46 protein-coding genes and 1 tRNA gene (1 of these 47 cut by a window edge) are annotated in these 56,495 nt (G+C 69.0%); 20 read left to right on the forward strand and 27 right to left on the reverse strand.

Annotated features, from left to right (window positions below; genetic code table 11):
- The 3 genes from HEP73_RS05260 to HEP73_RS05270 all read right to left on the reverse strand — a co-directional run.
- Window positions 1–1,852, reverse strand: partial view of a GLUG motif-containing protein gene (locus HEP73_RS05260; RefSeq protein WP_185822390.1) — the start only. The gene continues 3,899 nt to the left of window position 1, outside the view; the window shows 1,852 of its 5,751 coding nt (coding positions 1–1,852); it begins with the start codon at window positions 1,850–1,852; its stop codon lies off the left edge, out of view.
- Window positions 1,853–1,865: 13 nt separating this feature from the next.
- Window positions 1,866–3,482: a ShlB/FhaC/HecB family hemolysin secretion/activation protein gene (locus tag HEP73_RS05265; RefSeq protein WP_458309653.1), complete on the reverse strand. Its 1,617-nt coding sequence runs from the start codon at window positions 3,480–3,482 to the stop codon at window positions 1,866–1,868.
- A gap of 581 nt (window positions 3,483–4,063) precedes the next feature.
- Entirely contained in the window at window positions 4,064–4,621 is a 558-nt protein-coding gene (locus HEP73_RS05270) for an O-acetyl-ADP-ribose deacetylase (RefSeq protein WP_185815454.1), read from the reverse strand.
- 126 nt (window positions 4,622–4,747) lie between these two features.
- Here HEP73_RS05270 and HEP73_RS05275 point away from each other — a divergent pair, with 126 nt between their 5' ends.
- Window positions 4,748–5,230, forward strand: a complete 483-nt coding sequence (locus HEP73_RS05275) for a hypothetical protein (RefSeq protein WP_185822392.1) — start codon at window positions 4,748–4,750, stop codon at window positions 5,228–5,230.
- 187 nt (window positions 5,231–5,417) lie between these two features.
- Here the strand turns inward: HEP73_RS05275 and HEP73_RS05280 are convergent, their stop codons facing one another.
- The gene (locus tag HEP73_RS05280) at window positions 5,418–5,924 is read right to left on the reverse strand and encodes a methyltransferase family protein (RefSeq protein ID WP_185822393.1); all 507 of its coding nucleotides are present in this window, start codon (window positions 5,922–5,924) and stop codon (window positions 5,418–5,420) included.
- A 223-nt stretch (window positions 5,925–6,147) separates the two neighbouring features.
- Between HEP73_RS05280 and HEP73_RS05285 the strand changes: the two genes are divergently transcribed.
- Together HEP73_RS05285 and HEP73_RS05290 are read left to right on the forward strand one after the other, a co-directional pair.
- The gene (locus HEP73_RS05285) at window positions 6,148–7,254 is read left to right on the forward strand and encodes a nucleoside hydrolase (RefSeq protein WP_185822394.1); all 1,107 of its coding nucleotides are present in this window, start codon (window positions 6,148–6,150) and stop codon (window positions 7,252–7,254) included.
- A gap of 220 nt (window positions 7,255–7,474) precedes the next feature.
- Window positions 7,475–7,924, forward strand: a complete 450-nt coding sequence (locus tag HEP73_RS05290) for a tetratricopeptide repeat protein (protein WP_255423676.1) — start codon at window positions 7,475–7,477, stop codon at window positions 7,922–7,924.
- A 60-nt stretch (window positions 7,925–7,984) separates the two neighbouring features.
- On the opposite strand, the gene cysK is transcribed toward HEP73_RS05290, so the two are convergent.
- On the reverse strand, window positions 7,985–8,944 hold the full coding sequence (gene cysK / locus HEP73_RS05295) for a cysteine synthase A (RefSeq protein WP_185815471.1): 960 nt from the start codon (window positions 8,942–8,944) through the stop codon (window positions 7,985–7,987).
- 29 nt (window positions 8,945–8,973) lie between these two features.
- Window positions 8,974–10,191 (reverse strand): uroporphyrinogen-III C-methyltransferase, encoded by a 1,218-nt coding sequence (gene cobA / locus HEP73_RS05300; protein ID WP_185822395.1) that lies wholly within the window; start codon window positions 10,189–10,191, stop codon window positions 8,974–8,976.
- A 168-nt stretch (window positions 10,192–10,359) separates the two neighbouring features.
- Between cobA and HEP73_RS05305 the strand changes: the two genes are divergently transcribed.
- Together HEP73_RS05305 and HEP73_RS05310 are read left to right on the forward strand one after the other, a co-directional pair.
- Window positions 10,360–11,343, forward strand: coding sequence for a LysR family transcriptional regulator (locus HEP73_RS05305; protein ID WP_185822396.1), 984 nt, complete (start codon window positions 10,360–10,362; stop codon window positions 11,341–11,343).
- 201 nt (window positions 11,344–11,544) lie between these two features.
- Window positions 11,545–12,132: a phospholipid scramblase-related protein gene (locus HEP73_RS05310; protein WP_185822397.1), complete on the forward strand. Its 588-nt coding sequence runs from the start codon at window positions 11,545–11,547 to the stop codon at window positions 12,130–12,132.
- A gap of 48 nt (window positions 12,133–12,180) precedes the next feature.
- On the opposite strand, the gene HEP73_RS05315 is transcribed toward HEP73_RS05310, so the two are convergent.
- The 4 genes from HEP73_RS05315 to HEP73_RS05330 form a co-directional block, all read right to left on the reverse strand.
- On the reverse strand, window positions 12,181–13,389 hold the full coding sequence (locus HEP73_RS05315) for a sensor histidine kinase (RefSeq protein ID WP_185822398.1): 1,209 nt from the start codon (window positions 13,387–13,389) through the stop codon (window positions 12,181–12,183).
- 68 nt (window positions 13,390–13,457) lie between these two features.
- A complete protein-coding gene (arsH, locus tag HEP73_RS05320) occupies window positions 13,458–14,210 on the reverse strand; it encodes an arsenical resistance protein ArsH (RefSeq protein WP_185822399.1) in 753 nt (250 codons plus the stop codon).
- On the reverse strand, window positions 14,185–14,610 hold the full coding sequence (gene arsC, locus HEP73_RS05325) for an arsenate reductase (glutaredoxin) (protein WP_185822400.1): 426 nt from the start codon (window positions 14,608–14,610) through the stop codon (window positions 14,185–14,187). Before arsC ends, arsH begins: the two co-directional genes overlap by 26 nt.
- A gap of 36 nt (window positions 14,611–14,646) precedes the next feature.
- Window positions 14,647–14,979 carry an ArsR/SmtB family transcription factor gene (locus HEP73_RS05330; protein WP_185822401.1) on the reverse strand — a complete coding sequence of 111 codons (333 nt, stop codon included), beginning with the start codon at window positions 14,977–14,979 and terminating at the stop codon, window positions 14,647–14,649.
- Between the two features lie 403 nt (window positions 14,980–15,382).
- Here HEP73_RS05330 and HEP73_RS05335 point away from each other — a divergent pair, with 403 nt between their 5' ends.
- From HEP73_RS05335 to HEP73_RS05345, 3 genes are all read left to right on the forward strand, one after another.
- Window positions 15,383–15,730 (forward strand): DUF2946 family protein, encoded by a 348-nt coding sequence (locus HEP73_RS05335; protein ID WP_458309676.1) that lies wholly within the window; start codon window positions 15,383–15,385, stop codon window positions 15,728–15,730.
- A 68-nt stretch (window positions 15,731–15,798) separates the two neighbouring features.
- A complete protein-coding gene (locus HEP73_RS05340; protein ID WP_255423678.1) occupies window positions 15,799–17,859 on the forward strand; it encodes a TonB-dependent receptor in 2,061 nt (686 codons plus the stop codon).
- On the forward strand, window positions 17,859–19,352 hold the full coding sequence (locus HEP73_RS05345; protein WP_185822402.1) for a PepSY-associated TM helix domain-containing protein: 1,494 nt from the start codon (window positions 17,859–17,861) through the stop codon (window positions 19,350–19,352). Before HEP73_RS05340 ends, HEP73_RS05345 begins: the two co-directional genes overlap by 1 nt.
- Before the next feature lie 623 nt (window positions 19,353–19,975).
- Here the strand turns inward: HEP73_RS05345 and HEP73_RS05350 are convergent.
- The 3 genes from HEP73_RS05350 to HEP73_RS05360 form a co-directional block, all read right to left on the reverse strand.
- Window positions 19,976–20,716 carry a phosphoadenylyl-sulfate reductase gene (locus tag HEP73_RS05350; protein ID WP_185822403.1) on the reverse strand — a complete coding sequence of 247 codons (741 nt, stop codon included), beginning with the start codon at window positions 20,714–20,716 and terminating at the stop codon, window positions 19,976–19,978.
- Window positions 20,713–22,437: an assimilatory sulfite reductase (NADPH) hemoprotein subunit gene (gene cysI, locus HEP73_RS05355; RefSeq protein ID WP_185822404.1), complete on the reverse strand. Its 1,725-nt coding sequence runs from the start codon at window positions 22,435–22,437 to the stop codon at window positions 20,713–20,715. The genes HEP73_RS05350 and cysI overlap by 4 nt, the downstream gene beginning before the upstream one ends.
- Window positions 22,438–22,566: 129 nt before the next feature.
- Window positions 22,567–24,438, reverse strand: coding sequence for an assimilatory sulfite reductase (NADPH) flavoprotein subunit (locus HEP73_RS05360; RefSeq protein ID WP_185822405.1), 1,872 nt, complete (start codon window positions 24,436–24,438; stop codon window positions 22,567–22,569).
- A gap of 206 nt (window positions 24,439–24,644) precedes the next feature.
- Between HEP73_RS05360 and cysD the strand changes: the two genes are divergently transcribed.
- From cysD to HEP73_RS05375, 3 genes are all read left to right on the forward strand, one after another.
- Entirely contained in the window at window positions 24,645–25,553 is a 909-nt protein-coding gene (cysD, locus tag HEP73_RS05365) for a sulfate adenylyltransferase subunit CysD (protein WP_185822406.1), read from the forward strand.
- A complete protein-coding gene (gene cysN / locus HEP73_RS05370; protein WP_185822407.1) occupies window positions 25,553–27,538 on the forward strand; it encodes a sulfate adenylyltransferase subunit CysN in 1,986 nt (661 codons plus the stop codon). The genes cysD and cysN overlap by 1 nt, the downstream gene beginning before the upstream one ends.
- Window positions 27,539–27,721: 183 nt before the next feature.
- Window positions 27,722–28,135 (forward strand): hypothetical protein, encoded by a 414-nt coding sequence (locus tag HEP73_RS05375; RefSeq protein ID WP_255423679.1) that lies wholly within the window; start codon window positions 27,722–27,724, stop codon window positions 28,133–28,135.
- 113 nt (window positions 28,136–28,248) lie between these two features.
- Here HEP73_RS05375 and HEP73_RS05380 read toward each other — a convergent pair whose 3' ends face one another.
- Window positions 28,249–29,370 carry a glycosyltransferase family 4 protein gene (locus tag HEP73_RS05380; RefSeq protein WP_185822408.1) on the reverse strand — a complete coding sequence of 374 codons (1,122 nt, stop codon included), beginning with the start codon at window positions 29,368–29,370 and terminating at the stop codon, window positions 28,249–28,251.
- Window positions 29,367–30,113, reverse strand: coding sequence for a polysaccharide deacetylase family protein (locus HEP73_RS05385; protein WP_185815487.1), 747 nt, complete (start codon window positions 30,111–30,113; stop codon window positions 29,367–29,369). The genes HEP73_RS05380 and HEP73_RS05385 overlap by 4 nt, the downstream gene beginning before the upstream one ends.
- A 246-nt stretch (window positions 30,114–30,359) precedes the next feature.
- Here HEP73_RS05385 and HEP73_RS05390 point away from each other — a divergent pair, with 246 nt between their 5' ends.
- The 3 genes from HEP73_RS05390 to HEP73_RS05400 all read left to right on the forward strand — a co-directional run bounded on the left by HEP73_RS05390 (window position 30,360) and on the right by HEP73_RS05400 (window position 34,288).
- Window positions 30,360–30,914 (forward strand): GNAT family N-acetyltransferase, encoded by a 555-nt coding sequence (locus tag HEP73_RS05390; protein WP_185822409.1) that lies wholly within the window; start codon window positions 30,360–30,362, stop codon window positions 30,912–30,914.
- A gap of 572 nt (window positions 30,915–31,486) precedes the next feature.
- Entirely contained in the window at window positions 31,487–32,326 is an 840-nt protein-coding gene (locus tag HEP73_RS05395) for a C1 family peptidase (protein ID WP_185822410.1), read from the forward strand.
- 501 nt (window positions 32,327–32,827) lie between these two features.
- On the forward strand, window positions 32,828–34,288 hold the full coding sequence (locus tag HEP73_RS05400; protein WP_458309677.1) for an alanine/glycine:cation symporter family protein: 1,461 nt from the start codon (window positions 32,828–32,830) through the stop codon (window positions 34,286–34,288).
- 83 nt (window positions 34,289–34,371) lie between these two features.
- Here the strand turns inward: HEP73_RS05400 and HEP73_RS05405 are convergent, their stop codons facing one another.
- Window positions 34,372–35,436: a hypothetical protein gene (locus HEP73_RS05405; RefSeq protein WP_185815491.1), complete on the reverse strand. Its 1,065-nt coding sequence runs from the start codon at window positions 35,434–35,436 to the stop codon at window positions 34,372–34,374.
- A 581-nt stretch (window positions 35,437–36,017) separates the two neighbouring features.
- Between HEP73_RS05405 and HEP73_RS05410 the strand changes: the two genes are divergently transcribed.
- Window positions 36,018–36,857, forward strand: coding sequence for a TrmH family RNA methyltransferase (locus tag HEP73_RS05410; RefSeq protein WP_185822412.1), 840 nt, complete (start codon window positions 36,018–36,020; stop codon window positions 36,855–36,857).
- The gene (locus HEP73_RS05415) at window positions 36,854–38,359 is read left to right on the forward strand and encodes a carboxylesterase/lipase family protein (protein ID WP_458309654.1); all 1,506 of its coding nucleotides are present in this window, start codon (window positions 36,854–36,856) and stop codon (window positions 38,357–38,359) included. The genes HEP73_RS05410 and HEP73_RS05415 overlap by 4 nt, the downstream gene beginning before the upstream one ends.
- Window positions 38,360–38,887: 528 nt before the next feature.
- On the opposite strand, the gene HEP73_RS05420 is transcribed toward HEP73_RS05415, so the two are convergent.
- From HEP73_RS05420 to HEP73_RS05440, 5 genes are all read right to left on the reverse strand, one after another.
- The gene (locus HEP73_RS05420; RefSeq protein ID WP_185822413.1) at window positions 38,888–39,958 is read right to left on the reverse strand and encodes a LacI family DNA-binding transcriptional regulator; all 1,071 of its coding nucleotides are present in this window, start codon (window positions 39,956–39,958) and stop codon (window positions 38,888–38,890) included.
- Between the two features lie 65 nt (window positions 39,959–40,023).
- Window positions 40,024–41,436 carry a M28 family peptidase gene (locus tag HEP73_RS05425; protein ID WP_185822414.1) on the reverse strand — a complete coding sequence of 471 codons (1,413 nt, stop codon included), beginning with the start codon at window positions 41,434–41,436 and terminating at the stop codon, window positions 40,024–40,026.
- Between the two features lie 63 nt (window positions 41,437–41,499).
- Entirely contained in the window at window positions 41,500–41,919 is a 420-nt protein-coding gene (gene mscL / locus HEP73_RS05430; protein ID WP_185815495.1) for a large-conductance mechanosensitive channel protein MscL, read from the reverse strand.
- Between the two features lie 115 nt (window positions 41,920–42,034).
- Window positions 42,035–42,742 (reverse strand): fumarylacetoacetate hydrolase family protein, encoded by a 708-nt coding sequence (locus tag HEP73_RS05435; RefSeq protein ID WP_185822415.1) that lies wholly within the window; start codon window positions 42,740–42,742, stop codon window positions 42,035–42,037.
- 106 nt (window positions 42,743–42,848) lie between these two features.
- Complete coding sequence (locus tag HEP73_RS05440) at window positions 42,849–43,121, reverse strand: hypothetical protein (protein WP_185822416.1); 273 nt, start codon at window positions 43,119–43,121, stop codon at window positions 42,849–42,851.
- Window positions 43,122–43,318: 197 nt separating this feature from the next.
- Here HEP73_RS05440 and HEP73_RS05445 point away from each other — a divergent pair, with 197 nt between their 5' ends.
- Window positions 43,319–43,660, forward strand: coding sequence for a Rieske (2Fe-2S) protein (locus tag HEP73_RS05445; protein WP_185823309.1), 342 nt, complete (start codon window positions 43,319–43,321; stop codon window positions 43,658–43,660).
- A gap of 7 nt (window positions 43,661–43,667) precedes the next feature.
- On the opposite strand, the gene HEP73_RS05450 is transcribed toward HEP73_RS05445, so the two are convergent.
- The 4 genes from HEP73_RS05450 to thiS all read right to left on the reverse strand — a co-directional run bounded on the left by HEP73_RS05450 (window position 43,668) and on the right by thiS (window position 47,472).
- Window positions 43,668–45,536, reverse strand: coding sequence for an SLC13 family permease (locus HEP73_RS05450; RefSeq protein ID WP_185815499.1), 1,869 nt, complete (start codon window positions 45,534–45,536; stop codon window positions 43,668–43,670).
- A 122-nt stretch (window positions 45,537–45,658) separates the two neighbouring features.
- On the reverse strand, window positions 45,659–46,411 hold the full coding sequence (trmB, locus tag HEP73_RS05455) for a tRNA (guanosine(46)-N7)-methyltransferase TrmB (protein ID WP_185822417.1): 753 nt from the start codon (window positions 46,409–46,411) through the stop codon (window positions 45,659–45,661).
- Between the two features lie 10 nt (window positions 46,412–46,421).
- Window positions 46,422–47,216, reverse strand: coding sequence for a thiazole synthase (locus HEP73_RS05460; RefSeq protein ID WP_185822418.1), 795 nt, complete (start codon window positions 47,214–47,216; stop codon window positions 46,422–46,424).
- A gap of 55 nt (window positions 47,217–47,271) precedes the next feature.
- Window positions 47,272–47,472 (reverse strand): sulfur carrier protein ThiS, encoded by a 201-nt coding sequence (gene thiS, locus HEP73_RS05465; RefSeq protein WP_185822419.1) that lies wholly within the window; start codon window positions 47,470–47,472, stop codon window positions 47,272–47,274.
- Window positions 47,473–47,627: 155 nt separating this feature from the next.
- Here thiS and HEP73_RS05470 point away from each other — a divergent pair, with 155 nt between their 5' ends.
- Both HEP73_RS05470 and HEP73_RS05475 read left to right on the forward strand, forming a co-directional pair.
- The gene (locus HEP73_RS05470) at window positions 47,628–49,448 is read left to right on the forward strand and encodes an autotransporter outer membrane beta-barrel domain-containing protein (RefSeq protein WP_185822420.1); all 1,821 of its coding nucleotides are present in this window, start codon (window positions 47,628–47,630) and stop codon (window positions 49,446–49,448) included.
- Window positions 49,449–49,720: 272 nt separating this feature from the next.
- Window positions 49,721–49,794: transfer RNA gene (locus HEP73_RS05475), tRNA-Gly, on the forward strand.
- A 416-nt stretch (window positions 49,795–50,210) separates the two neighbouring features.
- Here HEP73_RS05475 and HEP73_RS05480 read toward each other — a convergent pair.
- Window positions 50,211–51,371, reverse strand: a complete 1,161-nt coding sequence (locus tag HEP73_RS05480) for a serine hydrolase domain-containing protein (protein WP_221899379.1) — start codon at window positions 51,369–51,371, stop codon at window positions 50,211–50,213.
- A gap of 274 nt (window positions 51,372–51,645) precedes the next feature.
- Here HEP73_RS05480 and HEP73_RS05485 point away from each other — a divergent pair, with 274 nt between their 5' ends.
- Complete coding sequence (locus HEP73_RS05485; protein WP_185822421.1) at window positions 51,646–53,733, forward strand: phosphocholine-specific phospholipase C; 2,088 nt, start codon at window positions 51,646–51,648, stop codon at window positions 53,731–53,733.
- Window positions 53,734–54,166: 433 nt separating this feature from the next.
- On the opposite strand, the gene HEP73_RS05490 is transcribed toward HEP73_RS05485, so the two are convergent.
- Window positions 54,167–56,464 (reverse strand): TonB-dependent receptor family protein, encoded by a 2,298-nt coding sequence (locus tag HEP73_RS05490; protein WP_185822422.1) that lies wholly within the window; start codon window positions 56,462–56,464, stop codon window positions 54,167–54,169.
- Between the last annotated feature and the right edge of the window lie 31 nt (window positions 56,465–56,495).

Below are 56,495 nucleotides of genomic sequence, written 5' to 3' on the forward strand. Positions count from 1 at the left end.
AGGTGCCGGAGAACTCGCCGGAGGCCGTGCGGGCGATGATCGGCGACCCGTAGGTGGTGCCGCTGGCGTCCAGGTCCGCGGCCAGAGCGTAGTTGCCGGTATTGCTTATCACGTTCTGCAGATCGTCCATGGAGCGCAGCAGGGTGTAAGCATCGCCATTGATGCTCAGCTGGGCGTTGCTGCCGCTGAGCGTGACCGGCGTTTTGACCCGGTAGTCGCTGCCGCTGGCGGCGGCGCCGTTGGCGGTGTAGCCGCCGTAGTTCAGCACCAGGCCGGCGTTGTTGCCGGTGGCGGTGATGGCGGCATTGAGGTTGATGTCGTTGTAGGCATCCAGGGTCAGCGTGGAATTTCCGCCCCAGCTGATCGCCGAATTCACGTTGATGTCGCCGCTGCCGCTGCTCACGCTGCCGGGGCCGCTGGCGGTGGTGCTGGTGGTGATCAGAGTGACGTTGGTGCCGCCGTCCAGCGTGCTGCCGATGGTGCCGGCCGCGGCGCTGTCCACGCTCAGGTCTTCCGGATCCACCAGCCAGGTGCCGGCGCTGCCGCCGCCGGCCGCCTTGGCGCCGACTGCGATGCCGCCGAAGTCCACGTGGTGGCCGCTGGTCTCGATGCTGCCGCCGTCGCCGCTGCCGGCGGCATTGGCGCGCAGGCTGCCGTGTACCGCGGTGTCGCCGTTGGACCAGACCACGATCGAGCCGCCGTTGCCGTGCGCGGTGGCGCTGGCGTCGAGCACGCTGCCGCTGCCGACCGTGGCCGAGCTGGCCTGCAGCAGGTGCTCGCCGCCCTGGTAGCCGCCACCGATACGGATGCTGCCGCCTGCGTTGGTGCCGCGCGCATCGATGCTGCCGTCGACCGCCACGTTGGCATCCGACAGCAGCTGCGCGCTGCCGCCGTTGCTGCCGGAGACATCGATGCTGCCGCTGCTGGCCACGCCGCCGCCGTTGGCGACCAGCCTGATGCTGCCGCCGGAGGTGTCGACGGCGGAGGCTTCGAGCGCGCCGGTGTTGTTGACCAGCAGCTCGGACAGGCCGGTGCTGGCTGCCTGCAGCAGGATCTGCCCGCTGCCGGCGGTGAGCGTGCCGCTGTTCTCCACGGCCGCGCCGGCGCCGCTCGCCGTCTTGGTGGAGGCGGCGAGCAGCTGCAGGCCGATCGCGCCGGCCGCGTCCATGGTCACCTGGACCTGGTCGGCGGAGAGCAGGCGAATGGCGCCGCCGTTGGCGCTGATCGTGCCGCTGTTGGCGACATGGTTGCCGACCAGGTTGACCGAACCGCCGTCGCGCGCGGTGATCTGGCCGTGGTTGATCACGCTGGCCGCAGCGGCATCGCCGCGGCCGAGCAGGTAGCCGTCGCCGTCGTCGTCGGCCAGGCCCAGCGAACTGGCGACCAGGCCGCCGACATTCACCTGGGCATGGCTACCGAACAGGATGCCGGCCGAGTTGATCAGGAACACGTTGCCGTTGGCGCGCAGGCTGCCGTTGATGGTGCTGGCGCCATGGCTGGCGTCGATCAGGTTCAGCGCGACCGCCGAGCTGGAGGGCTGGGCGAACACCACGCTGGCGTCCTTGCCGATGTTGAAGCTGTTCCAGTTGAGCACGGCCTTGGCCGCGTTCTGGTCGATGGTCAGGGTGCTGCCGTGCTGCGACACGCTGGCGCCGGTGGCGCTGGACAGCGAGGGCAGGCCGCCGGCGTGCGCCGGCGCGGCCAGCGCCCAGGCCAGGGCGAACGGCAGCAGCGGCGCCAGCAGGCGCTTGGTGCCGGAGGTGCCGCCGCCGGCGTGGCCGGTGGCGACTTCGGAGGCGACCTGGAGCACGCCGAGATTGCGGTTGAAGACGAGGCGATAGATGCGGTTCATGGCGTTCCCCAAATCAGAAAGTGAGGCCGAAGCGGGCCCAGTAACGTACGTTCTTGCCGTCGGCCGGCTCGGTGCCGCCGGTCGGCTTGGCCGCGGCCAGGTCGAACGACAGGCCCTGCCAGTGGGGAAGGCGGAAGTTCAGGCCGACGCCGGGTCCCTGGAAAGTGGTGACGGCGTCGTACACGGCACGGTTGGCCCCGTTGGGATAGACCCGGCCGTAGTCGTAGAACACGCTGGCGGTCAGCAGTTCGCCCCACGGGCGGCCGCCGAACGGCGAGGCGGCGCCGGCGAAGCCCGGCGCGTCGACCTGGTATTCCAGGCTGGAGTCGAAGCCGCGGTCGCCCAGCGCGCCGCCGAGCGCGAAGGCGCGCACGCTGGTCGGGCCGCCGAGCGAGAACTGCTCCAGCGGCGTCAGCGCATCGTCGCTGTATTGGCCGTTGAGGCGCAGCTGCAGGCGCTGGGTGGCGGTCAGGCCCTGCAGCCGGGTGTAGGCCAGGCGCGCGGCCAGGAAGTGGCGGTCGTGCTGCGCGTACAGGTAGTCGGTGCGCTGCGAGTCGTCGTCCAGCGCGCTGCGCACGCTGAGCTGCAGCGCGTCGATCGCATGCCGCTGGCGGTCGTCATGGCGGAAGGCCGCGCCGAGTTCGACCACGTCGAACTTCTGCTTGGACAGCAGCACGCCCAGGCCCTGGATGCGCGAGCTTTCCTGGATCAGGTGCAGCCAGGCCTGCATGCGCCAGGCGTCGGTGTTGCGGAACTTCCAGTCCAGGCCCAGCGATTTCTGCTGGGTCGGCCCCTGGATGCCCAGCGCGGCGAAGGCGCCGGTGTCCAGATTGATCAGGCTGCGGGTGTAGGCGGCGTTGACGCTCAGGCCGTCGACGTCGGCGATCGGCACCTGGTAGGCGAAACTGCCTTGCCAGTTGTTGGCCGGGTCCAGCGCGTAGGCGTAGCTGGCGGAGAGGTGGTCGCCGAGACCGAGCGGATTGTTCCAGTCCACGCCGAGCTGGGCACGGTAGCGGCCGATGCTCTCGGTGCCGTAGTTGCTGGCGCCGACGCTGACCTGCAGCGGGCGGTCCTCGGTGGCCTGGATTACCACGTCGGTCTCGCCCAGCTGCGCGCCGGGCTTGAGCACCGAGGTGACGGACACGCCGGGCAGGTCGCGTGCGTAGAGCAGCGCCGACTGCAGGTCCTGTTGGCGCAGGATCTGGCCCTGCAGGGCCAGCGCGGGGCTGGCGATCAGGCGCTCGTCGTAGCGGCGCGTGCCTTCGACGGTGATCTTGCCGACGCGGCCTTCGGCGACGCGGATCTCGACGCTGTGGTCGGCGCCGATGGTCTGCACCGGCAGGTAGGCGCGCGCGACCAGGAAGCCGGCCTGGCGATAGGCCTGGGTCAAGGCATCGGCGATCTGCTGCAACTGGGCGAAGCTGAGCTGGGCCGGCAGGGCCTGGCCGCCGAGTTCGCGCAGGCGCGCATCGGCCAGCGCCTGCAGGCGCTGCGGGGTGATCTCCTGGCGCGGATGTTCGCCGACGCCGGTCACGCGGATAGCCTGGACGGCGATGGGCGCCGCCGCTGCGGCAGGCGTGCTGGTTGGGACGGCACCCTCGTCCTGGGCGAAGGCGGCGGGACAGGCCATGACCAAGGCCAGGCTGGTCGCCCAGGGCAGGGCGAACAGGGCTTTCGCCAGCGCACTCGGACGTGGCCGACGGCAAGAGGTCTTGGTCATGATGAAGTAAAAATAGTGTGAAGTTGGCGCAATGTAGCGCCGCCACTGCAGGCCAATCTGAGCAAATCTGAGCGCGCCCTCGTGCCGGCCGTCACACCCCGACAGGGGCGTGGGGAAAATCCCTACGGCGTGCTTCAGGTCGTCGCCTGCGTAGCAGGGCTGGATGCACGGGCGAGGCGTTGGCGACGTCCGCGCGAGCGGCGGAGTATCGCAGCAACGCTATGCGTCGTGGGTTGCCTGCAGGCCGTGTCGCTGGTGTACGCCAACTGCCGCGGTGCGCACGCCAAGCCTTGGCGCGGGCGTCATTGTAGGCTCGCCGCTTGGGTACTGCATGCCTGTCCGGTGCCGAGTCTTTCGGCGACCGCGACGCGCGCGGCCTGGGTGGGATGCTTGGCAGGACACTCCAGAACTGATCGCAGCAACACGGCTGGGTGCAAGCCAAGCCCGATGAGCGCGATGCCGCCCATCGGATGCAGCGGCGCGAATGCGGCTCAGGCCACCTGCGTCTGCGCCGCCTGCAGCAACGATACCTGCATCAGCGCTTGCTGGTAGGCCTTGTAGGCCGCATCGCCGTAGGCGACCAGGATCACCCGCTTCGGCACCGCATGCGCGCGCTGCCAGGCGGTGGTTTCGGCCACCGCGATACGCGCGGCCTGGTGCAGCGGATACCCGTAGACGCCGCAGCTGATCGCCGGGAACGCCACCGAGTGCAGCCCCATCTGTTCGGCCAGCCGCAGCGAACGCCAGTAGCAGTTGGCCAGCAGCGCCGGTTCGTCGTGGGCGCCGTCGCGCCACACCGGACCGACGGTGTGCAGCACATGGCGTGCCTTGAGCCGGTAGCCCGCGGTGGCGCGGACCTCGCCGACCGGGCAGCGCACGCCGGGCTTGAGTTCCGGAAGCCGCAGGCATTCGTCAAGCAGCTGCGGACCGGCGGCGCGATGGATCGCCCCATCCACGCCGCCGCCGCCGAGCAGGGATTCGTTGGCGGCGTTGACGATGGCGTCCACGTCCAGTTCGGTGATGTCGCCTTGCCAGATTTCGATCTTCATGCCGGGATCTTTATGGGATTCCAATGATGGAAACGTGATGAACGTGGAGTTCGCGCCGCTGCGATGCAACGGCGGCTTAACTGGCGAACGGCAAGACTGCAGCGTCTTCATCTCAGCGCCTGCGACATGAACCCGACCCAGCCGTCACCCGCCATCGCCGAGGCCCTGGCGCGTGGCGAGATCATCAAGGCAATCAAGCTGTTGCGCGCGCAGAGCGGCATGGACCTGCGCAGCGCCAAGCTGCAGGTGGATGCGTGGCTGCAGGCCGGGGCGGCGCAGACGGTCGCGGAGATGCTCGGCCGGCATGCCGGCGCCACCCAGACCCCAGTTGGGGCATCGCTGGGCGCGGAGGCGGACCGGCTGCCGCCGGCGGCGTTGCTGGCGCTGGGCCAGGGGCAACTGCTGCAGGCGATCAAGCTGACCCGCGAGCAGCATCCAGGTATGGGCCTGCGCGAGGCCAAGGAATTGGTCGAGCGTTACCGCGACCGCAATGCGCCGCGCGCAGGCACGCCGCCGACGGTGTCCAGCGGCGATCGCCCCGGCGCGTGGTTGTGGGGCATGCTGGTGCTGCTGGCCGCCGCAGTCACGTTCTGGTGGCTGCGCGGTTAGCGGATTGTTCTGCGCACCGTTGGCAGGTATGGGAGCGGCTTCGGTCGCGACGGGCGTCGCTAGTAAGGCCCGTCGCGACTGAAGTCGCTCCTACCAGGTAGCGAGCAAGGTGCGAAATCTAAAGGCTTGCCGAGGCAAGCGCAGTTGCGCTCCAGCGCGACGCATGCGCTTCGCCGTGCGGCGCCGCCTACAGCCAGCGCCGCACCTGCGCGCAATAGCGGTCGTAGGCGCTGCCGAAGCGCTCGCGCAAGCGCGCCTCCTCGAACGGAATCACCACGCGTTGCAAGGCGAGCAACGGCAACGGCAGCAGCAGAAGCGCCCACGGCCAGCCGATCTGCACGCACAGGCCGGCGTAGCTCAGCACCAGGCTCAGGTACATCGGGTTGCGGGTGTAGCGGTACGGACCGCGCAGCACCAGATGGGACGGATCGCGTTCGGGCAGCACGGTGGTGCGTCGCTGCACGAACAGCGCCAGGCACAGCAGCGACAGCAGCAGCCCGGCGACGGCGACCACGCCACCGGCCAATTGCATCCAGGCCAGCGCACGGCCTTGCGGCAGCGGCAGGGTCAATGCGTGCTGCAGCCATGCGCCGATCAGCATCGCGGCGATGAAATGCGCGGGCGATGTGGTGCGCACCAGCAGCGGGATACGCGGGTACCGGTCCTGCCGCTGGCCGCTTGCTTGATCGCTCAACGCTACTTCTCCCGTCCCCTAGGCTCCGTGCAGCGCCACTGTAACGCGCCGCAGCTCAGGCAGGGAGCGCGCCATCGTTCGCTGCCGCGCCGCGATCAGTCCGCCGGCGGCGCGCGCTGCAGGCGTCGTGCGCCAACGCGCGGGCTGTGCAGCGCCGGCGCAATGGTGTTCACTTGGCCCGCTGCACATGCGTCGCCTTCCTCCTCCTTCCAATACGCATTCCATGCCCGCTCCGACATCCGCTTCCGCTGCTTCCCTCGCGCCGCGCCGCCGCGTCATCCTCGAAGACGACATCGACGGCTTCACGCCCGCGCAGCTGCTGTTGCTGCAATCGCCGGAGGTCGAAGTGCTCGGCATCTCGGTGGTCAGCGGCAACATCTGGCGCGACGAGGCGCTGGCGCACACGCGCCGCCTGCTGGAAATCGCCGGCCGCGGCGAGGTGCCGGTGCTGCCCGGACCGGTGCATCCGCTGCTCAACAGCGAGCTGGCCACCGAGCGCTGGGAGGCGCTGTACGGCAAGCTGCTGTGGAAGGGCGCGTGGACCCGGCAATGGATCGAGCACGACACCGTGCAGAGTTCGCCGCGCTACCACGCGCACGACGTGGTGCCGGACCTGGCGCTGGGCAATCCGTCGGTGGTGCAGGCGGCCAGCGAGCCAGCCGCGTTGTTCATGATCCGCAAGGTGCGCGAGTTCCCCGGCGAAGTCAGCATCGTCGCCACCGGCCCGTTGACCAATCTGGCGCTGGCGCAGCGGCTGGATCCGCAGTTCGCGTCGCTAGCCAAGGAACTGGTCTACATGGGCGGCAGCCTCAACCCGCGGCAGCGCCGCGACAGCGTGTCGGCGCGGCAGTTCGCGCGCGAGTTCGTCAATTCGCCGCGGCGCGAGTTCAACATCCGCTGGGATCCGGAAGCGGCGAGCATCGTGATGCGCTCGCCGTGGCGCAAGATGGTGATGGTGCCGGTGGACCCGTCCACCGCTACCGAACTGACCCCGCAGCTGCTGGCGCGGATGAGCGCCGCCGATACGCCGATCGGCCACGCGCTGCGCCGGCGCGAGCCGGGTTTCCCGCTGTGGGACGAACTGGCCACGGCGCTGTGGCTGCAGCCGCAGCTGGCCACCGTCAGCGAGACGCTGTACATCGATACCAACACCGAGTTCGGCCCCGGCTACGGCGACATCCTGTCGTGGGCGCCAGGCTACCAGCCGGGCCTCGGCGAACAGGCGCAGCAGGTGGTGCGCGAGGTCGACGTGGACGCGATCGAACGCTTGTTGGTGGAGCGCCTGACCGCGCCGCAGCCGCCGGCGCTGGGCGTGCCGTTGCCAGCTTGATCCTGCTCCGGGAGGACGCATCGACGTATGCATGGAGGATGTGGCGATCGCCGCGTGCGGCGGCGCCGCCTTGCGCCGTACATGCGCCATGGAGGCGGATGCGGCGCGATCCGCGCTGGCGATCCGGTACCGGCCGCCGCGTCGAGACCGCTACGATCGAGGGAGGTGTCATGCAGATCGCAGCGAGGCAGCAGGGCATCGTAGGCAGTAGCGGGACGCTGTGCGAGCAGGCACGACGGCCGCGCGGATCCGCGCGGTCGTCGCTGCCGTCAGGCTGCCGGCGGTGACGACGGACGCGTTTAGCGCAGACCTGGCGCGCGCCAGGGCGCTGGTGCAGGCGGCGCTGACGGATCCGGACCGTTGCGACGCCCACCTGGCCGCAGCCGAGGCGCTGCTGGCCGTCGTCGCGGAAAAAGCGCAGGACCGGGTCGCCGTGCTCACCTGCCTGGGGGCGGTGCTGTGCGATCGGGCGAACTATCCGCGCGCCGTCGAGGTGTTGCAGCGGGCCGTCGGCCTCGGTTCGCAAGACCGCAACACCTACTTCAACCTCGGCATCGCGCTGCTCAACAGCGGCAAGCGGCGCCAGGCCATGGCGTGTTTCCGGCAGGCATCACTGCTGCGTGCGTCGCCGTTGTCCTGGGAGGCGTATTTCGATCCGCATGCGCAGTAGCCACGCCCGGCCTGCCGCTGGCCGCTGCAGCAACGGCGGCGTATCCGGTGTGGTGGCCGCTTACGGCAGCCCGGCCAGCCAGTCGTCGTCGGAGCCTTCGTTGATATCGGCGAACAGCGGAGTGGAGAAGTAGCGTTCGCCGGTGTCGGGCAGCATCGCCAGGATCACCGAGCCAGGCGCCGCGGTCTCGGCCACGCGCAGCGCGGTGGCCACGGTGCCGCCGCCGGAGATGCCGGTGAAGATGCCTTCCTCGGCGGCGAGGCGGCGCGAGACGGAGATCGCGTCGGTGTCCTCCACGCTCAGCACCTCGTCGTAGACCTCGCGGTTGAGTACCTCGGGCACGAAGTCCGGGGTCCAGCCCTGGATCTTGTGCGGCTTCCACTCCTGGCCCTGCAGCAGGGCTGCGCCGGCCGGCTCGGTGGCGGTGATGCGCACGTCCGGGCGCGCCACGCGCAGCACTTCACCGACGCCGGTGAGGGTGCCGCCGGTGCCCCAGCCGCTGACGAAATGGTCGAGCCGGCGGCCGGCGAAATCGCGCAGGATTTCCGCGGCGGTGGTGCTGCGGTGATACGCCGGGTTGGCCGGGTTGGCGAACTGGCGAGCCAGGAACCAGCCGTGCTGCTGGGCCAGTTCTTCGGCCTTGCGCACCATGCCGCTGCCGCGCTCGGCGGCCGGGGTCAGGATCACCTTGGCGCCGTACGCGCGCATCAGCTTGCGGCGCTCGATCGAGAACGTCTCCACCATCGTCGCCACGAACTTGTAGCCGCGCGCGGCGGCGACCATCGCCAGGGCCACACCGGTGTTGCCGGAGGTGGCTTCGACGATGGTGTCGCCGGGCTTGAGCAGGCCCTTGGCCTCGGCGTCGAGCACGATCGCCAGCGCCAGCCGGTCCTTGACCGAACCGCCGGGATTGAACGCCTCGACCTTGACGTACAGTTCGACCTGCGCGGGCGGCAGGCGATGCAGCTTGACGATCGGGGTGTGGCCGATGGTGTCGAGGATGTTGTCGTAGATGGCCATGCGCGGGGTCTCCGGAAAAGGGATGCGGGTCAGGCGGCGTGGGCCAGGGTAGGCACGGCCGGCTTCGGGAAAGGTGAGGGCAGTGCGCTCAGCGGTGCCGCGCCGAACCAGTGCAGGCCGGTCGCCAACGCGGCCACCTCGCCCAGGATCAGCAGCGCCGGCGAACGCACCTGGTGCGCGCGGGCGGTGTCGGGCAGGTCGGCCAGGGTGCCGACCACCACCCGCTGCTGCGGGCGCGAGCCGTTTTCCACCAGGGCGAACGGGGTGTCGGCGGCGCGGCCGGCGCGCAGCAGGCGTTCGCGCACCGTGTCCAGCCCGGCCACGCCCATGTATACCGCCAGGGTCTGCCGTTCCTGCGCCAGCGCGGCCCAGTCCAGCGTGTCGAACGACTCCTTGCAGTGCGCGGTGGCTAGGCGCAGCGACTGCGCGTGCTCGCGATGGGTCAGCGGGATGCCGGCGTAGGCCGCGCAGGCCAGCGCCGCGGTGATGCCCGGCACCACCGCGTAGGGCACGCCGTGCGCGCGCAGGTATTCCAGTTCCTCGCCGCCGCGGCCGAACACGAACGGATCGCCGCCCTTCAGCCGCACCACGCGGCGCCCGCGCCGCGCGTGTTCCAGCATCAGCGCGTGGATCTGCTCCTGGCGCACGCTGTGGCCGCTGGCCGACTTGCCGACTTCGATCCGTTCGGCGGTGCCCGGCAGCAGGTCCAGGATCGCGGCGCTGACAAGGCGATCGTGCAGCACCACATCGGCGCCGCGCAGCGCGCGCAGCGCGTTGAGCGTCAGCAGGCCGGGATCGCCGGGGCCGGCCCCGACCAAGGTCACCGTGCCGGGACGGATCGCGTGCGCCTGCGTTGCAGCGGCGGATGCGCCGATGCCGTCGCCGGCGCCGTCAGCCGACGGCGTGGCTGCGACCGTATCGGCTGTGCCGAATGCGTCCTGCGCCAGCACCCGCTGCGCAGCGGCGGCCTGCAGCGCCTGCCGGTTCAGCGCGTCGTCGTCGCTGGCGGCGACCAGGTACCACACCGCGTCCAGCCAGGCGCCATCGAAGCGGCCGCGCAGCCACTGGACGCGTCCGGCATCGGCCCAGGCCTGCAGCGCCGGCGTCAGTGCCGGCGCACCCAGCCGCGGCAGGGCGCCGGCCGCGAGCAGCGCCTGCACCTGACGCTCGGCGGCGGTACCACCGCCGACCACCAGCACGGGTCGCTCGCGCAGGTCCGGATACAACGCAATCGGGGCAGGGCTCACGGCGGTCGCAACGCAGGAAGGAGGTGGGAGGAGCGACCGTAGCGCCGGCTTATAGCCTCCGGAAATGACTTCATGCCTCTACCAGATAGCTTTCGGTTATAAGGTGAGAGGCCCATTTCCACTACAGTCGTGGCTGCTCCCGCCAGGCGGCGCCTCGCCCTCGCTCCGATGACGCTGACCCAACTCCGCTACCTCGTCGCCATCGCCGATGCCGATCTCAACATCACCCTGGCCGCGGCGCGTGTGCACGCCACCCAGCCGGGACTGTCCAAGCAACTCAAGCAGCTGGAGGACGAACTCGGTTTCCTGCTGTTCGTACGCAAGGGCCGCAGCCTGGAGACGGTGACCCCGGCCGGCCGCGAAGTGATCGAGCGCGCCCGCGCGGTGCTGGCCGAAGCCAACAACATCCGCACCTACGCCGCCAACCAGCGCCGCGAGAGCCAGGGCCAGCTGACCCTGACCACCACCCACACCCAGGCGCGCTTCGTGCTGCCGCCGGCGGTGGCGCAGATCAAGCTGGCGTATCCGCAGGTCAGCGTGCATCTGCAGCAGGCCGCCGAGAGCGCGGCGCTGGACCTGCTCAGCCAGGGCGATGCCGATATCGCCATCGTCAGCACCGCTGGCAGCGAGCCGGGCGCCGGCATCGCGGTGCCGCTGTACCGCTGGCGGCGGCTGGTGCTGGTGCCGCGCGGGCATGCGCTGGACGTGCCCAAGCGGGTGCCGGACATGGCCGCGCTGGCGGTGCAGCCGCTGATCAGCTATGAATCCTCGACCCGCTCCGGCTCCTCGCTGCAGCGCGCCTTCGCCCGGCTCGGGCTGGAGCCGAGCATCGCCCTGACTGCGCTCGACGCCGACCTGATCAAGACCTACGTGCGCGCCGGCCTCGGCGTCGGCCTGCTCGCGGAAATGGCGGTGCATGCCGGCGACACCGACCTGCGCGCCTGGCCGGCGCCGCCGGAGATCCCCGAGTGCATCGCCTGGGCGGTGCTGCCGCGCGACCGCGTGCTGCGCGACTACGCGCTGGAACTGGTGCACGTGCTGGCGCCGCAGATCGATACCCGCGACCTGCGCCGGGTCATGGAAGGCAACCAGGAACCGGACTGGCCGACCCCGCCGACCTGGGAAGAGCTGACCCAGACCATCACCAGCTGAGCGGCGGCACGGCGGCGTCTTCGCCGCGCCTGGCGCTGGCCGCTCCGCTCGGACGGCATCCGCAGCGGCGCTCGCCGACGGCGCTGCGCGAACGGCGCGCTCGACGCTGCGCGCTAAAAGTCGCGTGGTTGGGGCTTGCCATTGCCATCGTCGCGCGCGGCCGCTACGGTGCGCGCTCTTTTAGCCGAAACAAGGATGTCCATGCACCCCGTCCTCCAGCAGAACCTGTTCTTCGTCAAGGAGCAGGTCGGCATGTTCAAGGCCGCCAACAACTACGACGTGTTCGATCCGCAGAGCAACCAGCAGGTGCTCGAGTGCCGCGAGCCGAACCTGGGCGTGTTCACCAAGATCTTTCGGTTCACCGACTACAAGCGCATGACCCCGTTCCAGGTCGAAGTGCGCACGCCGAACGGGCAGAAGGTGCTGACGGTCAAGCGCGGGTTTTCGCTGTTCCTGTCCAAGGTCGAGGTGCTGGACGAGCACGATCGCCTGGTCGGTTCCTTCAGCCAGAAGTTCTTCTCCATCGGCGGCAAGTTCGACGTGCTCGATGCGCGCGAGAAGCTGGTGTGCACGCTGCGCGGCAAGTGGACCAGCTGGGATTTCCGCTTCGTGCAGGGCGAGCGCGAACTGGCGCGTGTATCCAAGAAGTGGGCCGGGCTGGGCAAGGAGCTGTTCACCTCGGCCGACAACTACATGCTCGCGATCGAGAATGCGGTGCCGGCCGAGGACGACGTACGCATCCTGATCATGGCCGCGGTGCTGTGCATCGACATGGTGCTGAAGGAATAAAACCCGTAGTGCCGCGCGCGCCGCGACGGGCGCGCGGTGCCGCCGCGCTCAGGCGTTCGGCGGGGTCGCCAGCGGCAGGGTCACCGAGAAGCGGCTGCCCTGGCCCGGGCGGCTGCGCACTTCGACGCTGCAGCCCAGCGTTTCGGCAGTGCGGCGCACGATCCACAGCCCCAGGCCGAGGCCTTCGCTTCGCGGATCGGCCTGGCGGAAGGCCTGGAACAGGTGGCGCAGGCTGTCGGCGTCCATGCCGATGCCGCTGTCGATGATTTCCACCACCACCTGATCTTGCCGGCGCCGGCAGCCGATCAGCACCGAGCCGTGCTCGGTGTATTTGACCGCGTTGCCGAGCAGGTTGCCGAGCAAGGTGGCCAGCAGCGTGGCGTGGCTGCGCACGCGCAGCGTGGTCGGTACGTAGCGCAGCCGCAGTCCCTTGGCCGCGGCCTGCGGCCGCCAGGTGTCCAGAATCGGGCCGAGCAGGTCGGCCAGGGCGACGTCGCGCAGCACCGGCAGGCTGTGCTCGCCGCCGACGACCGCGCTGGCGGCGAGCTCGTCCAGGCCGGCGGCGACCTGGTTCAGCGCCTTGCGCGCCTCGTCCAGCGGCACGCCGCTGACCGCGTCGAGCTGGCGCTGGACCTTGGCCAGCGCATAGGAGGCGGTGCGCAGCGGCGTCTTCAGGTCGTGGCCGGCGATGGCCAGCAGGCGGCTGCGGTAGTGGTTGGATTCCTGCGCCAGCGCCAGCGCCTTGCGCAGTTCCAGCTGCGCCATCGCCTGCCGCGCCAGCGCGCGCAGCGCTTCGATCTGGTCGTAGGTCAGCTGCCGCGCGCGCCGGTCGAGCACGCAGACGGTGCCCAGCGGCAGGCCGTCGGAAGTCTTCAGCAAGGCACCGGCATAGAAGTGCAGGCGTTCTGCGCCGGTGACCAGCGGATTGGAGGCGAAGCGCGGATCCTCGCGCGTATCCGGTACCAGCAGCAGGTCGTCCTCGAGCAGCGCATGCGCGCAGATCGAGGTGGCCAGCGGCGTTTCCCTGGCGCCCAGGCCGATCTCGCTCTTGAACCACTGCCGCTCGCTATCGATCAGGTTGACCACCGCGATCGGGGTCTGGCAGATCATCGCGGCCAGGCGGGTGATGTCGTCGAAGGCCGGCTCGCGCGGCGTGTCCAGGATCGCGTAGCTATGCAGCGCGTCCAGGCGCAGCGTTTCGTTGCCGGGCTTGGCGGCGCAATAGACCGGGCCGGCAGCGGATGCGACGGAAGACATGCGAACGGCTCGGCGGCGGTGAGTCGCTCAGTCTAGGGTACCGATCACACATTTCGACGACGCGGTCTTCACGTCGGCGCAACGACCGCAGGTGGTGCCGCGCCCGACGCCGCGGCCAGAGAATCGGTGCCCGGCCGGCGTTCGCTGTAGCGGTCGACCAGGTACGGCGCCAGGTCGCGGGTGAGCAGGGTGAACTTGAGCAGTTCCTCCATCACGTCCACCAGCCGGTCGTAATAGGGCGAGGGGCGCATCCGTCCGGGGGTATCGAATTCCTGCCAGGCCTTGGCCACCGACGACTGGTTGGGGATGGTCAGCAGGCGCATCCAGCGGCCGAGCACGCGCATCTGGTTGAGCGCATTGAACGACTGCGAGCCGCCGGACACCTGCAGCAGCGCCAGGGTCTTGCCCTGGGTGGGGCGCAGCGCGCCCTGGCTGAGCGGGATCCAGTCGATCTGCGCCTTGAGCACGCCGCTCATCGCACCGTGCCGTTCCGGCGACGACCAGACCATGCCTTCACTCCACAGCGTCAATTCGCGCAGTTCCTGCACTTTCGCATCGCTGTCGGGGGCGGCGTCGGGTAGCGGCAGGCCGCTTGGATCGAACAGGCGCGTGTCCGCGCCCATCGCCTGCAGCAGTCGCGCCGCTTCCAGTGCCAGCAGCTTGCTGTAGGAGCGCTCGCGCAACGAGCCGTACAGCAGCAGGATGCGCGGCGGATGCGTGGCGCGGGCGGCGCCCAGCACCAGCGGATCCGGGCGCACGAATGCGGCCGGATCCAGGTTCGTCAGCTCGGACAGGTCAACCGACACGGCGGCCGTCCGCATCGATCAGGGGGGCGCCGTCTTCCTTGGCGAAGGCGCCGCGCTGCGGCGAGGGCAGGATCTCCAGCACCGTTTCCGACGGCCGGCACAGGCGCGTGCCCAGCGCGGTGACCACGATCGGCCGGTTGATCAGGATCGAGTGCTGCAGCATTGCGTCGAGCAGTGCGTCGTCGCTCAGCGTGGGATCGTCCAGGCCCAGTTCGGCGTAGGGCGTGCCTTTCTGCCGGATCGCCTCGCGCAGCGGGATGCCCAGCGCCGCGACCAGCGCCTGCAGGGTGGCGCGGTCCGGCGGGGTCTTCAGGTATTCGACCACGGTCGGTTCCGCGCCGCTGTTGCGGATCAGTCCGAGGACATTGCGCGAGGTGCCGCAGGCGGGGTTGTGGTAGATCGTGATGGCGCTCATCTGGGGACTCGGTGCGACAAGGAGGAGGGTGCCGCGCTATGGCGTGTGCGCGGCGGCGGGCGCTGCAGCGTCGGGGGAACAGCTGCCGTTGCCGCAGCAGTTCTCGGTCAGGAAGCCGATCAGCGCGTACATGCGTGCGTAGTCGGCGCGTAACCGGATCACCCGGCCCTGGCGTTCGTCGGCGATCAGGCCGGCGCCGCGCAGCACGTGCAGGTGTGCGGTCAGCGTGGCTGCGGGCAGCCCCAGTGCGGCGCGCAATTCGCCCACCGCCATGCCGTCCGGCCCGGCCTGGACCAGCGCACGGTAGGCGGCCAGGCGGTGCCCGTGGGCGAGCGCGCGCAGGGCGGAAACGGTGCTGTCGGCGTTCATCGTTTCGATAATTCCAGAAATTACGAAATGAGGCAAGCGACTGCAGTCAGGTTGCGGCCGGCATGTGGCGTGCTGTGCCCTGTCGGGTGGGACGCGGGGAGCTAGCGTGCGTCGAGCCTCGCGTGGCATGCGGCAGGCGGGGTTGCTTCGAAGGCGCCATCCGGTTCGTTCACGCTTCGCGCGCCGCTGCAATGCGGACGAATCAATTGCGGATGACCAAGCCAGCGGATGGAGGACCGTAGCTGGCCTTGGTGCCCACGGCCGGCGGATGTTCCGCGTGCCGGAAGATGCGCGCTTATGTCGCGTTGGCGTGCCGCGAGGTCTCGACTAGACTGCCGCGGTGATCCGTCGCCGCCAGCCAACGTCGTTCTGGGCAACGCTCGCCATGCTGGCGATCGTGCTGATGCTGGCTGCGCCGTTGCTGAGCCGCTGGCAGCAGGCGCGCTCCGGCGACTGGGCCGCTGCCGCGGCCGGGGCGCTGTGCACCAGCAGCGGCCTGCAATCGGTGCTTGCGTTGCCTGCGGTGTCGTCGCCTGCCCACGCCGGCGCCCATGACGGCGGCGGCATGGCGCACGAACAGGCATGCGATTACTGCCTGCTGGCCGCGCGCCTGCTGCCTTTGCTGGCTGTGCTGTTGCTGGTGTTGCCGTGGTTGCGCCCGCACGCGCCGCTGGCCGCGCCGCGCGCGCCGGTGGTGGACTCTGGCGTCTGGCGCGCTCACGCCGCACGCGGGCCTCCTTTGTTCTCCTGAAACACGAACGGCTGTTCTTTCGTGCCGTGGCATCGCCGCGGTACGTCTTCGTGCTGATGGAGCCATCGATGATCCGTTTCTTTTCCCTGCCGCGGATGGCGGCGTACAGCTGCGTGTGTCTCGCGGCCAGCGTGACCGCGCCGACGCGCGCGGCCGATAGCGGCGTGCAACCTCCCCCCGGCGATTCCGCCCTCACCCTGGGCAAGGTCCAGGTCAGCGCCGATCCGCTGTCCTTGCCGACCGCGCGCAGCGTCCTGAGTTCCGTGGACATCCTCGGCGGCGACCTGCTGCAGGACCAGCACGTGGACTACAGCTGGGAGCTGCTGATGCGCGCGCCCGGGGTGCAGGTCACCCAGTTCAAGATGGGTACCGACGCCGGCCGCTTCTCGTTCCGCGGCTTCAACGGCGAAGGCCGGGTCAACGCGGTCAAGCTGCTGATCGACGGCATTCCCAGCAACGACAACGCCGGCGGCATGCCGTACCTGGATGCGGTGTTTCCGCTGGACATCGCCGCGATCGAGATCGTGCGCGGCACCAACGATCCGCGCTACGGCTTGAACGCCATCGCCGGCAATGTCGATGTGCTGACCCGCAGCGGCGGCAACGACGGCCGCGCCAGCGTCACCGCCGGCAGCTTCGGCACGCGCGAGGTGCAGGCCAGTCAGGGCATCGAGCGCGGCGGCTGGAGCCAGAACTACTTCGCCGCGTGGCGCGACGGCGACGGCTACCGCGACCATGCCGACGCGCGCAAGCGCGCCTTCGCCGGCAAGTGGTTCTACACCGCGCCGGACGCCACCTGGCGCGCCGGGCTCAGTGCGCGCTATTACCGCAACGCAGCGCTGGAGGCGGGCTATCTGGACTACGCCAGTGCGCAACGCGCGCCGCGCAGTTCGCCGGACTATGCGCGCGACGACCGCAGCGAACGCCAGACCGGGCAGGTGAGCCTGCATCTGGATGCGCAACTGGCCGATGCCGTGCAGGGCAGCGCCAAGCTGTACTGGAATCGCTACCAGAACCAGCGCTGGGTGCGCTTCACCGAAGCCGGCGCGCAGCAGGAACGCGATACCGACGAGACCCAGCGCGGTTTCCTGGCCAAGGCCAGCTGGCGTCCCGAGGTGGACTGGGCGACGTCGTTCGCGCTGGAAGGCGGCATCGACGGGCAATGGCAGGACAACACGTCGCAGCGCTATCGCACCGTGGCGCGGGTGCGCACCGCGCCGTTGCGCGACTGGGATTTCGATCTGGACACGCGCGGCGCCTATGTGCAGGCGGTGATCCGCCCGTTCGAGCGCCTGCAACTGGTGCCGGGCTACCGCGTGGACTGGGTCGATGGCAGCTTCCTGGATCGCCTTGGTGGTGCGCGCTACCCGGCCTACGCCTATGGCGCGATCAAGCAGCCCAAGCTCAGCGCAGTGTTCGCGCTGACCGCGCAGACCAGTGCTTACGCCAACATCGGCCGCACCTTCCAGATCGGCAGCGGCAACGGTGCTTATCGCAGCCAGCCCGGCAACCTGGCACCGTCGTACAACGACGGCTGGGAAGCCGGATTGAAGTTCGCCGACGCCAAGCGCCTGAATGCGCGCATCGCCTATTGGGAGCAGCGCGCCTCCGACGAGGTGGCGACCATCCTCGGCGTCGACGGCACGGTCGGCACCGGCGAGGTCGGCAACGTCGGCAAGACCCTGCGCCGCGGCTGGGACGCGCAGCTGAACCTGCGTCCGGACGAGCGCTGGACGCTGTGGCTGGCGTATTCGCGGCAGCGCGCGCTGATCGTCACGCCCGACCCGAGCGCGCCGGCCACGCGCGGCAAGGAGATCGAGAACGTGCCGCACTACCTGGCCAGCGCCGGTATCGACTGGCAGGCCACGCCGCGGCTGAAGCTGTCGGCCTGGGGCAATGCGCAGGGCGATTACTACGTGGAGCGCAGCAATACGCTGGGGCGCTACGGCGGTTACGCGCTGGCCAACGTCGGCGCGAGCTGGGCGTGGCGCGCGCAGCGCGAACTGTCGCTGCAGCTGAAGAACCTGACCGACCGTCACTACGTCTACGCCTGGTACGACAGCGGCTCCTCCGGCTATTCGCCGGGCGACGGCCGCGCGCTGTACGCCAGCCTCAGCTGGGGCTGGTGATGGCCATGCCGAACCCGGCAGCGGCGCCGCCGGCGCGCTTCTACCGCGCCGTGTGGCGCTGGCATTTCTACGCGGGCCTGTTGGTGTTGCCGTTGCTGGCGTGGCTGGCGCTGACCGGTGCCGCCTTCGTCTACCAGCAGCCGATCGATGGCTACTTCCATCGTGCGTTGAAGACGGTCGCGGTGCCGGCACAAGCGCAGGCTGTGGCGCCGCAGCGCTTGCTCGCCGCTGCGTTGGCGGCGCAACCGGGACAGGCGCTGCGCTACACCACACCCGCGCAGCGCGACGCGTCGGCAGAAGTGACCGTGGGCACCGCCGATGGACGTCGCGCGGTGGTGTACGTGGATCCGTACCGGGCGCGGGTGCTGGGCAGCTTGCCCGAGCACGGCACCGTGGCGTGGACGATCCGGCGCCTGCACAGCCTCGCCCTGGTCGGGCCATGGGCCAGCGCGCTGATCGAAGTGGCCGCCGGCTGGGCGATCCTGCTGGTGCTGACCGGTGCGTATCTGTGGTGGCCGCGCGGCCGCCGCGGCGGCGTCACCACGGTGCGCGGCCGGCCGCCGCAGCGCGTGTTCTGGCGCGATACGCATGCGCTGACCGGCAGCGTGGTCGGCGCGATGCTGCTGTTCCTGGCGCTGACCGGGATGCCGTGGTCGTGGTTCTGGGGCGCGCAGGTCAACCGTCTCGCCAATGGCCACCACTATGGCTATCCGGCTGGCTTGCGCGTGGACGTGCCGATGTCCACGCAGCGCCTGAGCGACGCAGAGGTGCCGGCCTGGTCGCTGCGCCAGGCGCGGTTGCCGCAGTCGCAGCTGCCGCAGACTGCATCGATGCCGATGCCGATGCCGATGCCGATGCCCGTGGCGGCGGATGCGGATGGGCCTTCGGCATCGAACGTGGCAGACAACGGCCATGATGCGCATGCGGAGCATGCCGCGCATGGCGGCATGGCGATGGATGCCATGGATGCGATGGCGCCGGAGCCCGGTGCGATCGGCCTGGACGCGGCGGTAGCGCGGTTCCAGGCGCGGGGGATCGCCGCCGGCTACAGCGTGGCGCTGCCGCGCGGCGCGCGCGGCGTCTACACCGCATCGGTGTATCCGCCGGACCTGGCGCAGCAGCGGGTGATCCACCTCGACCAGTACAGCGGCAAGGTGCTGCTGGACATGCGCTACGCCGATTACGGGCCCATGGCGAAGGTCTTGGAATGGGGCATCAACGTGCACCTGGGGCAGCAATACGGTACGTTCAATCAGCTGCTGCTGATCGTCTCGTGTCTTGGCATCCTGCTGTTGTGCGTCAGCGCGGGGCTGATGTGGTGGAAGCGGCGCCCGGCCGGCGGATTGGGCGTGCCGCCGCTGCCCGCGGACCGGCGCACCTTGCGCGGCGTGCTGGTGTTGCTGGCGATCGGCGGCGTGCTGTTCCCGCTGGTCGGGGTGTCGCTGTTGCTGATGTTGATGCTGGATTGGTGGTGGGTGCTGCGGCGGGAGTGAGGCGGTGCTGTTTGGGCATGAGGGGCTCGCGGACTCGATGGGTGCACTTCGGCAGGACTTCGATCCCGATGACAGCAGAATCGGGAACGTTCCTCGTTCCGCTCGTCGCGACTGAAGTCGCTCCCACAAGGGACTCGCGGTCAGCTCGCCGGGTGCACTGTGGGAGGGACTTCGGTCCCGACGGCATCCGAAGCCGGAAGGTTCCCCGACTTCGTTCGTCGCGGCTGAAGCCGCTCCTACAAGGGGGCTGCGCAAAGCGCCTGCTGGGTGCACTGTAGGAGGACTTCAGTCCCGACTGTGTCCGAAGCCGGAAGGTTCATCGCTTCGTTCGTCGTGGCTGCAGCCGCTCCTACAGGGGGCTGCGCGAGGCGCCTGCTGGATGCACTGTGGGAGGGACCTCAGTCCCGACTGTGTCCGAAGCCGGGAGGTTCGCCGCTTCGTTCGTCGCGGCTGAAGCCGCTCCTACAGGGACTGCGGGAGGTGCCTGCTGGGTGCACTGTAGGAGGGACTTCAGTCCCGACTGTGTCCGAAGCCGGGATATTCGTCGCTTCGTTTGTCGCGGTTGAAACCGCTCCTACAAAAAAGCTTGCGCGGGTCTGCCGAAGACCCGCGGCGCGCCCGCTTCAGATGTCCTCGTGGATGCCGCACTCGCGCTTGAGGCCGAAGAAGCGGGTGTCTTCCTCGCGCATGCCCGGTTCCCAGCGGCGGGTGGTGTGGAAGTCGCCGATCGACACGTAGCCTTCTTCCCACAGCGGGTGGTAGGGCAGGCCGTGCTGCTGCATGTACTGCCACAGGTCGCGGTCGCTCCAGTCGGCGATCGGGTTGATCTTGTAGCGCTCGCCACGCTTCTGCACGAACGGGGTCTGCGCGCGGCTGTCGGACTGGCTGCGGCGCAGGCCGGTGAACCAGGTACCGACCTTCAGTTCGTCCAGCGCGCGGCGCATCGGCTCGACCTTGCGCAGGTTGTTGTACTGCTCGATGCCGACCATGCCCTGTTCCCACAAGCGGCCATGGCGCGCTTCCATCCACGCGCGGCTGACCAGCGGCCGGTACACCTTGAGGTTGAGCTTGAGCCTGTCGGTGAGCGCGTCGGCGAAGCGGTAGGTCTCGGCGAACAGGTAGCCGGTGTCGATCAGGATCACCGGGATCTCCGGCAACTGCTGGGTCAGCAGGTGCAGCGTCGCCGCCGACTGCGCACCGAAGCTCGACGACAGCGCGGCCTCGGCCGGGCCGTGTTCGAGCGCCCAGGCCACGCGCTGCACTGCAGTCATCGGCGCCAGCAACGCGTTGACCGCGTCGAGGTCCCATGCCGTCGCCGGCGCGTTGGCGGAATCGTGGTGGACGGAGGCGGGCAGGGCGCTCATGCGTGCAGTTCCGAAGGAATGAGATGGCGGTGGGTGGGGTAGGCGGGCAGCGCGACCAGGCCGCTGCGGTGCAGGAAGTCGCCGAAGCCCTCGTCGGCGTCGCGTTCGCTGGCGTAACGCGCGAACAGCGGGTCCAGCGCGTCGAGGATTTCCGGCTCGCCGATGTTCTCGCGGTACAGCGTGTTCAGGCGCTGGCCGCGGTGGTCGGCGCCGAGCATCAGGTTGTAGCGGCCCGGCGCCTTGCCGACCAGCGCGATCTCGGCCAGATACGGCCGCGAGCAGCCGTTCGGGCAACCGGAGATGCGAAGCAGGATCGGTGCCTCGCGCAGCCCGTGCCGCTCCAGCAACGGCTCCAGCTTGCCGGCGAAGTCGGGCAGATAGCGCTCGGCCTCGGCCATCGCCAGGCCGCAGGTCGGCAGCGCCACGCAGGCCATTGCCGCGCGCGCCAGCGCGGTGCGCGCCTGGTTGCCGGTGTCCAGCGCGTGCGCGCGCACCAGGGTGTCGACCGCCTCGCGCTGCGCAGCCGGAATGCCGGCGATGACCAGGTTCTGGTTGGAGGTCATGCGGAAATGCGCGCCGTCGCCGTCGCGCCGCAACAGGTCGGCGATCTCGCGCAGGCCGCTGAGATGGCGCGCGCCGTCGTCATGGTCGGCGATGCGTCCGGTCGGCAGCGACAGGGTCAGGTGCGCGCGGCCGTCATCGCCTTCGCTCCAGCCGTAGCGGTCGCCGTTGTGCTCGAACGCGAACGCGCGGGTCGGCTGCAGCGCGATGCCGGCGCGGCGCTGGATCTCGGCGACGACGACCTCCAGGCCGTGGTCGTCGATGGTGTACTTGAAGCGCGCGCGCTTGCGCACGCTGCGGTTGCCGAGATCGCGCTGGGTGGTGACGACGGCGGTGGCGACATCGAGCAACTGCTCGCGCGCGATGAAACCGATCACGTTGGCCACGCGCGGGTAGGTCTCGGCGTCGCCGTGGCTGGCGCCCATGCCGCCGCCGATGCTGACGTTGTAGCCAGCCAGTTCGCCGTCTGCGCCGAGCACGCCGATGAAGCCCAGGTCGTTGGCGAACACGTCCACGTCGTTGATCGGCGGCAGCGCGAAGCCGATCTTGAACTTGCGCGGCAGGTATTTGTCGCCGTAGATCGGTTCGTTTTCCTGGCCGCTGCCGACCACCTGCTCTTCGTCCAGCCAGATCTCGTAGTAAGCGCGGGTATTGGGCAGCAGGTGTTCGGACACGCGCGCCGCATCGGCGTACAGCGTGGCGTGCGCGCGCGAGGCCAGCGGGTTGGCGGCGACCTGCACATTGCGGTTGACGTCGCCGCAGGCGGCCAGGGTATCGATCAGCGCGGCGTTGATCGCCTGCATCGTCGCCTTCAGTTCGCGCTTGATCACGCCATGGAACTGGAACGCCTGGCGCGTGGTGACGCGCAGCGAGTGGTTGCCGTAGGTGGTGGCGATGGCGTCGAGCTTGAGCCACTGCTCAGGCGTGATCACCCCGCCCGGCGTGCGCGTGCGGATCATGAACTGGTAGGCCGGTTCGAGCTTCTGCCGGCGCCGCTCGTCGCGCAGGTCGCGATCGTCCTGCTGGTAGCTGCCGTGGTACTTGATCAGCGTCTGATCGTCCTCGCGCAGCGCCCCGGTGACCGGATCGGCCAGGCTCTGCAGCAGCGACCCGCGCAAGCGGCGGCTTTCGGCTTTGATGTCTTCGACGGAGTGGCTCATGGCAGCAGGGATTCGTGATTTGGGATTCGGGATTGGCAAAGCGGACCGACGGGTGAGCGCAGCAAAGGATCGCAACACTCCAGAAATGCGCTCTTGCGAATCCCCAATCCCAAATCCCCAATCCCGGCTTCAATAAACATCGCGCGCATACCGCCCCTCCCGCTGCAGCGAAGTGAGGTAGGCCGCTGCGTCTTCGGCACTGCGCGCGCCGTGTTCGACCACGATCTGCTGCAGCGTGGCGTGCACGTCCTTGCCCATGCCGATCGCGCCGCACACGTACAGGTGCGCGCCGTTCTGCAGCCAGTCGTAGACGTCGCGGCCGTGCTCGCGCAGGCGCTGCTGCACGTACACCTTGTCCGGCACGTTGCCGTCGCGCAGCGGTTGCACGTCGCGCGAGAACGCCAGGTCCAGGCGCTGCAGTTCGCCGCTGCGCAGCGCCTGCTGCCACTCGGCCTGGTACAGGAAATCCTGATTGAAGTGGCGGGCGCCGAAGAACAGCCAGTTGCGGCCGCCGGCGCCGCTCTCGGCGCGTTCCTGCACGAAGCCGCGGAACGGCGCCACGCCGGTGCCGGGACCGATCATCAGGATGTCGCGGCTGGGGTCGGCCGGCACCCGGAAGCGTTCGTTGGGTTCGATGTAGACCGGTGCGCTGTCGCCTTCGGCCAGGGCGGCCAGAAAGCCGCTGGCCGCGCCGCCATGGGCGTGGCCGTGCGCCTGGTAGTCCAGCACATCGACGGTGAGATGGACTTCGTCGCCGACCCGCTTGCGGCTGGAGGCGATCGAATACAGGCGTGGGGCCAGGGGCCGCAGCGCGTCGAGCAGTGCGCTATGGTCCCAATCCGCCGGCCAGCGTCGCAGCACGTCGATCACTTGGTGATCGGCCAGCAACGCCGCCAGACCGGCGGTCTGGGTAGGATCGAGCAGCTGTTCCAGCGTGGTTGCGGCTGAGCGGCGGGCGACCGCGGCCAGGAACGGCCGCGAGGCCCGGGTCAGTTCGCGATGCGCGGCGAGCCACTCGTGCAGGGGCAGAGTCTGCGCATCGACGGTGACGTCGGCATGACCGTCGAGTCGCGTCGCCGTCAAAATGGCCTCGACCAGTGCCGGCGGGTTGCGGTGGCGGATGCCCAGCGCGTCGCCGGGTTCGTAGTGCAGGCCGCTGCCGGCCAGCGACAGTTCCAGGTGGCGCACGTCCTTGTCCGCCTCGCCATGCGCGGCATAGCGCGGACCCTTGAAATCGCGGCCGCTGATGCGCTGGTTGGCCAGTACCTCGGCGGCGAACGGGCGCTCGTGGTTCCAGGCGGCCGCGGCGGCGCTGCGCAGCGGGGTCACCGTCGCCGATGGTGCGGCCGCGCTCTTCAGCAGCTCGCGCGCCTGCGCCAGCGCCTGCGTGCGCCACGGCGTGGCCACGCTGTCGATGTCCAGGTCGGCCTCGCCCAGCGGCAGCAGCCGCTGCGCGCCGAGTTCGGCCAGGCGCGCGTCGATGCGCTTGCCGATGCCGCAGAAGTCGGCGTAGCTGGAATCGCCCAGGCCGAGCACCGCGTACTTCAGCTCGGGCAGCTTGGGTGCGCGGCGGCCTTGCAGGAACTCGACCAGGCCGATGGCGTCGTCCGGCGGATCGCCTTCGCCCTGGGTGCTGATGACCACGTACAGCAGGCGCTCGCTGGCCAGTTCGCGGGTCGGGTAGGCATCGGCACGCAGCAGGCGGACCGTCAGCCCGGCGGCCTCGGCGTCGGCCGCCAGTTGTTCGGCGGCGCGGCGGGCGTTGCCGGTCTGGCTGCCGTAGACAATGCTCAGCCGCTGCGCGCTGTGGCTGGCCGCGGCGCCGCCCGGCAACACCGCCAGCGACGGCGGCGCATGGCCCTGGCCCTGGGCCAGCCCGGCGGCATAGCCGGACAGCCACCACAGGCTGGCCGCATCCAGCCCCTCCACCGTCCGCGCCAGCAGCGCCTTGCGCTCGTCGGGCAAGGGGCTGGGCGGCAACGCGGGCGAGGCGGCGGTCATGACCGGTCCGGGTGGGAAGAAGGGATGACCGATGTTAGGGATTCGTTGCGCGGGGCAGAAAGGAGCAGGGGTTATCGGCTTATGCCCCCCGCTTATTTCAGTGCCTGCCCGACCCGTCACACACTGCCGGCCGCGGTCGCCCCAGGTGCCGCGGTCGCTGCTACCCTCGGCACGCCCCCTTTCCCATGAGTCTTGCGTTGTCCCCGATGCGTTCTTCCGTCCTGTCCCACCTCGATCGGCTCGAGGCCGAAAGCATCCACATCCTGCGCGAGGTGGCCGCCGAGTTCCGCAATCCGGTGCTGCTGTATTCGGTCGGCAAGGACAGCTCGGTGCTGCTGCACCTGCTGCTGAAGGCGTTCGCGCCGGCGCCGCCACCGATCCCGCTGCTGCACGTGGACACGCGCTGGAAGTTCCGCGAGATGATCGCCTTCCGCGACCGCCGCGCCGCCGAGACCGGGGTGGACCTGCGCGTGCACATCAATGCCGACGGTATCGCCCAGGACATCGGCCCGTTCACCCACGGCGCGACCGTGCATACCGACGTGATGAAGACCCAGGGCCTGAAGCAGGCGCTGGACCAGGGCAGGTTCGATGCGGCGATCGGCGGCGCGCGCCGCGACGAGGAGAAGGCGCGGGCCAAGGAGCGGGTGTTCTCGTTCCGCAACGACAAGCATCGCTGGGACCCGAAGAACCAGCGTCCCGAGCTGTGGAATCTGTACAACGCCCGGGTCCATGCCGGCGAGAGCGTGCGCGTGTTCCCGCTGTCCAACTGGACCGAACTGGATATATGGCTGTACATCTACCGCGAATCGATTCCGGTGGTGCCGCTGTATTTCGCCGCCGAACGCCCGGTGGTGGAGCGCGACGGCGCGCTGATCCTGGTGGACGATACGCGGCTGCCGCTGCGCGACGGCGAGGTGCCGCAGCTGCGGCAAGTGCGCTTCCGCACGCTGGGCTGCTATCCGCTGACCGGCGCGGTCGAGTCGCAGGCCGACACGCTGGAAAAGATCATCGCCGAGATGCTGCTGACCACCACCTCGGAGCGGCAGGGGCGAGTGATCGACCAGGATCCGGGCGCGTCGATGGAGAAGAAGAAGTTGGAAGGGTATTTCTGATGAGCCGGGATTCGGGATTCGGGATTGGGGATTCGCAAGAGCGGCGCGTCGCGGCGAACGCGGTAGCGGGAGGGGACGCCGTTGCGAATCCCCAATCCCGAATCCCCAATCCCGGCGGCGACGCAGTCGCCGCCTACCTGCAGCAACACGAACACAAGCCGCTGCTGCGCTTCATCACCTGCGGCAGCGTCGACGACGGCAAGAGCACGTTGATCGGGCGCCTGCTGTACGACAGCAAGCGCCTGTTCGACGACCAGCTCGCCGCGCTCAGCGCCGACAGCAAGCGCCACGGCACCCGCGGCGGCGAGATCGACTACGCGCTGCTGCTCGACGGCCTGGCCGCCGAGCGCGAGCAGGGCATCACCATCGACGTTGCCTACCGCTACTTCGATACGGACAAGCGCAAGTTCATCGTCGCCGATTGCCCCGGCCACGAGCAGTACACCCGCAACATGGCCACCGGCGCCTCCACCGCCGACGTGGCGGTGGTGCTGGTCGATGCGCGCAAGGGCTTGCTGACCCAGACCCACCGCCACAGCTACATCGTCTCGCTGCTCGGCATCCGCCACGTGGTGCTGGCGGTCAACAAGATGGACCTGGTCGATTTCGACCAGGCCACCTTCGATGCGATCGTCGCCAGCTACCGCGCGCTGGCCGCGCAACTGGGCATCGCGCAGGTGCAGTGCATCCCGCTGTCGGCGCTGGACGGCGACAACCTGTCGCAGCGGTCGGCGCGCACGCCGTGGTACGGCGGCCCGGCCTTGCTCGAATACCTGGAAGGCCTGGACCTGGCCGCGCGCGATGCCGACAGCGGCCTGCGCCTGCCGGTGCAATGGGTCAACCGCCCGAACCAGCAGTTCCGCGGTTTCGCCGGCACCCTCGCGGCCGGCCAGGTGCGGTCGGGCGACGCGGTGGTGGTGCTGCCCTCGGCGCGCCGCTCCACCGTCGCCAGGGTGCTCGATGGCAACGGCGACGTGGAGCTGGCCGTGGCCGGGCAGGCGGTGACGCTGACCCTGGCCGACGAGATCGACATCAGCCGCGGCGACGTGATCGCCGCCGCCGACGACCCGCCGGAAGTGGCCGACCAGTTCGCCGCGCATGTGCTGTGGATGGACGATGCCGCGCTGCTGCCGGGGCGCCCGTACTGGCTCAAGCTCGGCACCCGCACGGTGTCGGCCAGCGTCAGCGAGATCAAGCATCGCATCGACGTGAACACGCAGGAGCGGCTGGCGGCCAAGCGCCTGGAGTTGAACGAGGTCGGCTACTGCAACCTGTCGCTGGACGAGTCGATCGTGTTCGAGCCGTACGCGCGCAACCGCGCGCTCGGCGGCTTCATCCTGATCGACCGGCAGAGCAACGCCACCGTCGCCGCCGGCACGCTGGATTTCGCGCTGCGCCGCGCCGGCAACGTGCACTGGCAGCACCTGGACGTGGACCGCGCCGCGCGCGCGCGGATCAAGGGGCAGGCGCCGAAGGTGCTGTGGTTCACCGGCCTGTCCGGCGCCGGCAAGTCCACCGTCGCCAATCTGGTCGACAAGCGCCTGCATGCGCTCGGCTATCACACCTTCATCCTCGACGGCGACAACGTGCGGCACGGGTTGAACCGCGATCTGGGCTTCACCGACGAGGACCGGGTGGAGAACATCCGCCGCGTCGCCGAGGTCGCGCGCTTGATGGCCGACGCCGGGTTGATCGTGCTGGTCAGCTTCATCTCGCCGTTCCGTGCCGAACGGCGCATGGCGCGCGAGCGCTTCGCCGCGGGCGAATTCGTCGAGGTCTTCGTCGACGTACCGCTGCACGTGGCCGAGGCGCGCGACGTGAAAGGGCTGTACGCCAAGGCCCGCGCCGGACAGATCCCCAACTTCACCGGCATCGATTCGCCGTACGAGGCGCCGGAGCAGCCGGAACTGCACCTGCGCGCCGACGGCGACAACGCCGAGGCGCTGGCGGCGCAGGTGCTGGGGTGGCTGGACGCGCACGACTGAGCGCGGACCCCGCCCCCCGGCGGCACCAGCCATGCATGCTGCCGAACGCTGGCCTGCGCGGCGGGAGTTGCCTGCGGCCGCTCCGGTGCGCATCCTATGCATGCAGGGAGGCGGTGTGGATCCAGGGGCACCCTGGGGCCGAATTCTTGCGGCAACGTTCAGGGGGAACGTGTGGATCCGAAGATGCAGGCCTTGCTGGCCAAGACGAATGTCACCGAACTGGTCGCGCCAGTAGCGGTGGAAGAGGTGACTCACCAGCCGGTGCGGCCCGAGCCGCCGCCAGCGCAGCGGCCGCTGTATTCCACGGCCGATCCGTTCCAGTACCACCTCGCTACGACCGAGATCGTCGGCAAGCTGCAGGACCGTAAGACCAAGCCGGCAGTGCGGGCGTTCGGCTGGCTGGTGTTCGGCGTGCCGATGGCGCTGTTCGGGCTGATGCTGTTGCAACTGGTCTGGTACGACGCCGCGCTGCATGCCTGGAAGATCCCGCACACCGTCGGCGACGCGCTACGCACGCTGTTCGGGACCGCTTCTGCGCTGGCATTCATCGTGGCGTACCCGTATTTCACCCGTCGCCGCGGTTCCGCCGCCGGCTGATGCATGCGGCGCGTATGCGCGCCGCGTCGCTACTGCTGAGGCTGGCAAGGCGAAGCGGCGCTGGTTGGCGTACGGCCCGTCACGGTTACGCCGCTGGTCGCCGGCGGTCGGCATCAATGCGCGCCGGGTTGTGCCTGGGTCAGCCGCTGCGGCGCGCGCCGCGGCGCTTGCAGCACCTGCACGAATTGCGCGGCGATCACCGCGCCGGCGAAGTGGCGCTGTACGAACTGGCGACCGGCCTGTCCCATGCGCTGGCGGCGCTGCGCATCGCACATGCGCAGGATCGCGTCGCGCCAGGCGCGCACGTCGCCCGGTGGCAAGAGTTCTCCGCTGACGTCGGCGTCCAGCGTCTCCGCCACGCCGCCGACGCGGCTGGCCAGCACCGGCACTTCGCTGGCTTGCGCTTCCACCGAGACCCGGCCGAAGGTTTCCGGCGCGAGCGAGGGAAACGCCAGCATCGACATCGCGTTGTAGTAGGGCGTGGCGTCGTTGACCCAGCCGACGAAGCGGTGCCGTGCGGCCGTGGCCTGGCCACCGGCCTGCGCGTGCAGGCGCGCCGCATCCGGGCCGTCGCCCAGCCACAGGCAGTGCAGCGCCGGTTCGATCGCCATCGCCGCGGACGCCGCCTCAAGCAGCGGAAAGATGCCTTTGCCGTGCTGCAGGCGGCCGCTGTAGCCGATCACGATCGCGTTCTCGGGCAGGTCGAGCAGGGCGCGCATCTCGCGGCCGCGCCGCGGGTCCGGACGCAGGTTGCCCATGTTCACCGGGTTGTACAGCACCTGCACCAGCGCCTCCGGTACGCCGCGGTCCAGGTAGGCCTGCCGCGCATAGCGCGACACCGCGAAGAAGCGCGAGGCCAGGCGCGGGATCGCATAGCCGGAGAAGGCACGCATCGCCGGCGCGCGGTGCCGGAACAGCGCCACGCGGATGCCGAGCGCGCGGCCGACCAGCAGCAACGGCCAGTATTCCTTGCCGAAATTGCCGACCAGCCAGTCCGGTTGCAGCTGCCGCGCCAGGCGCAGCAGCGGCGCGTAGCCGGCCGGATCCAGGGCGTTGCGGAAATGGCCGAAGTGCACGCCGATCCCGCTGCGTTGCAATTCCTCGGCGATCAGCCCGCCTTGGCAGGCGATCACCTCGACGCGATGGCCGGCGCTGGCAAGCGCCTGCGCCAGTGCCACGAAGTGCGTCGCCGCGCCGGTGTTCTCGGGATTGGTGCCGACGAACAGGAACTTCATGCGCGCCGATCCTCGTAACCGGTCAAGGCACGCAGCGCGAACTGCGGCAGCAGGTGATGCCGCGCCACCTGGATGCGTGGATAGCGCCAGGGATCGGAGCCGGGCACGGCACGGCCGCGGCGGGTGGTGGTCGCGGCGACATAGCCGGCCTCCTGCACGGTCGCGGCGACGCGCGCGTCCACGTCGCCGTACGGATAGCAGAACTGGGTGACCGGTTCGCCGAGCCGATCTTCCAGCTCTCGTTTGCAGCCGCCGATCTCCTCGCGCAACTCGGCATCGCTGCACGCGGTCAGTCGCGGATGCGAACGGGTGTGCGCGCCGATCTCCATGCCGCCGCGGCGCCATTGGCGCAGTTCGGCCAGGCTCATCAGCGGCTTTTCGATGCCGAGCTTGCGCGCATCCCAGGTGTTGTGGCGGCCGATGCTGCCGCTGACCGCGTACACGGTGGCGCTGAAGCCCAGGCGTTGCAGTACCGGCAGTGCCGCATGCAGGTTGTCGAGGTAGCCGTCGTCCAGGGTCACCACCGCGATCCGGCCGTGGCGTTCGCCGCGCAGGTAGGGCATGGCGTCGGACATCGACACGCCGCGGTAGCCAAGCCGCTGCAGCAGGCGCATCTGCCGCGCGAAACGCGCAGGCCTGACGTACAGGCTGCGGTACACCTGCAGCTGCCGTGGCGCCTGCGCGATGTTGTGGTACATGAAGATCGGAATACGTGCCGCAGCGGGGGAGGTCGCGGAATGCATCGGGACTACTCGGTAATGATCGCGGAGGGACGCGCTGCATTAGCGCGCGCAAACCTTTCGGCGGCCTGTCGTGTGCGCCGGCATCGAGTCAGCGCGTGGCAAGACGCACCGCGGCGGCGCATCGTTGCGTTCGTTTGTCGTTGCGCGGTTCTGCGCGGCGCGCGCATGCCGCGCAGGAATCGGTGATGCTGCAGGTGAGCGCGATCGCCGGGTATGCTCGGCTGCCGATCTGCAGGAGTGCGGCCGATGTCCGATGACCCCAACGCCACGGCGTGGCGCGAATTGCAGCTAAGCGTCGACGGGATGCAGCTGCGCCGCTGGCGCGGCGACGATCTCGACGCGCTGCTGCGCCATGCCGACGATGCGCAGGTGGTGCGCGGCCTCAGCGAGCGGTTTCCGCATCCCTACACCCGTGCCGACGGCGAGGCGTTCCTGGGCGGACGCGTGGTGGACCTGGCGCATCCGGTGCTGGCGATCGAGATCGATGGCGAGGCCTGCGGCAGCATCGGCCTACGTCCTGGTCGCGGCGAGCGTGCACACGTCGCCGAGCTGGGCTATTGGCTGGGGCGCCGCTACTGGGGGCAGGGACGGATGACGCGGATCGTCGCCACGTATCTGGACTGGGCGGTCCCCGCGCTTGGGCTGCTGCGCATCGAGACCAGCGTGCTGGACAGCAATCCGGCGTCGATGCGGGTGCTGGAAAAGAATGGCTTCGCGCGCGAAGGCGTACGCCGCAGCGCACTGCGCAAGCTTGGCCGCTTGCACGATCTGCACCTGTTCGGGCGCATACAGTCGCCTTAGTGCGGCGCGCCGTACCGCCGGCAATGATGGACGCGTGGATGCGGGTTTTCCGGCTCGCTATGCGGCTGGCGAGGGCGCATGGTCGTGACCACGGGTGCCAGACGCTCTAGGGTCGGCGCGCGTCGCCCGCGCGACGCGCAGGCTTCTGTGGCGGGCGATCGCGTGCGGACAGTGCGCCGGTGCGCCTGTCGAGATGGCTGGGAGTGTCACTTGCGCCCGTCGCATGACGGTTCAGTGCTGTCCATCGTTGCGGTGTCGCGCGACTTCAAGCGAACACAGCGGTTGCCGCCTGCGGCGAGCGCGGCCGTGGCATTTGTCTACGGTTTGTTTCGCATGGGCGTGACGCCAGTTGCGAAGTCGTCGTGACGATATCTCGATTTGCGGAAGTTGTGCTGAATTATCGCGTTTCAACGCGTATTCGGCCAATCCTTCATTTCGCGCTTCCGCCACGCTTCGCCGCGCCGGCCATGTGCGCGCTCAGCGACGAGGACATGCATGGCCGTTGCGATCGCGACACCTCCTCTGGCAACCGCCGGTTGTCGAAACAATGACTTTTCAACGGAGAGAACATAATGAAGAACACACGTCTGACCTGGTCCGGCCTCATCTGCCTCGCGGGATTGTCTTGCGCGAGCCTGGCGATGGCCGACAACGCGCGACACGGCATGGGCGCCATGCTGCCGAAGCTGCGGCAGCCGGTGACCATGCCCGAGGTGAGCGCCGCGAACATCGCGTCGGCACCGCCGAGCAGCGTCGACCTGACCCGCTGGGCAGTGGCGATCGGCGATCAGGGCGCTGTCAACTCATGCGTGGGGTGGACCGTCGCCCACGACCTCGCCGGTTGGTATGCCAATTTCAATGGCAAAAGCGTCAACCTGTTCGCCCCGATGTACGTCTATTCCCAGATAAACGGCGGTGTCGACGAGGGGGCTGATCCGATGGACGCGTTTCGTCTCTCGGTCAAGCAGGGGATCGACACCGAGCAGGACTATTTCCAGGGCAACTACGACTGGAATGATCTGCCGACCGACGCCGAGCGCGCGAATGCGGCAAGATTCAAGCCGCAGTTGTTCAAGGACTATACCGTGCTGTTCTCCGACGGCAACGCCAACGGCGGCAGTGCGCTCAGCAACGCGCTGAAGGTGGCGCTGGCGAATCGTCAGCCGGTCGCGATCAGCTTTCCGGTGCGCCCCGGATTCGACAATATGTCCCTCAGCAACCCGGTCGATCGAGACAGCAGTGGCACGATCCGGGGCTATCACGAAGTTCTTGCGGTCGGCTACAACGCCGATGGACTGCTCATCCAGAACCACTGGGGCACGCAGTGGGGCAACAAGGGCTACGGCATCCTCGCCTGGAGCGTGGTGGAGCACGATATCGATCAGGCAATCGTCGCCACAGCGAATCATTGAAGTGAATGCCACGGCTGGTGCATTGCGCACTGGAACACCGTGCTGAGTACACGCTGTGCATGCGGGATGCGGAAGGATCGGCGCAGGCACGATCCTTCCGTCCCGTCGGTCATGCCGGAGCCGTGATCGGGGGCAGTTCTGCGCTGTCTCGCGCGGAAGACGCATGCCGGTTCGGTGAGCGTTCGTGCGGCGGTTTGCCGCGAGCACGATTCCTATCCCGTCTCGCCGCGGTATGCGCATGCGGCCGGACCGCCCGAGCTGGTTGAGTGCCAGGTACCCTTCGGACGCACGAGGATGCGACGGCGACCTGCGCGCAGCTCGCACTGGCACCCGCTCGCCGCTTGCACCTCCGGAGCGAGATACGTTTCGCAGTCAGCGCCGATTCATGCACAATCGAGGCAGCCCCCGGTCGCGGGGCGTCCTTCTTGTGCTTCGGGGAACTGCGTGGAATCGATCATCACTGCATTGAATGGCTTGATCTGGAGCAAGGCGCTGATCTTCATGTGCCTGGCGGCCGGCCTGTATTTCACCATCCGCACCCGCTTCATGCAGGTACGCGGCTTCGCCGAGATGCTGCGGCTGACCATCGGCGGGCAGAAATCCGATGCCGGCGTGTCCTCGTTCCAGGCGCTGGCGATGTCGATGGCCGGGCGCATCGGCATCGGCAACATCGCCGGCGTGGCCACCGCCATCGCCTTCGGCGGGCCGGGCGCGATCTTCTGGATGTGGGTGATGGGCTTCTTCGGCGCCTCCACCTCCTACATCGAATCGACCCTGGCGCAGATCTACAAGGTCAAGGACGCCGACGGGCGCTACCGCGGCGGCCCGGCCTACTACATCGAAAAGGCGATGGGATTGAAGTGGTACGCGCTGCTGTTCGCGTTCGCCACCATCGTCGCCACCGGATTCCTGATGCCCGGCGTGCAGGCCAACGCGATCGCCGACAGCGTGGTCAACGCCTGCCGCGGCGGCCCGCTGTGCGGCCCGCTCGACGGACTGTGGATGGGGTTGCCGGCGGTGCAGGCGCTGAAGCTGGGCATCGGCGTGACGGTGGCGCTGTTGCTGGCGGTGATCATCTTCGGCGGGGTCAAGCGCATCGCCAACTTCGCCGAGATCGTGGTGCCGTTTATGGCGCTGGGCTACATCCTGATGGCGGTGGTGGTGATGGTGCTCAACGCCGAGCGGGTGCCAGAGATGTTCTCGATCATCTTCCGCAGCGCGTTCGGCTCGCACGCCGCGTTCGGCGCGCTGCTGGGGCTGGCGGTGGAATGGGGCGTCAAGCGCGGCATCTACGCCAACGAAGCCGGGCAGGGCACCGGCCCGCACGCCGCGGCCGCCGCCGAGGTCTCGCATCCGGCCAAGCAGGGTTACGTGCAGGCTTTCGCGATCTACTTCGACACGATGATGGTGTGCACCGCGACCGCGTTCCTGATCCTGGCCACCGGCAAGTACAACGTGTATGCGCCAGGCGGCGGCGAGCCGCTGTTCGCCGGCCTGCGCGGCGTGCAGGAAGGCCCGGGCTACGCGCAGGCCGCGGTGGACGCGATCCTGCCCGGCTGGGGCGCCGGCTTCGTGGCGCTGGCGCTGTTCTTCTTCGCCTTCACCACGATCATGGCCTATTACTACATGGCCGAGACCAACCTCAACTACATCAACGGCAACCGCCGCCGTCCGCTCAGCGTGCTGGTGCTGCGGCTGGGCATCCTCGGCATGGTGGTGTTCGGCGCGTTCCACGACGCCAAGCTGGCGTGGTCGCTGGGCGACATCGGCGTGGGCCTGATGGCCTGGCTCAACATCATCGCCATTCTGATCCTGCAGAAACCGGCGCTGCTGGCGCTGCGCGACTACGAGCGGCAGAAGAAGGCCGGCCTGGATCCGGTGTTCGATCCGCTGCCGTTGGGCATCAAGAACGCCGATCTATGGCGCGAGCGGCTGGTGCCGCCGGCGCCGCGCGGCGAATGATCGCCACGCGGCAGTAGGTGCCGTGATGACACGCTGCCGGCCTGTGGCCGGCAGCGGTGTCTTGCCCTCGGGACAGGGCGCGATCAGTAGAAGATCGTCGCCGAGGTGGAGGTGGTCTGCACATCGTAGTTGCACTGCACGTCCAGGCCGGAACTGTCGCTGTACGAAACCCATGCCGGCGACGGCACGCGTCCCAGTTTGTAGTCGTACACGCCGATCGAGTTGAAGGTGATGCGACCGTCGGGCGGATACTGGTCGCAACTGTCCACCGAGTACACCTCCAGCGCGCCACCCATCACCAGGTGCGTATTCGAATTGATGTCGTAGGTGGTGCTGAGCCGGACGCTCCTGCCGCTGGTGATGTTGCGTGTGTCGACGTTCCAGTTCGCGCAGGGCCTGCCGTTGTTGCAGGTGGCGTAGGTGTCGCCCACGATCTGGTCGCCGGCTTTGGCCGGAATGAAATCGCTGGACCACACCATGCCATTCTGGCAGCAGTTCCAACTGCTCAGATCCCAGGTGTTGCTGTCGCCGCGGTAGCCCAGCACCGGTTGCAGGATCGTCGGATCGTCGCTCTGCATGCCCGGGAAGAAGTACACCGTCTGATGCGCCACGTTGGTCGGATTCTGCGGCACTTTCCAGCTCGCGACGATGCGGCCCATCTTGGCGCCGGTCACGTCGATAGCCGACTGGACCCAGTCGTGCGTGATCGGTGGCGGCACCGCGCCGCGTGCGCTGGACGCTGTCAGCGCGGCGCTGCTGCGGACCTGCCGACCATCGCTGCCGCGGCCGTCGGGCCGCACCCGCGCGCCGCTGGGAGTGAAGTTGTCCTGGCTACAGGCCTGCGTCTGTTCGCGCACGCCATTGACGTGTTGCAGGCTGCCGTCCTCGAGGATGCGCTCGCCGCTGTGGACTTGGCGGACGCAGGCCGGCGCGAAGTAGCCGAACGGGGTCGCGACGTAGTCGTCCGGGATGCCGGCCGGCTTGTGCATTGCGCTCATGCTGCCGACTCGCGCGAGCCGGGCATCCGGCGCGCCGTCCTGGGTCGCCGCCGACGCGGCGCCGGCCACGCCGAGCAGGGAGAGCAGCATCAATGCGGTGGTGGAACAACGACGCAGTGTCCAGCTTGCGTTGCGGACAGAGGATTTCATTGGGATCGCCTTGTGATGATGAGGCAGAGAGGATTGTTGTGGGATCCCGTTCGGCTCGCTGCATCCGCCTGCACTGAAGCGGTGGTGTCGATGTCGAGGCGATGGTGTCCCGCGATGCGAAGCCGGGTGTTGCGGTCGTGGTTATGGTCGATAGCGTTGTCCGTTGTCGTGCCGAGGTGCGGCGACGATGTGCCTTGCCGCAGCGGCGTGATTGTGAGAATTCGTCGCCTATCGCCGCGAATGCGGCATGGTGCCGGGCAACGGCGAACGGCTTCACGGTCTCAGTCGGGCCGCTATTCCTCTTCTCGGCGCGCTGGGTAGACAATCGATGCGCCGCCGCCGGAAGCCGCCGCCGCGACGGGCGGAAATGCCGGGCCGGACTCCGCGGTCGAACCCCGCTGCGCAGGTTTTGGTCGCACGAACGACGCCAACTGCACCTACAGGGCAGGGATGAGCGAAAATCACCGGGTCGCGCCGGTACGGTGCGTTGCCATTGCGGTCCAGGAGACCTTGCCCATGCGTCATGACCTTTCTTTCCCGTGCGTTGCCGCCGCATGCGCTGCGCTGCCGAGCGTGCCGCGATGAGCAGTCCCTGGGGCAAGAGCCCGCGCGGTCCGCGTCCGCCGGCGCCGCCCGAACGCGCCGCGCCGGTGCCGCGCGCGGCCGACGCCAACCGCGGCGAGCTGCGCCTGTACGGTCTCAACGCGGTGCGCGCGGTGTACGCGCGCCGGCCCGAGGCGATCCGCAAGCTGTACCTGGCCGAGGCGCGGATTCCGGCGCTGCAGCCGCTGCTCAAGTGGTGCGCGGCCAACCGCGTCGGCTACCGGGTGGTGGAGGAGGCCGATCTGAACAAGCTCGCGGCCAGCGCGCACCACGAAGGCGTGGTCGCCGACGTGCTGCGCGCCGAACCGCTGCCGCTGGCGGCGTGGCTGCAGGGGCTGGTGCCGGGCCCGGCGCTGGCGTTGTGGCTGGACGGCGTCGGCAATCCGCACAACTTCGGCGCGATCCTGCGCTCGGCCGCGCATTTCGGCGCCGCCGCGATCCTGCTGCCGGACACCGCGACGCTGGCCCTGTCCGGCGCCGCCGCGCGCGTGGCCGAAGGCGGCGCCGAGGCGGTGCCGCTGGTGCGGTTGCCGCCGACGGAGCAGGCGCTGGCGCAATTGCGCGCAGCCGGCTTCGCGCTGGCGGCGACGCTGGTCGACGGCGGCGACGACGTGTTCGCCGCCGCGCTGCCGCCGCGCCTGGTGTACGTGATGGGGGCCGAGAGCGAGGGCATGGACCGCGACTTCGCCCAGGCCTGCGAACTACGCCTGTCGATCCCCGGCAGCGGCGCGGTGGAAAGCCTCAACGTCGCCGCCGCCACCGCGGTGCTGCTCGGCGCCTGGCGCAGCCGCGTCGCGGCGTCGGGAGCCGCGCGGTGAAGCCGGCACTGCTGTGCCTGCTGCTGGGCCTCGCGCCGCTGGCGAATGCGCGCCAGGCGCCCGCCGCCGCCGCGCCTGCGCCGCAGGTGACGCTCGCCGCGGGCAGCGTGCGCGGCCAGGTGCAGGCCGACGGTAGCGTGCTGTTCCGCGCGATCCCATTCGCCGCGCCGCCGACCGGCGCGAATCGGTGGCGGCCGCCGCAGCCGCCGGCGCGTTGGCGCGGCGTGCGCGACGCCAGCCAGCCGGCGCCGACCTGCGCGCAGCCGGCGATCGGCTGGAACAATGCGCTGGCGCAGCGCTCCAGCGAAGATTGCCTGTACGTGGAAGTGCAGACGCCGCGCCTGGACCCGGCGGCGAAACAGCCGGTGATGGTGTGGATCCACGGCGGCGCCAACGTCGCCGGCGGTGCCGACGTGTTGCCGTCGTCGCTGGCGCAGCAGGGCGTGGTGCTGGTCACAGTGCAATACCGGTTGGGCGTGTTCGGCTTCCTGTCGCTGCCCGAGCTGAGCGCCGAATCCGCGCGGCATGCCTCCGGCAACTACGCCCTGCTCGACCAGATCGCGGCGTTGCGCTGGGTGCGCGACAACATCGCCCGCTTCGGCGGCGATCCGGCGCAGGTGACCATCTTCGGCCAATCGGCCGGCGCACAGGACGTGGGCCTGCTGCAGCTGTCGCCGCTGTCGAAGGGGCTATTCCGCGCGGCGATCGAACAGAGCGGCACCGCCGGCTTCGGCCTGCCGCCGCGTAGCCTGGGCGAGAACGAGGCGCTCGGCGCGGCGATCGCGCAGCGTGCCGGGATCGGCGCGACGCAGCGCTTGCCGGCATTGCGGCGCTTGCCGTTCGCGCAGTTGTTGAAGGCGGCGCAGGGCGTCGACGTGCCGGCATTGGACGACGACGGCTACATCTGGCTGCAGGCGATCGTCGATGGCCAGGTGTTGCCGCGCGCACCGGCGGCGCTGCTGGCCGACGGCGCGCAGCAGCGGGTGCCGCTGCTGCTCGGCAGCGTGGCGCAGGAACTGACCTATGGCGGCGCTGATGGCGCCGAGGCACGGCTGCGTCGCGATTATCCGGCCCGTGCCGCGCAGGTGCTGGCGCCGCATCGCGATGCATCGGCCGAGCCGGATCCGCGCTATGGCGATGCGGCGGTGCGGTTGGCCACCGACCTGACCTTCCGCTGCCCAGCGCTGGCGGTGGCGCGCGCGCAGGCGCGGCAGGGCGTGCCGGTGTGGCACTACGAGTTCGACCTGGCCGCGCCCGGCGGCCGCGTGACCCACAGTGCCGAGCTGCCGTTCGTGTTCAAGGGCCTGCCGATCGGCCAGCCGCCGCTGAACCTGCAGCGCTACTGGGCCGCGTTCGCGCGCAGCGGCGATCCGAACGTCGCCGGCCTGCCGCGCTGGCCGGCGTTCGCGCCGACCCAGGCATCGCTGCGCTTCGACCAGGACGGCGCGCAGGCAGTGACAGGTTTGCGCAGCGAGGTATGCGCGTTGCTCGATCTGCCGTAGGCAAGACTGCCGCTGCCGCTCATAGCGGCTTGCCGTCGGGGCGGTCCGCCGTGGCCCTTTCATGCGGGTTGCGGCGCCGTGGCCCGATCGCGATGCGTGCGGATCAGATGCAGGTGGATCGCAGCACAACTGGAGTCGACTGCGCCTTGGGCATTTTCGACCCGGATATTCGCAGTCGACCGAATCTTGTGAGCGACGTCAGTCGCGACGAGCGAAGCGGTGGAGGTGCCGTGACCGGACAGTGTCGGGACTGAAGTCCCTCCCACAGTGCACCCAGCGGGCGTCCCGCAAGCTCCTGTAGGAGCGGCTTCAGCCGCGACCAACGAAGTCGGGAACCCTGGCGGTTTTGCTTTTCTGTCGCGGCTGAAGCCGCTCCTACAGTGCACCCTGTGAGCAATCCGCAAGTTTGTTGTGGGACTTCAGTCGCGACGGGTTTTACCAGGAAAGCGCATCGTGATCGATGGCCCGAAGCCACCTGCCGCCGCGCCTACGACGTGCGTCGCCTTTAAACACAGCGAAGAAAACGCGCTAGCCCGCCGCCTGCGGCAACGGTGGATCAGCCGGCGGCGCGGTCGAGCCGCGGGTCACCAGCGTGTACTTCATCACCTGGTGGATGCCGCGGCTGGGCAGGCCGTCGCGGCGTTGGCGGATCTCGCCGAGCAGCAGCGCCACCGCCGCGCGGCCCATCGCGGTGACCGGCTGGTGGATGGTGGTCAGCTCGGGCCAGATCGTGGTCGCCACCGGGGTGTCGTCGAAGCCGGCGATCGACAGATCCTCGGGCACGCGCAGGCGCAGGCCGTAGGCGATGGCGACCGCGGCGGCGGCCATGTCGTCGTTGCTGCACAGCAGCGCGGTCGGGCGCGGCGCGGCGTGCAGCAGCGCGGTCGCGGCGACCAGTCCGGAGCGATAGGTGAACAGGCCTTCGGCCACGCGCGTGTCTGCGACCGGCAGCCCGGCCGCGGCCATGGTGTCGAAGAACGCGCGGCTGCGCAGCGCGCTCGGGGTGTGCTTGGGATCGCCGCTGATGAAACCGATGTCGCGGTGGCCGAGTTCGATCAGGTGCCGGGTGATCGCGCACGCCGCCTCGTAGTCGTCGATGCGCACCGAACTGACGCCCTGCATCGGCGTGCCGGTGGCCACGGCCACGACCGGGATGCCGCGTGCGTCCAGTTCCTCGATGGTCTGCCGCGAGTCGCACAGCGGCGGCGGCAGGATCACCCCGTCCACGCCGGCGTCGAGCAGGCGCTCGGTGGCGGCGCGCTGGCTGCCCATGTCGTCGCTCTTTTCCACCAGCACCTGGCTGCCGTCCAGGCTGCTCTGCTCGAGGATGCCGAGCATGAACTGGTTGAGATAGGCCGCGCTGGGATTGCTGTACAGCACGCCGATCCGCGCCAGGCTGGCGGTGCGCAGCGAGCGCCCGGCCAGGTTGGGACGGTAGCCGAGCGTCTTGATCGAGGCCTCGACGCGCTCGCGCATCGCCGCGCCCACGCGCGGGTGGCGGTTGATCACGCGTGAGGCGGTCATCGGCGAGACGCCCGCGTGCCGCGCCACATCCAGCAGCGTCACCGCGGAGCCTGCACGACCTTGCCGTTTGCCCATCGTGGGTCCTGGCGATGCTGCGAAAGGGGAAAGCCTGCGCGCATCCCCGCGGCAGGCATGCCAGCTTACTCCTTGGGCGGTTCCACTGTCTTGGCCTGGCTGCCGAAGCCGCCGTCCGCCTCCGCGGCCAGGTAGGCGAACACCGCGTATGCGGCGACGTTCTGCGCCAGCGCCTTGGGGTCGATCTTGTCCAAGGTGTCGTCGGCGGTATGGTGCAGGTCGAAGTAGTCGCTGCCGTCCTGCGCCAGCCATGCCCAGGCGCCGCCCTTGGCCGCGAGCGGACCCACGTCCGGGCCGGGGCCGCCGGTGTCGGGCGCGTAGGCGATGCCGAGCGGCGCCAGCGCCTCGGCGATCTGCCGGGTCGCCTCGCGCGAGCCGGCCGCGTCGCCCGAGCCGGTGTTGAACGCATAGATGCGGCCGGCGCCGAAGTCGCTCTCGGCGGCGATCTGGTGCAGCGCCACGTCCTTGGCATGCGCCTGCGCATAGGCCTTGCCGCCGTACAGTCCCTGTTCTTCGTTGGCGAAGGCGACCACGCGGATCGTGCGCTTGGGCGCACGCTTGAGCTGGCCGATCAGGTGCCCGGCGGCCATGCTGATGCCGACCCCGGCGCCGTCGTCGATCGCGCCGGTGCCCAGGTCCCACGAATCCAGGTGGCCGCCGATCACCACCACTTCCTTGGGCTTGCTGCGCCCGGTGATCTCACCGATCACGTTGTACGAGGTGGCCTGGCCGTCCCAGCCGCAGTCCAGCGCCAGCCGCAGCCGCACCGGGCCGCGCGCGACCAGCCGCGCCAACTGGTTGGCGTCGGGTACCGCCAGCGCGGCCGCCGGCACCGGGGTCAGGCCTTCGTCGAACCGGGTGATGCCGGTATGCGGCACGCGGTGCGAATCGGTGCCGGCCGAGCGCATCACGAAGCCGATCGCGCCCTTGCGGATCGCTTCCGACGGCCCCTTGCTGCGCACCGCGCCGCCGTTGCCGTAGTCCTTGCCGTCGCGCGCCTTGACCATCTGGTAATCGACGAAGGCGATCTTGCCGCGCAGCGAACCGGCGGGTGCGGCCTGCAGCGCGGCGAGGTCGGCGAAACGCACCACCTCCGCCTCGACCGTGCCGGCCGGGCTGCCGCCCAGCGCGGTCACGCTCAGCGGCTGCGCATTGGCGCCGAGCACTTGCGCGTGTTCGCTGCGCCGCTCCCATTTCGGGAACGTCACCGGCTCGGTCCACACCTTGTCGAAGCCCAGCGCCTTGAACTTTGCCTTGGCCCACGCGACCGCGCGCGCATCGGCCTCGCTGCCGGCCATGCGCGGGCCGACTTCGGTGGTCAGCGATTCGACCACCTTCCAGCCGGTGTCGTCGGCCAGCGCCTGCTCGCGCAGCGTGGCCGCGGTGGACAGCGCCGCGTCCGGGATGCGGGTGGTCTCGGCCGCGGCCGCGGACGCGGCAGCGAGCATGGCGGCGATGACGACGGCAAGACGGCGCATGGAGGACTCCGCGACAGGGGGAACCACGAGCTTAGCAGCGCGTGGCGCGCCTGCGCACGGCACTTACTGCGGCGTGGCGTCGTTCTTCAACGCATCGCGAATCTCGCGCAGCAGCAGCACTTCCTCGCTCGGCGCCTTAGGCGCGGGCGGTTCCTTGCGCGCGATGCGGTTGATCGCCTTGACCACCATGAAGATGGCGAAGGCCACGATCACGAACTGGAGGATGGTGTTGAGGAAATCGCCGACGCCGATCACCACCGGCGGAACTTCCTTGCCGGCCGCATCCACCGTCGCCGCCTTCAGCGTCCACGCCCAGCGCGAGAAATCCACGCCGCCGGCGAGCATGCCGATCGGCGGCATGATGATCTTCTCCACCAGCGCGGTGACGATCTTGCCGAACGCGGCGCCGAGCACCACGCCGACCGCCAGGTCCAGCACGTTGCCGCGCATGGCGAATTCCTTGAACTCGCGGATCATGCCCATTGAAGATTCCTCGAACGTTGCGCGGGCCTGTCGCCGCTGCGTAAGCCTAGCGCAGTCGTTGTCGTTCCCGGATCAAACCGCGCGCAAGCAAACAGCAGCGACGATGCGGCATCGCTCAGCCGACGATCGTGCCATGGCGCTCAGCGACGTTCTCCAGCCGCGCACTGAAACGATCGCCGGGCTGCAGCGCGGCCACGCCGGCCGGCGTGCCCATGAACACCAGGTCGCCGGCGCGCAGCGCGAACAGCTTGGACAGTTCGTGCAGGATCTCCGGCACGTTCCAGATCATCTGGTCGAGCAGCGATTGCTGGCGCACCTGGCCGTTGACCTCCAGCGACAGGTTCAACGCCTCCAGCGCGCCGACTTCGCCGGCCGGGATCAGCTCGCTGATCGGCGCGGAATGGTCGAAGCCCTTGGCGATGTCCCACGGCAGGCCCTTGGCCTTGGCCGCGGCCTGCAGGTCGCGCCGGGTCAGGTCCAGGCCGACGCCGTAGGCGAGCACCAGCGCCGCCGCATCCTCGACGCCGAGCACGCCAGCCGGCGCATCCTGGCCGAGCGCCACCACCAGCTCCACTTCGTGGTGCAGGTCCTGGGTCGCGGACGGGTAGGGAATGGAGTCGCTGCCGATCACCAGCGCATCGGCCGGCTTCATGAAGAACGTCGGCTGGCCGCGCTCGGCCTTCGAAGCCGGAGCGCTGGCGCCCATTTCGCGCGCATGGTCGGCGAAATTGCGGCCCACGCAATAGATGCGATGCACCGGAAACAAACCCAGTCCACGCACAGGCACGCGCGGAGCTTCGGCAGCGGCGAAAAGGTCTTTCATGGGCACGCATCCAGAGAAGAACGGGATGCGGCAGTTTAACGCGTCAGGTTCGACCCGACTCCGGCAGGCGTGCGGATATCGCTTTCACGAATCCCCAATCCCGGCTTTACAACGGCAACGCCGGCTTGCGCAACACGCGGTACTCGCCATCGACCACATGCTGGCGCGCCGTGGACGGGCGCTTGCCGCGCTGGCTCAGCAGCTTCATCGCGATGCCGCCGAGGATCATCGCCGCACCGACGAACACGCTGACGAACACCAGCCCGGCGAGGATCGCCAGGCCCAGCAAGCCGACGGCCAGTTTCACCAGCGGATGGCGCGGCTTGCGCGGCGCGAAGACATGCCGGAACTGATCGAAATTGAAGACGCGAGCGCGCATGGCAGAAGTCTGTGTCAGTTGGAACCGAGGGCGCAGTATCGACGCTGTCTTATGTGACGGAGTGAAAAGTTCGTTAAGCGAAAAATTAACACTTGCCAGGTCAATGTCTTGCATGTCGTCGCCAGGTGAAGCGCAGTGAGGGCGCAAACCGCGGACATGCAAGAATGGCGGCCCTTTCCGTGCTGCCGCCGTCTTCCATGACCGAGTCATCTTCCGCCGTGCTGGCGCAACTGGAACAGATCGAGCCTGGCAGCTTGGTCGAAGCCGAGGCCTCGATCGGCGGCGAGATCGAATCGCTGCTGCTGTACCGCGACGGCGACGGCGTGCGCGCCTGGTTGAACGTGTGCCCGCACGCCGGGCGCCGGCTCGACTGGGCGCCGGGGCAATTCCTGAAGAGCCGCGAAGGCCACGTGGTCTGCGCGGCGCACGGGGCTACGTTCGAATTGCAGCACGGCAGTTGCGTGTCCGGGCCGTGCCGCGGCCAGAGCCTGCTCGCTGTGCCGGTGGCGGTGCGCGAGGGCCAGGTTTTCCTGGCGTGAGTGCTGCCTAGAACGCGCCCCACCAGGCCATCGACATCAGGTTGACCATCAGCACCACCACCGAGGTATAGATCAGCGAAAGCGGCGCGCCGACGCGCCACAGCTCGCGCGGCTGGTAGTTGGCCGGGCCGGTGATCATCGAGATCACCGGGTTGGACGCGGTCATCAGGTTGTTGGACGCCGACAGCGCAACGATCAACGCGAACGCGGTGGGATTGCCGCCCGCCGCCAGCGCCAGGTTGACTGCGATCGGCACCATCACGATGGTCGCGCCGACGTGGCTGATGACCAGCGAGAACGCGGTGGTCAGCAGCGCCAGCGCGATCTCCAGCGCCCACACCGGCACGCCTTCTGGCAGCCGCGCGATGGTGTGGCCGGCGACCCAGGCGGCGGCGCCGCTGCTGTCCATCGCCCAGCCCAGCGGGATCAGCCCGGCCATCATGAAGATGGTCTTCCAGTTGATCGAGGCGTAGGCCTCGTCCATGCGCAGCACGCCGGTCAGCAGCATGCCGGCTACGCCGGTCATCAGGGTCAGCGCCACCGGCAGCTTGCTGGTCAGCGCGATCAGGATGGTCAGTGCGAAGATCGTCATCGCGATCTTGAACTTGTGCGGGCGGTGCTCGCCCTTCGGATAGTCGGTGACGACGACGAAGTCGCGGCTCTCCGAGGCCTGCGCCAGGTCCTGCCAGATGCTGTGGAACACCAGCATGTCGCCGGCGCGCAGCGGCACCTTGCGCACGTCCTCGCGGATCACCTGCTTGTCGCGGTTGATCGCCAGCAGGCTGATCCCGGCCTGCTTGCGCAGGCGCAGCTCGGCCGCGCTCTTGCCGATGAAGCGCGAGGTCGGCGGGATCACCGCCTCGGAGATGCCGGCGCGGCTGGGATTGAACAGGTCGCCGAGATTGCGCAGCCGCGAGGACAGGCGCAGGAACTGGTTCTGTGCGAAATCGGCCACCTGCTGCCGCGCGCCCATCACCCCGAGCACGCTGCCGACCCAGATGCGCATGTCCGCCGGCGGCGCCAGGCGGGTGTCGTTGCCGGTCTTCAGGGCCAGCAGCAGCGGCGCGTCGTGCACCGTCTCGGCCTCGCCCAGGGTCATGCCGACCAGCGGGCTGTCGGCGCTGACGATCAGCTCGAACACGTCGCCTTCGATGCCGTAGGTGCGCGCGAAATAGCTTTCGGTGCGCGCCGGGGTGACCCCGTTGTTGATCAGTTGCTCCTCTTCCATCAGCGTGCGGTCGCCGCGCACGCGGAAGTAGATCAGCGAGGCCAACAGCAGCGCCACGCCGATCGGCAGCGGCGCGAACATGCGCAGCGGCTCGATCGTGGCCATGCCCGAGGGCAGGTTGTTGTTTGCCGACTGCAGCAGGTCGTTGAGCAGGATCAGCGGCGAGTTGCCGACCATGGTCAGCGCGCCGCCCATCACGATCGCCGCGGCGATCGGCAGCAGCAGCCGCTGCAGGGTCAGCCCGGTGCGCGCGGCCAGGCGCGAGGCCACCGGCAGGTACAGCGCCATCACCGAGGGGTTCTGCATGAACGAGGAATTGAGCCCGGCGATGCCGGTGGTCAGCAGCATCAGCCGCTCTTCCACGCCGTGCGCGCGGCGCAGCAGCCACGACGCCAGCCGGTTCAGCGCGCCGGTGCGCTCCAGCCCGGCGCCGAGGATGGTGGTGGCGATGATGCTCATCACCGCGTTGCCGGAGAAGCCGCTGAACAACTCTTCTGGCGCGATCAGCCCAGTGACGCCCAGCACCACCAGCACCACCAGCGCGACCACGTCGGCGCGGATGCGCTCGAACACGAACATCGCCATCGTGAAGCCGACCAGCCCGAGCACGAGCTTCATATCGGTGGTCAGCGTCAGCGCGGTGTCCATTGGGGGCCGGGATTGGGGATTAGGGATTCGGGATTAGATAACGGCGGGAATCGGGGCCGGCCGCGGCAATGGCGTACCGTGGATGCAGCCCGTCCGGATGGTGGCGGATTCGCTCTTCATCCCTAATCCCGAATCCCCAATCCCGGCTTGTCATACAGCAAATCCCAAACGCCATGGCCCAGCTTCTGGCCACGGGTCTCGAAATGGGTCTGCGGGCGCCAGTCCGGGCGCGGCACGTGGCCGCGCGGGCCGGCGCGGTTGACCAGGCCGGCGGTGGCATCGAGCACGTCCCACATCTGCTCAGCGTAGTCGGCCCAGTCGGTGGCAGCGTGCAGGCGGCCGCCGTCGCGCAGCTTGCGCACCAGCAGCGCGGCGAAGGCTGGCTGCAGCAGGCGGCGCTTGTTGTGGCGCTTCTTGTGCCACGGGTCGGGGAAGTAGATGCGTACTTCGTCGAGCGCGCCGTCGGCGATCTCGTGCTCCAGCACTTCCACCGCGTCGTGGTGGTACAGGCGCACGTGCTCGCTGGCGTCGGCGGCCAGCGCGTTCAACACGCGGCCCACGCCGGGGGCATGCACTTCGATGCCGATGTAGTCGCGGGCCGGGTCGTGGCGTGCGGCAAAGCGCAGCGCCTCGCCGTTGCCGAAGCCGATCTCCAGCACCTTGGGCGCAGTGCGGCCGAAGGTGGCGTCGAGATCGCGCGGCTGGCCGGCGTAGTCAAGGCCGAAGCGCGGCCACAGCTCGTCGAACGCGCGCTGCTGGGCGGGGGTGAAGCGGCCCTGGCGCAGCACGAAGCTGCGCACCTGGCGGCGGCCTTCCTCAATGGTGAAGGGCTTGGGCGGGGTCTTGGCGCCAGCGCTGGAGAACGGATCGGTCATGCGCGCGGCCTCAGCCGATCAGCCCATCGACCGGCGACGACGCACTGGCGTAGCGCTTGCGCGGGATGCGCCCGGCCAGGAACGCCTCGCGCCCGGCCTCGACCGCCTTGCGCATCGCGCTGGCCATCAGCACCGGGTTGCGCGCGCCGGCGATGGCGGTGTTCATCAGCACGCCGTCGCAGCCCAGTTCCATCGCGATCGCCGCGTCCGAGGCGGTGCCGACGCCGGCGTCGACGATGATCGGCACCTTGGCGTTTTCGATGATTTCCAGCAGGTTGTAGCGGTTCTGTATGCCCAGCCCGGAGCCGATCGGCGCGGCCAGCGGCATCACCGCCACGCAGCCGATTTCTTCCAGGCGCTTGGCCAGGATCGGGTCGTCGCTGGTATAGACCATCACCTCGAACCCGTCGGCGACCAGGATCTCGGCGGCCTTCAGGGTCTGCACCACGTCCGGGAACAGGGTGCGCTGGTCGCCCAGCACTTCCAGCTTGGTCAGGTTGTGGCCGTCGAGCAGCTCGCGCGCCAGGCGGCAGGTGCGCACCGCGTCCTCGGCGCTGTAGCAGCCGGCGGTGTTGGGCAGGATGGTGTAGCGCTCCGGCGGCAGCACGTCGAGCAGATTGGGCTCGCCCGGATTCTGGCCGATGTTGGAGCGGCGGATCGCCACGGTAACGATTTCGGCGCCGGCGGCCTCGGTGGCCTGCCGGGTCTGTTCCAGATCGGCGAACTTGCCGGTGCCGGTGAGCAGGCGCGAACGGTAGGGCTTGCCGGCGATCACCAGCGGGTCATGGGGGGCGGGAGCGTTCATCGCCGGATTATCGCCCATCGCACCCGGCGCTGCCGAGTCGGGCGCCGCGCGGAATTCAGCCGCCGCCCAGCGCGTGCACGATCTCGACCCGGTCGCCGTCGCGCAGCGCGTGCGCGGCATGCGCGCCGCGCGGCACGATCGCGCCGTTGACCTCGACCGCGACGCGGCGCTGCGCCAGCCCTTCCTCGAGCAGCAGGGCGGCGACGGTGGTGTGGGGCTGCAGCGGGCGGACCTGGCCGTTCAATTCGATGTTCATGTCATTATTGTGCAGTGCGTGCCGTCAGGCGCGCGATGTATTGCGGCAGTGCAACGTGAGCGTGAGGGGCAGAGGTGGAATCATGCCTGCCATGCGGCTGCGTATGTTCTGGCCGTGCCCCGAGTCACCTTCAATTATCGCCCGGGAGGGCATCCATGACTTCGTCCATCCGTCCACTCCGCTCGCTGCTGGCCGCCGCGATCGTGCTCGCCGCCGCGCCCGCGTTCGCGCAACAGACCTATAGCCGCACCGTGTTCTTCGGCGACAGCCTGACCGACGCCGGCTACTACCGGCCGCTGCTGCCGGCCTCGGCGCAGGCGGTGACCGGCCAGTTCACGACCAATCCGGACTGGGTCTGGGCGCAGTACATCGCTGACTACTACCACACCGACGGCCACGCCAACGGTAACGGCCAGATCGGTGACAACTACGCCGCCGGCAATGCCCGCGTCGGCGTGGCCAACCCCAGCGCGCTGGGCGTGGCGCCGTCGCTGGCGACGCAGACCAGCAACTACCTGTCCGCCAACGGCGGCAAGGCCGACCCGAACGCGCTGTACAGCGTGTGGGGCGGCGCCAACGACCTGCTCGCGGTCGCGGCCGGCGCACCGGCTCAGGCCACGATCGGCAACTCGGTGGCCGCGCAGGTGGGCATCGTCGCCAACCTGCAGAACGCCGGCGCACGCTACGTCATGGTCACCACCATTCCCGATGTCGGCCTCACCCCGCGCTTCCGCGCCGGCGGCGCCACGACGATGGCACAGGGCACCGCGCTGGCCGGCAGCTACAACAGCGCGCTGTTCGCCGGGCTGAAGAGCGCCGGGCTGCAGGTGATTCCGGTGGATACCTTCCACCTGTTGCAGGAAGTGATCGCCAGCCCGTCCACCTACGGTTTCAGCAACTCCACCGGCACCGCCTGCCAGCCGCAGATCACCGCGCAGTCGCTGACCTGCAACCCGACCAGCTACGTCAGCGCCGACGCCGCCGACAGCTACGTGTTCGCCGACGGCATCCATCCCACCGGCCGCACCCACGAACTGCTCGCGCAGTACGCGCTGTCGATCCTGGAAGGCCCGCGCCTGCAGCAGGTGCTGAGCCACTCGGCCGAGGTCACCGGCCGCTCGCGCGCCGACCAGGTCGCCTGGCACGTCGATGGCCGCCCGGAAGCGGACGGCATGCGCTGGTGGGGCAACCTGCGCGGCGACATGCAGCGCTATTCGCACGGCGACCTGTACGACGGCCTGGCCCCGGCCGGCCTGTTCGGCGTGGACTGGTCGCGCGGCGAGTGGGTGTTCGGCGGCTTCGGCGGCTTCGGCCGCGTGGATGCCGACTTCGGCAACCGCGGCGGCGACTACACCCAGGACGACAGCACCCTGGGCGGCTTCGCCGGCTGGTATGGCGAGCACGCCTGGGTCAACGCGCAGGTCAGCTACAGCTGGCTGAGCTACGACGTCAAGCGCAAGGTCAATCTGGCGGCGGCCACCATCGAGCACAATGGCTCGCCGGACGGCAGCAACCTGACCGCGGCGCTGCAGGGCGGCTACGAGTTCGGCGAGGGCGCGTTCAAGCACGGCCCGGTGGCCGCGGCGATCTGGCAGAAGGTCAAGCTCGACGGCTACACCGAGAGCAACCCGAACTCCAGCGCGCTGGGTTACTACGACCAGGACGTGGAGTCGCTGGTCGGCCGCGTCGGCTGGAAGGCCAGCCTCGACGCCGGCGCGGTGAAGCCGTACCTGCAGGCGACCTACGACCACGAGTTCAAGAAGGGCGAGCAGGCCACCGCGTGGCTGCAGACCATGCCCGAGCTGGGCGCCTACGCGGTGCCGGGCCTGGCCATCGACCGCAACTACGCCTCGGTGGTGCTGGGCGCGCGGACCAAGGTGTGGGGCCTGGAGAGCAATGTCGGCATCGCCGCCACCACCGGCCAGAGCCGCGCGCACGATACGTCGCTGTTCGTGAACTTCGGCGGCAGCTTCTAAGCACGGCGCCATCGTTGTCCCTCGTGCCCGGCCTTGCGCCGGGCACGACGGAGACAGCACACCGCAGCGACATCGAAAACGCCGCACTGTAGGAGCGGCTTCAGCCGCGACGCTTTACCGATAAGGCGTCGGGGCTGAAGCCCCTCCCACAAAAATCCCATCTGCAAGTATCGGCATTGCGATCGCGTGGGTGCTGGTGCACCATCGCTGCCGTTGGGTCACACCGATTTCTTGCGCAACCGCCAGCCCACCGAATAGACTGCACAGGCGACGCGGGCGTAGCTCAATGGTAGAGCTGTAGCTTCCCAAGCTACTGACGAGGGTTCGATTCCCTTCGCCCGCTCCAGTCGTTGCAAGGCACTCGGCAAATCTGCGCGCTCCGCAATTCGCTGCCAGGTGCGCCCTTGGAACCTAACTTCGTTTCGCACTCGGATCTCGGTCGTATTGATCGATGAATGCCTGGGCTGGGCCTGCGCATCGCGCATGTCTTGAGCCGAATCCGCTTGTTCGTGCCCGATCTTCCCCAGTGGGCAGCCCGGCTTGGCCGCGAGAAGCTGGCGGCTTGAGCGTTTTTCTGGTCTGGCTGCGTGCCGCATCGATTACGGGCCTCGAATACGTCGCCAATGGCGGCACAGTGCCAGCGCCCACCGTCTGACGCGGTGCCTCGTGCTTTCGAATGCGTTCTCGATCACCGGAAGCCGGCCTGCATTCCACACTGGTGCCCCGGCGTGTCGCGGGATGCGTGCCGCGACCGGCGAGCGCTCAGGACTGCGTCGCGATCGCGAACTCGTCGAGCTGGCGCTGCGACATGCTGCTGTTGTTGAGGATCACCACCGTTTCGCGCGTGTCCAGGCGGTGCGCGAGCAGCGAGCGATAGCCGGCGGTGTTGCCGGTTTCCCAGGCATAGGTGCGGCGCTTGCCCTGCAGCGTCAGCGTCTTCACTCGGCCGCCGAGCGCATATTCCTCCGGCATTTCCACCGTGTTGAGTTGGTGCAGCGACGCTGACGACAGAAAGCCCTTGTCGTAGACGCGGTGCGCGGCCTGCATCAGGTCCTGGGCATTGCTGAAATACCCGCCTGCCGCGGCGATGAAGGCCGGTCTGTCGTAGGTGCGGCGCTCGGGCGGCGACAGCGTCCGGTAGGAGGGAACCGTGGTCGGCGCGGTCGCGATCGCGGGGCCGGTGCCGGTATGGTGCAGCTCCAGCGGGTCCAGGACCAGGCTGCGGATCGCGTCCACGAAGGGCATGTCGGCGACCGCTTCGACGATGGCGTAAACGACGATCCAGTTGGCGAAGATGTAGTCGAACTTCGCGCCCGGCTCGAACGCGAGGTCGGCGCTGGCGAACCGGCGTACCGCCTCGGCGGCCGGCAGCTCGAGCGTCAGCAGCGATGGATCGGCCTTGGCGGACGGGCCGAACTGCTCGGTCAGGCCGCTGCTGTTGGACAGCAGGCGCCGCAGGCTGATGCGGGCGCCGGTGTCGGCGCGATAGTCTGGCAGCCAGGCGGTGATCGGCCGGTCGAGGTCCAGCTTGCGCCGTTCGACCAGGCGCAGCACCGCCAGCGTCGTGAGCCATTTGGAGATCGAGGCGATGCCGTAGACGTCGTCGATCTTCGCCGGCCGCTGCGCTTCCACGTCCACGATGCCGAAGGGCCGCACGTAGGCGACCTTGCCGCCGCGGGCGAGCAGGACCACGCCCTGAAAGGCGTTCGCCTTTGCCCACGCGTCGATGATGGCGGGCGCGTCCTTCGCGGCCGCCGATGCGCGGCCAGGCAACGCGGCCAGCAGCAGCGCCGCACCGGAAGCGGCCAGGAAGGATCGCCGCGGTATCGGCGCAATGATGGGGGCATCGCTCATGGCATTGTCTCCGGATGATCGGTGCCGGCGAAGCACGCTGCGCCGGACGCAGCCGATGCTGGCCTCCATGGCGCCAATCGCGCTGCTGCGAGCGGCGCCGTCAGCCAGGCGATGGCGCCAAACATGATGGCAATACGGGCATCCACTTCCATTCGGTTCACCTCGTCCGGTCTCGGCCCAGCGCAGTAAGCCGACGATGCGCCGATGGCCAAGAGCATAACCGGACCATGGCGCGCGTCGTTGCCCTGCGCGTCCGCCGCGGCGCGGCCTGTCAAACCCGCTTCATCTGCGGCGCCTACGCTGGCCGGTCAGTGAGCGCATGCTCGTCGCCGGTTTCTCCCCCATGGTCGAACACAGTCGTCGCCGTTTCCTCGCCAGTGCATCGCTGGCCCTCGGTGCGGGGGCGGTCATGCCGCTGCTGCCCGGCGCCATTCGCAGCGCGCTGGCGGTGCCGCCGGCGCGGGTCACGGGTACCGTGCAGGACGTGCAGCACGTGGTGATCCTGATGCAGGAGAACCGCTCGTTCGACCATTACTTCGGTTGCCTGCGCGGCGTGCGTGGTTTCGGCGATCCAAGGCCGCTGCGACTGCCCAGTGGCCGCCCGGTCTGGTACCAGCCCGAGGCCGGCGCCGGCGATCGCTACGTGTTGCCGTTCCCCCTGAACAGCAATACCAGCAGCGCGCAGTCGATGGAGGGCCTCGACCACCACTGGAAGGGCTCGCACGAGACCTGGAAGCACCACGACGCGTGGATCGCGCAGAAGACGGCGATGACCATGGGCCACTTCCAGCGCGAGGACCTGCCGTTCTACTACGCGTTGGCCGACGCCTTCACCATCTGCGACGGCTACCACGCCTCGCTGTTCGGCCCGACCAATCCCAATCGCATGTACATGTTCACCGGCACCAGCGGCCTGAGCGTCGGCAACGATGGCGAGCAGGCGGTGAACAACCTCGACGACGGCAACTGGACCGCCGACATGGCGCGCGACAACCCGGCGTTTCCCGGCTACACGTGGACCACTTATTCCGAACGTCTGCAGCAGGCCGGGGTCAGCTGGCAGGTCTACCAGGAATTCGACAACTACGGCGACAACAGCCACCCGTATTTCGCCAATTTCCGCAATCTCGACCGCAACTCGCCTTTGTACCGGCGTGGCCGCGCGATCGTGCCGGGTTCCACCGCGGACAACGCCAAGGCCTCGCGCGGCGAGCACCTGATCGCGGCGTTCGAACGCGACGTGCGCAGCGGCAACCTGCCGCAGGTGTCGTGGATCGTGGCGCCGTACCTGCTCAGCGAGCATCCCCAGGGCACGCCGGCGTATGGCGAATCGCTGAGCGCGCGCCTGCTGGAGACGCTGGCGGCCTCGCCGGAGGTCTGGTCCAAGACCGTGTTCCTGATCAACTACGACGAGAACGACGGCTTCTTCGACCACGTGCCGCCGGCGCTGCCGGCGACCGATCCGGCCATCGGCGCCAGCAACGTGGATCTGCGCGGCGAGGACTACCGCGGCGTTCCGGTCGGCCTCGGTCCGCGCGTGCCGATGCTGGTGGTGTCGCCGTGGAGCCGTGGCGGCTGGGTCGATTCGCAAGTGTTCGACCACACCTCGGTGATCCGTTTCCTGGAGCGCCGCTTCGGCGTCGCCGAGCCCAACATCGGTCCGTGGCGCCGCGCGATCGCCGGCGACTTGACCTCGGCGCTGGATTTCGCCGGGCACGACGACGCCCGCGTCGCCTTGCCGGATACCCGCGACTTCATCGCCCGGGTCGACGCGACCGCGGCCTTGCCGGTGCCGAAGCGACCCGAGCAGCAGGCCTTGCCGGTGCAAGAGCCGGGCCAGCGCCCGGCGCGCGCGCTGCCTTACGATTTCGACGTGCGCTTGCAGGTGGGCCCGCAGCAATCGACGTTGCGCATGGTCAACCGCAGCAGCGTCGGCGTCGCGCTGAACGCCTATGCCGATGGCGGCAGCGCCGGCCCGTGGTTCTACACGGTGGCGGCGGGCAGCGAATTGCAAGACGCGCGCGACTGGCTCGGCGCGGCTGCCGATCCCGGCTATGCGTTGCGTGTGCATGGTCCCAATGGGTTCCTGCGCGAATTTCACGGCGATGGCGTAACCGATGTCGGGCTGCAGGCCGATGCCGACTACGACGCCGCTAGCCAATGCCTGCTGCTGGGGCTGCGCAATGCAGGTGCGCAGGCGTGCCGGCTGCAGATCCGCGATAGTTATCGCGGTGGGGCGGAGCAGACGGTCGAACTCGCGGCCGGCGCACGTCAGCTGCTGCGTTTTCCCTTGGCGGCGCAGCATCATTGGTACGACCTGGAGATTGCGAGTGCGTCGATGCCGCAGTGGCGGCGGCGTCTGGCCGGGCATATCGAGACCGGCCGTCCGAGCATGAGCGATCCGGCGATCGGCCGCGCTGTCGCCGGTTAGCTGTCGGTCCAATCAATAAGGCGGCATCCAGGCCGTGTGTCGCGGCTGAAGCCGCTCCTACAAGAGCGCGCAGTGCCGAGTTCTTGTGGGTGCTGCGCCTGCCTTTGGCGGTGCAGCATCACTGGTACGGCCTGGAGCCGGCGATCGGCATCGCTGCCGCCGATTAGCTGTCGGTCTATTCAATAAGGCGACGTCCAACGCCGTTGGTCGCGGCTGAAGCGGCTCCTAAAAAAGCGCGCGGTGTCCGGGCTCTTGTAGGAGCGGCTTCAGCCGCGACCGATGTCGCCGTCGGCGCGACCTCCGACAGCACCACGCACAATAAAAAGCCGCCAGATGGCGGCTTCATACGTTCGGTTTTGCGCCGCTCAAACGCAAGGCGCCGCCGCTGCTTCCGCAACGGCGGCGCGATCGCCTTCCCTGGCGAGGCGTCAACTCAGAACTTGCCGCTGAAGGTGACGAAGAACTGCCGTGGCGCGCCGGCCATCAGCGTCTGGTTGTAGCCGTTCGGATCGGAGACCACGTAGCCATTGGTGCCGACGGTGGCGAAGTAGCGCTTGTCGAGCAGATTGGTGACGTTGGCGCTCAGGCCCAGGTTCTGGAACATGCCGACTTCGCCGAAGTCGTAGCCCGCGCTCAGGTCGAAGCGCCAGTAGCTCGGCACCGACGAGTCGTTGAGGTAGCTGATGTAACGGCGGCCGGTGTACTTGCCGTCCAGCGCCGCGTGCCAGCCGGCGTTTTCGTAGGCCAGGCTGCTGGAGAACATCCATTCCGGAATGCCGACCACGCGCTTGCCCGAGGTGGCAACCACGCCGCCGCTGAGGTAGTCGTCCTGGTAGGTGGAGTCGTCGTAAGACAGCGAGTTGAGCCAGCGCAGCTGCGCGATCGGACGCCACATCACCGCCAGGTCGGCGCCCTGGCTACGTACCGAGCCGACGTTGTTGAGCGTGGCCGCGCAGGTCTGGATCGCGGTGCACGGCGAAGTCACCAGCAGGCGGTCGTCGAAGGTGGTGTGGTACAGCGCCAGCGACGCCTCGATGGCGTCGCCGCGCACGCGGTAGCCCAGTTCGTAGGTCTGCGCGGTCTCCGGCTCCAGCGAGCTCTTGATCGCATCGAACGCCGCCTGCGATTCCTGGAACGGAGTGAAGCCGAAGCCGGCCATGTTCTTGTTGTAGGACGCGTAGATTTCCTGGTGCTCGTCGAGCTTGTAGTTCACGCCCACCTGCGGCAGCAGGTCCGAATCGGCCTTGATTTCGCCGACCGCATAGGAAGTGGTCGGTACCAGCGACTGCGAGGTGGTGTCCACCTGCAGCTTCTTGGCGCCGAAGTTCACGGTCAGGCGGTCGTCGAGCAGGCGCAGCGTGTCCTGCGCGTAGAACATGCGCGTGTCGGTTTCGTAGTGCTGGGAGAAACCGCGCTCGAACCGGGTGCCGGCCTTGTTGAAGTAGAACAGATCGGTGAACGGGCCATCGAGCAGGAAGTAATTGCGCTCCTGCACGGTCTTGGCGTTCTGGTACCAGCCGCCGATCTCGATCTCGTTGCCGGCGACGGTGAAGTTCAGCGACGCGGTGACGCCATGCCGGTTGAGGCGATAGTCGGTGGTGCGCATAGACAGCGGCACCGTGGCCGACGACGCCAGGTACGGCGTGGTCCATTGGCCTTCGCCGTTGTTGTCGTGATAGTAGCCGGCCAGGTTCAGCGTGGCGTTGCCGCCCAGGTTGAACGCGCCGCTGAGCGCGGCCAGGTTGTCGTCGCGCAGGCCGGCGCCGGAGTAATAGGTGGCGTCGGCCTTGCCGTAGTCGGCGGGCAGGGCGTTCAACGACGTCGGGTAGCTGCCGTTGCCGTTGAGCGCGTTGGCGATCTGCACCGCGCTGTTCCAGTCCGGCATCAGGTAGTCCCAGTTCCAACCCAGCGCTTTCTGCGAGGTCAGCGACAGGTCCATGATGTCGTATTCCTTGCGCTTGGAGCTGTCCAGGAACAGGCTGACGCGGTTGCCGTCGCCCCACTGGTACAGCGCCTTGACGTTGGCCTGGTTGTACTCGTTGTTGCCGTAGCCTTTCCACTTGTCCACTTCGCCGTGCACGATCGAGGTGTACATCGAGAAGCCGTTGATGTCGCCGATGTCGCCGCGCAGGTAGGTGCGGCGGGTGGAATCGGAGCCGAAGGTCTGACTGAAGCGGATGCCCGGCGTGGCGTCCGGATCGTCGGAGTAGTAGCGCACGGTGCCGCCGAGGTTGCTGCTCGAGGCGGTGCCCAGTGCGCCGGCGCCCTGCGACAGCTCCACCGAGCCGACATTCTCGGAGATGATCGCGCGGGTCACCTGCAGGCCGTCGCTGACGCCGTAGTTCATGGTGCCCAGCGGCACGCCGTCCAAGGTGAAGCCGAGGCGGCTCTGGTCGAAACCGTGCAGGGTGATCGCGGTCGACCACTCGTAGGAACCCCACGCATCGGCCGACTGGAACTGCACGCCGGGCAGCTTGTCCAGCACCTTCAGCGCACTGGTGCCGGGCGCGGTGATGCCGATGTCCTCGCGGGTGATGCGCTGCACCTGGCGGGTGGTGCCGGTGGACACCACGGTGATCGCATCGAGCATCGTCGCGTCGCTGCTGCCGTTGGTGGCCGTGGCATCTGCGTCGGCCAGTGCGGTCTCGGCCAGCGCGGCGAAGGCCGGCAGCGCGGACGCGACGGCGAGCACCAGCGCATGCAGGCGCAAGGATCTGGAGGTGGGGGTCATCGAAATTCACCAATAAAATGGGGGGAGGCGT

This window comes from Xanthomonas sp. GW (assembly GCF_014236815.1).
GTDB lineage: Bacteria > Pseudomonadota > Gammaproteobacteria > Xanthomonadales > Xanthomonadaceae > Xanthomonas_A.

What these genes read in the sequence shown, in the direction of transcription:
- HEP73_RS05265 (WP_458309653.1), bottom strand. Translation starts at nt 3,482, where the DNA reads ATGGCCTGTCCCGCCGCCTTCGCCCAGGACGAGGGTGCCGTCCCAACC.
- HEP73_RS05270 (WP_185815454.1), bottom strand. Translation starts at nt 4,621, where the DNA reads ATGAAGATCGAAATCTGGCAAGGCGACATCACCGAACTGGACGTGGAC.
- HEP73_RS05275 (WP_185822392.1), top strand. Translation starts at nt 4,748, where the DNA reads ATGAACCCGACCCAGCCGTCACCCGCCATCGCCGAGGCCCTGGCGCGT.
- HEP73_RS05285 (WP_185822394.1), top strand. Translation starts at nt 6,148, where the DNA reads ATGCCCGCTCCGACATCCGCTTCCGCTGCTTCCCTCGCGCCGCGCCGC.
- cysK (WP_185815471.1), bottom strand. Translation starts at nt 8,944, where the DNA reads ATGGCCATCTACGACAACATCCTCGACACCATCGGCCACACCCCGATC.
- HEP73_RS05305 (WP_185822396.1), top strand. Translation starts at nt 10,360, where the DNA reads ATGACGCTGACCCAACTCCGCTACCTCGTCGCCATCGCCGATGCCGAT.
- HEP73_RS05310 (WP_185822397.1), top strand. Translation starts at nt 11,545, where the DNA reads ATGCACCCCGTCCTCCAGCAGAACCTGTTCTTCGTCAAGGAGCAGGTC.
- HEP73_RS05315 (WP_185822398.1), bottom strand. Translation starts at nt 13,389, where the DNA reads ATGTCTTCCGTCGCATCCGCTGCCGGCCCGGTCTATTGCGCCGCCAAG.
- arsH (WP_185822399.1), bottom strand. Translation starts at nt 14,210, where the DNA reads ATGCGGACGGCCGCCGTGTCGGTTGACCTGTCCGAGCTGACGAACCTG.
- arsC (WP_185822400.1), bottom strand. Translation starts at nt 14,610, where the DNA reads ATGAGCGCCATCACGATCTACCACAACCCCGCCTGCGGCACCTCGCGC.
- HEP73_RS05330 (WP_185822401.1), bottom strand. Translation starts at nt 14,979, where the DNA reads ATGAACGCCGACAGCACCGTTTCCGCCCTGCGCGCGCTCGCCCACGGG.
- HEP73_RS05335 (WP_458309676.1), top strand. Translation starts at nt 15,383, where the DNA reads ATGCTGGCTGCGCCGTTGCTGAGCCGCTGGCAGCAGGCGCGCTCCGGC.
- HEP73_RS05340 (WP_255423678.1), top strand. Translation starts at nt 15,799, where the DNA reads ATGATCCGTTTCTTTTCCCTGCCGCGGATGGCGGCGTACAGCTGCGTG.
- HEP73_RS05345 (WP_185822402.1), top strand. Translation starts at nt 17,859, where the DNA reads ATGGCCATGCCGAACCCGGCAGCGGCGCCGCCGGCGCGCTTCTACCGC.
- HEP73_RS05350 (WP_185822403.1), bottom strand. Translation starts at nt 20,716, where the DNA reads ATGAGCGCCCTGCCCGCCTCCGTCCACCACGATTCCGCCAACGCGCCG.
- cysI (WP_185822404.1), bottom strand. Translation starts at nt 22,437, where the DNA reads ATGAGCCACTCCGTCGAAGACATCAAAGCCGAAAGCCGCCGCTTGCGC.
- HEP73_RS05360 (WP_185822405.1), bottom strand. Translation starts at nt 24,438, where the DNA reads ATGACCGCCGCCTCGCCCGCGTTGCCGCCCAGCCCCTTGCCCGACGAG.
- cysD (WP_185822406.1), top strand. Translation starts at nt 24,645, where the DNA reads ATGCGTTCTTCCGTCCTGTCCCACCTCGATCGGCTCGAGGCCGAAAGC.
- cysN (WP_185822407.1), top strand. Translation starts at nt 25,553, where the DNA reads ATGAGCCGGGATTCGGGATTCGGGATTGGGGATTCGCAAGAGCGGCGC.
- HEP73_RS05375 (WP_255423679.1), top strand. Translation starts at nt 27,722, where the DNA reads ATGCAGGCCTTGCTGGCCAAGACGAATGTCACCGAACTGGTCGCGCCA.
- HEP73_RS05380 (WP_185822408.1), bottom strand. Translation starts at nt 29,370, where the DNA reads ATGAAGTTCCTGTTCGTCGGCACCAATCCCGAGAACACCGGCGCGGCG.
- HEP73_RS05385 (WP_185815487.1), bottom strand. Translation starts at nt 30,113, where the DNA reads ATGCATTCCGCGACCTCCCCCGCTGCGGCACGTATTCCGATCTTCATG.
- HEP73_RS05390 (WP_185822409.1), top strand. Translation starts at nt 30,360, where the DNA reads ATGTCCGATGACCCCAACGCCACGGCGTGGCGCGAATTGCAGCTAAGC.
- HEP73_RS05395 (WP_185822410.1), top strand. Translation starts at nt 31,487, where the DNA reads ATGAAGAACACACGTCTGACCTGGTCCGGCCTCATCTGCCTCGCGGGA.
- HEP73_RS05400 (WP_458309677.1), top strand. Translation starts at nt 32,828, where the DNA reads ATGTGCCTGGCGGCCGGCCTGTATTTCACCATCCGCACCCGCTTCATG.
- HEP73_RS05405 (WP_185815491.1), bottom strand. Translation starts at nt 35,436, where the DNA reads ATGAAATCCTCTGTCCGCAACGCAAGCTGGACACTGCGTCGTTGTTCC.
- HEP73_RS05410 (WP_185822412.1), top strand. Translation starts at nt 36,018, where the DNA reads ATGAGCAGTCCCTGGGGCAAGAGCCCGCGCGGTCCGCGTCCGCCGGCG.
- HEP73_RS05420 (WP_185822413.1), bottom strand. Translation starts at nt 39,958, where the DNA reads ATGGGCAAACGGCAAGGTCGTGCAGGCTCCGCGGTGACGCTGCTGGAT.
- HEP73_RS05425 (WP_185822414.1), bottom strand. Translation starts at nt 41,436, where the DNA reads ATGCGCCGTCTTGCCGTCGTCATCGCCGCCATGCTCGCTGCCGCGTCC.
- mscL (WP_185815495.1), bottom strand. Translation starts at nt 41,919, where the DNA reads ATGGGCATGATCCGCGAGTTCAAGGAATTCGCCATGCGCGGCAACGTG.
- HEP73_RS05435 (WP_185822415.1), bottom strand. Translation starts at nt 42,742, where the DNA reads ATGAAAGACCTTTTCGCCGCTGCCGAAGCTCCGCGCGTGCCTGTGCGT.
- HEP73_RS05440 (WP_185822416.1), bottom strand. Translation starts at nt 43,121, where the DNA reads ATGCGCGCTCGCGTCTTCAATTTCGATCAGTTCCGGCATGTCTTCGCG.
- HEP73_RS05445 (WP_185823309.1), top strand. Translation starts at nt 43,319, where the DNA reads ATGACCGAGTCATCTTCCGCCGTGCTGGCGCAACTGGAACAGATCGAG.
- HEP73_RS05450 (WP_185815499.1), bottom strand. Translation starts at nt 45,536, where the DNA reads ATGGACACCGCGCTGACGCTGACCACCGATATGAAGCTCGTGCTCGGG.
- trmB (WP_185822417.1), bottom strand. Translation starts at nt 46,411, where the DNA reads ATGACCGATCCGTTCTCCAGCGCTGGCGCCAAGACCCCGCCCAAGCCC.
- HEP73_RS05460 (WP_185822418.1), bottom strand. Translation starts at nt 47,216, where the DNA reads ATGAACGCTCCCGCCCCCCATGACCCGCTGGTGATCGCCGGCAAGCCC.
- thiS (WP_185822419.1), bottom strand. Translation starts at nt 47,472, where the DNA reads ATGAACATCGAATTGAACGGCCAGGTCCGCCCGCTGCAGCCCCACACC.
- HEP73_RS05470 (WP_185822420.1), top strand. Translation starts at nt 47,628, where the DNA reads ATGACTTCGTCCATCCGTCCACTCCGCTCGCTGCTGGCCGCCGCGATC.
- HEP73_RS05480 (WP_221899379.1), bottom strand. Translation starts at nt 51,371, where the DNA reads ATGGAGGCCAGCATCGGCTGCGTCCGGCGCAGCGTGCTTCGCCGGCAC.
- HEP73_RS05485 (WP_185822421.1), top strand. Translation starts at nt 51,646, where the DNA reads ATGGTCGAACACAGTCGTCGCCGTTTCCTCGCCAGTGCATCGCTGGCC.
- HEP73_RS05490 (WP_185822422.1), bottom strand. Translation starts at nt 56,464, where the DNA reads ATGACCCCCACCTCCAGATCCTTGCGCCTGCATGCGCTGGTGCTCGCC.